Source organism: Fundicoccus ignavus, assembly GCF_009659375.1.
In the GTDB taxonomy this organism is placed as follows: Bacteria; Bacillota; Bacilli; order Lactobacillales; family Aerococcaceae; genus Fundicoccus; species Fundicoccus ignavus.
The window spans coordinates 1-54,509 of the sequence record NZ_WJQT01000018.1; the positions used below are offsets into that span (position 1 = coordinate 1).

44 protein-coding genes are annotated in these 54,509 nt (G+C 36.7%); 37 read left to right on the plus strand and 7 right to left on the minus strand.

Features of this window, described 5'->3' with window-relative positions; translation table 11 throughout:
- Nucleotides 1-253: 253 nt before the first annotated feature.
- Nucleotides 254-2,230, minus strand: coding sequence for a fructose-1,6-bisphosphatase (locus GF867_RS10530; protein WP_172974013.1), 1,977 nt, complete (start codon nucleotides 2,228-2,230; stop codon nucleotides 254-256).
- A 29-nt stretch (nucleotides 2,231-2,259) separates the two neighbouring features.
- Here GF867_RS10530 and GF867_RS10535 point away from each other — a divergent pair, with 29 nt between their 5' ends.
- Together GF867_RS10535 and GF867_RS14410 are read left to right on the plus strand one after the other, a co-directional pair.
- Entirely contained in the window at nucleotides 2,260-2,568 is a 309-nt protein-coding gene (locus GF867_RS10535) for a helix-turn-helix domain-containing protein (RefSeq protein ID WP_172974014.1), read from the plus strand.
- A 326-nt stretch (nucleotides 2,569-2,894) separates the two neighbouring features.
- Nucleotides 2,895-3,116, plus strand: a complete 222-nt coding sequence (locus GF867_RS14410) for a G5 domain-containing protein (protein ID WP_366927819.1) — start codon at nucleotides 2,895-2,897, stop codon at nucleotides 3,114-3,116.
- Between the two features lie 100 nt (nucleotides 3,117-3,216).
- Here GF867_RS14410 and GF867_RS10545 read toward each other — a convergent pair whose 3' ends face one another.
- Nucleotides 3,217-5,115, minus strand: coding sequence for a fructose-1,6-bisphosphatase (locus GF867_RS10545; protein WP_153833072.1), 1,899 nt, complete (start codon nucleotides 5,113-5,115; stop codon nucleotides 3,217-3,219).
- Between the two features lie 227 nt (nucleotides 5,116-5,342).
- Between GF867_RS10545 and GF867_RS10550 the strand changes: the two genes are divergently transcribed.
- Both GF867_RS10550 and GF867_RS14415 read left to right on the plus strand, forming a co-directional pair.
- Nucleotides 5,343-5,786, plus strand: a complete 444-nt coding sequence (locus GF867_RS10550) for a hypothetical protein (protein WP_153833073.1) — start codon at nucleotides 5,343-5,345, stop codon at nucleotides 5,784-5,786.
- A gap of 40 nt (nucleotides 5,787-5,826) precedes the next feature.
- Nucleotides 5,827-6,768 carry a YitT family protein gene (locus GF867_RS14415; RefSeq protein ID WP_366927817.1) on the plus strand — a complete coding sequence of 314 codons (942 nt, stop codon included), beginning with the start codon at nucleotides 5,827-5,829 and terminating at the stop codon, nucleotides 6,766-6,768.
- Nucleotides 6,769-6,839: 71 nt separating this feature from the next.
- Here GF867_RS14415 and GF867_RS10560 read toward each other — a convergent pair whose 3' ends face one another.
- Nucleotides 6,840-7,655, minus strand: a complete 816-nt coding sequence (locus GF867_RS10560; RefSeq protein WP_153833074.1) for a Cof-type HAD-IIB family hydrolase — start codon at nucleotides 7,653-7,655, stop codon at nucleotides 6,840-6,842.
- Between the two features lie 128 nt (nucleotides 7,656-7,783).
- On the opposite strand from GF867_RS10560, the gene GF867_RS10565 reads away from it, so the two are divergent.
- The gene (locus GF867_RS10565) at nucleotides 7,784-8,125 is read left to right on the plus strand and encodes a metal-sulfur cluster assembly factor (RefSeq protein WP_153833075.1); all 342 of its coding nucleotides are present in this window, start codon (nucleotides 7,784-7,786) and stop codon (nucleotides 8,123-8,125) included.
- Between the two features lie 82 nt (nucleotides 8,126-8,207).
- Here GF867_RS10565 and recQ read toward each other — a convergent pair whose 3' ends face one another.
- Complete coding sequence (gene recQ, locus GF867_RS10570) at nucleotides 8,208-9,980, minus strand: DNA helicase RecQ (RefSeq protein ID WP_153833076.1); 1,773 nt, start codon at nucleotides 9,978-9,980, stop codon at nucleotides 8,208-8,210.
- 385 nt (nucleotides 9,981-10,365) lie between these two features.
- On the opposite strand from recQ, the gene GF867_RS10575 reads away from it, so the two are divergent.
- The 7 genes from GF867_RS10575 to GF867_RS10605 all read left to right on the plus strand — a co-directional run bounded on the left by GF867_RS10575 (nucleotide 10,366) and on the right by GF867_RS10605 (nucleotide 18,583).
- Nucleotides 10,366-10,788: a methylglyoxal synthase gene (locus tag GF867_RS10575; RefSeq protein WP_153833077.1), complete on the plus strand. Its 423-nt coding sequence runs from the start codon at nucleotides 10,366-10,368 to the stop codon at nucleotides 10,786-10,788.
- 177 nt (nucleotides 10,789-10,965) lie between these two features.
- Nucleotides 10,966-13,569, plus strand: a complete 2,604-nt coding sequence (gene clpB / locus GF867_RS10580) for an ATP-dependent chaperone ClpB (RefSeq protein WP_366927820.1) — start codon at nucleotides 10,966-10,968, stop codon at nucleotides 13,567-13,569.
- Nucleotides 13,570-13,836: 267 nt separating this feature from the next.
- Complete coding sequence (locus tag GF867_RS10585; protein WP_153833079.1) at nucleotides 13,837-14,964, plus strand: AI-2E family transporter; 1,128 nt, start codon at nucleotides 13,837-13,839, stop codon at nucleotides 14,962-14,964.
- Nucleotides 14,965-14,999: 35 nt separating this feature from the next.
- The gene (locus GF867_RS10590) at nucleotides 15,000-16,205 is read left to right on the plus strand and encodes an AI-2E family transporter (protein WP_153833080.1); all 1,206 of its coding nucleotides are present in this window, start codon (nucleotides 15,000-15,002) and stop codon (nucleotides 16,203-16,205) included.
- A 113-nt stretch (nucleotides 16,206-16,318) separates the two neighbouring features.
- On the plus strand, nucleotides 16,319-16,915 hold the full coding sequence (locus tag GF867_RS10595) for an NfeD family protein (RefSeq protein ID WP_153833081.1): 597 nt from the start codon (nucleotides 16,319-16,321) through the stop codon (nucleotides 16,913-16,915).
- Nucleotide 16,916: 1 nt separating this feature from the next.
- Complete coding sequence (floA, locus tag GF867_RS10600; protein ID WP_153833082.1) at nucleotides 16,917-17,942, plus strand: flotillin-like protein FloA; 1,026 nt, start codon at nucleotides 16,917-16,919, stop codon at nucleotides 17,940-17,942.
- Nucleotides 17,943-17,944: 2 nt separating this feature from the next.
- The gene (locus GF867_RS10605; protein WP_153833083.1) at nucleotides 17,945-18,583 is read left to right on the plus strand and encodes a hypothetical protein; all 639 of its coding nucleotides are present in this window, start codon (nucleotides 17,945-17,947) and stop codon (nucleotides 18,581-18,583) included.
- A gap of 1,277 nt (nucleotides 18,584-19,860) precedes the next feature.
- On the opposite strand, the gene GF867_RS10610 is transcribed toward GF867_RS10605, so the two are convergent.
- Entirely contained in the window at nucleotides 19,861-21,099 is a 1,239-nt protein-coding gene (locus GF867_RS10610; RefSeq protein ID WP_153833084.1) for an Mbeg1-like protein, read from the minus strand.
- Between the two features lie 271 nt (nucleotides 21,100-21,370).
- Here GF867_RS10610 and dhaK point away from each other — a divergent pair, with 271 nt between their 5' ends.
- From dhaK to GF867_RS10685, 15 genes are all read left to right on the plus strand, one after another.
- Nucleotides 21,371-22,360 (plus strand): dihydroxyacetone kinase subunit DhaK, encoded by a 990-nt coding sequence (dhaK, locus tag GF867_RS10615; RefSeq protein WP_153833085.1) that lies wholly within the window; start codon nucleotides 21,371-21,373, stop codon nucleotides 22,358-22,360.
- 13 nt (nucleotides 22,361-22,373) lie between these two features.
- Nucleotides 22,374-22,952, plus strand: a complete 579-nt coding sequence (dhaL, locus tag GF867_RS10620) for a dihydroxyacetone kinase subunit DhaL (protein WP_153833086.1) — start codon at nucleotides 22,374-22,376, stop codon at nucleotides 22,950-22,952.
- Nucleotides 22,952-23,326 carry a dihydroxyacetone kinase phosphoryl donor subunit DhaM gene (dhaM, locus tag GF867_RS10625; RefSeq protein WP_153833087.1) on the plus strand — a complete coding sequence of 125 codons (375 nt, stop codon included), beginning with the start codon at nucleotides 22,952-22,954 and terminating at the stop codon, nucleotides 23,324-23,326. The genes dhaL and dhaM overlap by 1 nt, the downstream gene beginning before the upstream one ends.
- Nucleotides 23,327-23,446: 120 nt before the next feature.
- Nucleotides 23,447-24,160: an MIP/aquaporin family protein gene (locus tag GF867_RS10630; RefSeq protein WP_153833088.1), complete on the plus strand. Its 714-nt coding sequence runs from the start codon at nucleotides 23,447-23,449 to the stop codon at nucleotides 24,158-24,160.
- Nucleotides 24,161-24,304: 144 nt separating this feature from the next.
- Entirely contained in the window at nucleotides 24,305-25,819 is a 1,515-nt protein-coding gene (gene glpK, locus GF867_RS10635; RefSeq protein ID WP_153833089.1) for a glycerol kinase GlpK, read from the plus strand.
- Between the two features lie 81 nt (nucleotides 25,820-25,900).
- Nucleotides 25,901-27,739 carry a type 1 glycerol-3-phosphate oxidase gene (gene glpO / locus GF867_RS10640; protein ID WP_153833090.1) on the plus strand — a complete coding sequence of 613 codons (1,839 nt, stop codon included), beginning with the start codon at nucleotides 25,901-25,903 and terminating at the stop codon, nucleotides 27,737-27,739.
- Between the two features lie 218 nt (nucleotides 27,740-27,957).
- Nucleotides 27,958-28,719, plus strand: coding sequence for a 30S ribosomal protein S2 (gene rpsB, locus GF867_RS10645; RefSeq protein ID WP_153833091.1), 762 nt, complete (start codon nucleotides 27,958-27,960; stop codon nucleotides 28,717-28,719).
- 222 nt (nucleotides 28,720-28,941) lie between these two features.
- Nucleotides 28,942-29,823: a translation elongation factor Ts gene (gene tsf / locus GF867_RS10650; protein WP_153833092.1), complete on the plus strand. Its 882-nt coding sequence runs from the start codon at nucleotides 28,942-28,944 to the stop codon at nucleotides 29,821-29,823.
- Between the two features lie 97 nt (nucleotides 29,824-29,920).
- Nucleotides 29,921-30,646: a UMP kinase gene (pyrH, locus tag GF867_RS10655; protein WP_153833093.1), complete on the plus strand. Its 726-nt coding sequence runs from the start codon at nucleotides 29,921-29,923 to the stop codon at nucleotides 30,644-30,646.
- Nucleotides 30,647-30,754: 108 nt separating this feature from the next.
- On the plus strand, nucleotides 30,755-31,288 hold the full coding sequence (locus tag GF867_RS10660) for a DUF1697 domain-containing protein (protein ID WP_153833094.1): 534 nt from the start codon (nucleotides 30,755-30,757) through the stop codon (nucleotides 31,286-31,288).
- Nucleotides 31,289-31,411: 123 nt separating this feature from the next.
- A complete protein-coding gene (frr, locus tag GF867_RS10665; protein WP_153833095.1) occupies nucleotides 31,412-31,972 on the plus strand; it encodes a ribosome recycling factor in 561 nt (186 codons plus the stop codon).
- Between the two features lie 305 nt (nucleotides 31,973-32,277).
- Nucleotides 32,278-33,006 carry an undecaprenyl pyrophosphate synthase gene (gene uppS / locus GF867_RS10670; RefSeq protein ID WP_153833096.1) on the plus strand — a complete coding sequence of 243 codons (729 nt, stop codon included), beginning with the start codon at nucleotides 32,278-32,280 and terminating at the stop codon, nucleotides 33,004-33,006.
- Nucleotides 33,007-33,118: 112 nt separating this feature from the next.
- Complete coding sequence (locus GF867_RS10675) at nucleotides 33,119-33,931, plus strand: phosphatidate cytidylyltransferase (RefSeq protein ID WP_253940804.1); 813 nt, start codon at nucleotides 33,119-33,121, stop codon at nucleotides 33,929-33,931.
- A gap of 160 nt (nucleotides 33,932-34,091) precedes the next feature.
- Nucleotides 34,092-35,918, plus strand: a complete 1,827-nt coding sequence (locus tag GF867_RS10680; RefSeq protein WP_153833097.1) for an ATP-binding cassette domain-containing protein — start codon at nucleotides 34,092-34,094, stop codon at nucleotides 35,916-35,918.
- Nucleotides 35,915-37,741 carry an ABC transporter ATP-binding protein gene (locus GF867_RS10685; RefSeq protein WP_153833098.1) on the plus strand — a complete coding sequence of 609 codons (1,827 nt, stop codon included), beginning with the start codon at nucleotides 35,915-35,917 and terminating at the stop codon, nucleotides 37,739-37,741. Before GF867_RS10680 ends, GF867_RS10685 begins: the two co-directional genes overlap by 4 nt.
- A 55-nt stretch (nucleotides 37,742-37,796) precedes the next feature.
- Here the strand turns inward: GF867_RS10685 and GF867_RS10690 are convergent, their stop codons facing one another.
- On the minus strand, nucleotides 37,797-38,558 hold the full coding sequence (locus tag GF867_RS10690) for a sensor histidine kinase (RefSeq protein WP_153833099.1): 762 nt from the start codon (nucleotides 38,556-38,558) through the stop codon (nucleotides 37,797-37,799).
- Nucleotides 38,551-39,276, minus strand: a complete 726-nt coding sequence (locus tag GF867_RS10695) for a LytR/AlgR family response regulator transcription factor (protein WP_153833100.1) — start codon at nucleotides 39,274-39,276, stop codon at nucleotides 38,551-38,553. Before GF867_RS10695 ends, GF867_RS10690 begins: the two co-directional genes overlap by 8 nt.
- 270 nt (nucleotides 39,277-39,546) lie before the next feature.
- Between GF867_RS10695 and rseP the strand changes: the two genes are divergently transcribed.
- From rseP to rbfA, 10 genes are all read left to right on the plus strand, one after another.
- Entirely contained in the window at nucleotides 39,547-40,821 is a 1,275-nt protein-coding gene (gene rseP / locus GF867_RS10700; RefSeq protein ID WP_153833101.1) for an RIP metalloprotease RseP, read from the plus strand.
- Nucleotides 40,822-40,904: 83 nt separating this feature from the next.
- The gene (locus tag GF867_RS10705; protein WP_153833102.1) at nucleotides 40,905-45,212 is read left to right on the plus strand and encodes a PolC-type DNA polymerase III; all 4,308 of its coding nucleotides are present in this window, start codon (nucleotides 40,905-40,907) and stop codon (nucleotides 45,210-45,212) included.
- Nucleotides 45,213-45,500: 288 nt separating this feature from the next.
- Nucleotides 45,501-46,049, plus strand: coding sequence for an NADPH-dependent FMN reductase (locus GF867_RS10710; protein ID WP_153833103.1), 549 nt, complete (start codon nucleotides 45,501-45,503; stop codon nucleotides 46,047-46,049).
- Between the two features lie 932 nt (nucleotides 46,050-46,981).
- A complete protein-coding gene (locus GF867_RS10715; protein ID WP_153833104.1) occupies nucleotides 46,982-48,808 on the plus strand; it encodes an FAD-dependent oxidoreductase in 1,827 nt (608 codons plus the stop codon).
- 272 nt (nucleotides 48,809-49,080) lie between these two features.
- Nucleotides 49,081-49,554, plus strand: a complete 474-nt coding sequence (gene rimP, locus GF867_RS10720) for a ribosome maturation factor RimP (RefSeq protein ID WP_153833105.1) — start codon at nucleotides 49,081-49,083, stop codon at nucleotides 49,552-49,554.
- 24 nt (nucleotides 49,555-49,578) lie between these two features.
- Entirely contained in the window at nucleotides 49,579-50,889 is a 1,311-nt protein-coding gene (gene nusA / locus GF867_RS10725; RefSeq protein WP_153833106.1) for a transcription termination factor NusA, read from the plus strand.
- Between the two features lie 24 nt (nucleotides 50,890-50,913).
- Complete coding sequence (rnpM, locus tag GF867_RS10730) at nucleotides 50,914-51,213, plus strand: RNase P modulator RnpM (RefSeq protein WP_260393984.1); 300 nt, start codon at nucleotides 50,914-50,916, stop codon at nucleotides 51,211-51,213.
- Nucleotides 51,210-51,539, plus strand: a complete 330-nt coding sequence (locus GF867_RS10735; protein WP_153833107.1) for a L7Ae/L30e/S12e/Gadd45 family ribosomal protein — start codon at nucleotides 51,210-51,212, stop codon at nucleotides 51,537-51,539. The genes rnpM and GF867_RS10735 overlap by 4 nt, the downstream gene beginning before the upstream one ends.
- 19 nt (nucleotides 51,540-51,558) lie before the next feature.
- Entirely contained in the window at nucleotides 51,559-53,823 is a 2,265-nt protein-coding gene (gene infB / locus GF867_RS10740; protein WP_153833108.1) for a translation initiation factor IF-2, read from the plus strand.
- 25 nt (nucleotides 53,824-53,848) lie between these two features.
- Nucleotides 53,849-54,238 (plus strand): 30S ribosome-binding factor RbfA, encoded by a 390-nt coding sequence (rbfA, locus tag GF867_RS10745; protein ID WP_153833109.1) that lies wholly within the window; start codon nucleotides 53,849-53,851, stop codon nucleotides 54,236-54,238.
- Nucleotides 54,239-54,509: the final 271 nt, after the last annotated feature.

Genomic DNA, 54,509 nt, shown 5'->3' on the forward strand with positions numbered 1-54,509 from the left:
TAAAACAATCAAGCGAAGTGGTTTTGGTTATCGAAACTTTGAACATTTACGTGCGCGTGTCTTTCTAAGTCAAAAGTTACTCGCTAGATCTAACAAACCGATTCGCCCCTTATACTTTTCAGATGAAGTAACCGCAGCTTAATATCTAATGATTATTCGACTATAAGACTCCATGAAAAAAAGCCAAAGTGATGACTCACTTTGACTTTTTAGGTCACCAACACTCAAAATTTTACAGCCCAAAAAGAGAGCCTCAGTAAAAACTGAGGCTCTCTTTAACTTTCTCCTCACCCATCCCCGGTCTTTCCCTGTGCTCATTCGCAAATCTTAAATGATTGGCTTGTTGAACCAGCGATCGTCCAATATCAGTATTCAATACTTGGGCACGCTTAGTTCTGACCATTACAATTTCTTGTGTAGGCAGAATATCGCGGTGATTGTCGATTGCATCCTGCTTAGTCGTGAATGGCTGATGGGCTACCAAATAAACTTCATGGGAATTATCAACGAGGGTATAACCGGCAATCCCAGTTTCCTTTTGATAGGGCTTAGCTAAACCGCCATCAATCACCAACATCTTACCATTAGCTTTAATTGGCAGCTCGCCTTTAATCGTTTTGACCGGCGTGTGACCATTGATAATATAACCACTATCTGCCAAGCCAAATTCTTTCAATAATTTAATACAGAACGCTTCATCAGAACGCAAATCATAATAAGCATTTTTGGCTTCATGATGGAGTTCTTTGTCCTTGGAGAAATAACGCTCGAAAGTTTTCATCGTTTTCTTGCCAAATAAGTTTGAAGCTTCACCACACCATAAATACCAAACGATATCAGTGGCGAAATCATCATAGACCGTAATTTGATTATAAGCCTTATGAATCGCTTGAGCGAAATAATCCATAAAAGCGCGCCCCTTAAATGTCTGACCTTCGAAAGTCACTTCTAAAAACTCACCTGCGGGCGTACAAGGGATGCAGCCGTGGAAGAGTAGGTTGTCGTTATAAGTTAAATAGAGGGTACCTTTTTTGACTAGAAAATCGATATGCTTTTTAAGATTTTCAGAACTTTGGAATTGATGAACTAGATCACGCAAGACTAATTCTTCACCGAGCGTTAATTCATAAGGGTTCTCCTCATAAACTTTCTGGAAGCAAGTATTCTCAAGCGGGTAGTCTTTGCCATCAACTGTTAGTATTTGGCGGTCTTCAGACAATTGGTCGAATAGTAGACGACTTTCCATATTAAATTCAGGACGTCGCTTAATAATTTCACCTTCGACTTTGAATTGCATAATCGAGATGGCTTGGTGCATACGGGTGATATCTAAAATGTCTTGTTCAGATAAATCAGATTGATCACCTTTAGGACGAAAGGCCGAGTTATCTTGATAATAGCGCTCGCCGTATTTGGCTAGTCTAGCTAGGTCAATGCCGTATTTTGTCATTAATTCTGTGTGTCCGTAACGTAAAGTAATCCGTAGGACGTTACATAAACAGGCGATCGAGCCACTGTAGGCACCGGTCCAGATTAAGTCATGGTTTCCTAATTGTATATCTAATGAAGGAACGTCCATTAATTTATCGATAATTTTATCAGGATCCGGGCCACGGTCGTAAATATCACCTAAGACGTGTAGGTGGTCGACCACAAAGCGCTGAATAAAATTGGCTAGCACTATCGCAAAATAATCGGCCAACTCTAAATCAACAATCGTGACATAGATTGATTTATAATAGTCTTCCTTACTATCTTCCTCGTCGTATTGATAGAGTAATTCCTCCAGAATATAGGCAAAAGCCTCTGGTAGGGCCTTACGAACTTTGGAACGGGTATATTTGGTCGAAACAAAGCGGGTCACTTTGACCAGCTGGTCGAGTAATTGATACCATTCGGCATTGCTTTTTTCAACAGTGGCTAATAAATCTTCAGGGTAATATATGTAAAAACAAAGTTCCTTTTGTTCTGCTTCAGTCAGTTGAGTATCAAATAGTTCATTTACTTTTAAACTAATGACGCCTGAGCAGTTACGTAATATATGGTCAAAGGCTTCAAATTCACCGTGTAAATCACTGATGAAGTGTTCAGTAGCTTTCGGTAATTGTTGGATGGCTTCAAGGTTAATGATTTCGATTAAAGCATCCATCTGTTTGTTGTATTTTAAAAGTGGTCCATTATTCGGCGAATTGCTGTTGAAAATGGGACCACTTATTTTTATGCTTATCATACATGATTAAATGGATGGAGGCAGAAGGCGTGATTAGGAGAATGAAACAATTTGATGTCATCTCAAGACATCGTCAAGGGGAATCGTATCGGCATATCGCAAGAGAGTTAGGAATTGATCGCAAGACGGTGAAAGCTATTTGCGACCGATATAAGGAAGGGATGGACGCTTTAGTTTCCAGTAAGAGTGAACAGGAAGTGGAGGACGCGACTGAACAGCTGGTCTTAACCCGATCGTATGACAGTTCAAAGCGTCGAACACGGACGTATACTCCCACAGTAGAAGCACGGATGAAAGAGCTATATAAGATTTTTTTAGATTTAAAATTTTGGGAGTAAATAATCGAGCAAAAAAGAGGCCAATCTGACGACCGACCCCTTAGATAATTTTTATAAAGATTTTTAGGTAAAAACGAGCTGATTCGGTGAAATTAGGTGATATTTGGTTGAAAAGTATGTGAAATCGCAATAGAAACCGCAATGAATTCCATAAACACCTTGTAAACGTTGGTATAATAACATTAAACAAAAAGGTCAAAATATGATGCAAATCCAAACCATGGCTTGATAATCAGCCGTTATTTACCAAAGAAACTGTAATAAATAGCAGAATCGAAAAAAATCAAAACATTGAAGAAATTGAATTAATTGAAGAATTTGAAATTATCAAGGGCTATAGGGAAGAGAGAGATCCTACGAAATTCTCACAAGAATTAAACCATTACTCACTAGGAGTAAATGGTAAACTGACTCGCAAATACTTAATTACAATAGTTGATGGCCTAGAAAAAAAACGTGAATTAATCAATTTAGAAGTTAACCCTAGTAAACCAGAGGTCGTGAAAATGGGTATTAGAGGTGGCAATATGAATTATGGTGGAAAGTAATATATTGTCAAACAAAAAACTGGTTCTCGTAAAAGAGCCAGTTTTTTTTGTTTGATTTATCCCAAAAGACTTTTCTTGTAAGCAAGCGACTCATTTCTCCCTACACACTAGGTCGATCACCAAAGCCAGAAGCATAACGCAGACGGTTTGCTTGTTGAACAAGACTGCTTCCTATATCAGTATGCAGCACCTGCGCACGACGACTACGCTTCGTCACAACCTCTTTAGTTGGCAGAATATCTCGATAGTTTGCAATCGCATCTTCTTTAGTCGTAAAGGCATGATGCGCAACCAAGTAAGTCTCGTGAGAATTATCGACCAGAGTATAACCTGCAATACCCGTTTCCTTTTGATAGGGTTTAGCTAAACCGCCATCGATGACTAACATTTTACCATTAGCTTTAATTGGCAATTCGCCTTTCAGCGTTTTCACAGGTGTATGACCATTTATTATGTAACCTTCGTCGCTTAAGCCAAACTCATTTAATAGCTTAATACAGAAAGCCTCTTGATTACGCAATTCATAGTAGGGATTTTTAGCTTCGTGATGTAATTCTTTGTCATCTGAGAAATAACGCTCAAATGTTTTCATTGTTTTCTTTCCGAATAAGTTTGAAGCTTCCCCACACCATAAGTACCAAACAACATCTGTCGCAAAATCGTCATGCGTATTAGGATTATCGTACGCTTTATGAATACAATTAGCGAAATAATCCATTAAAGCACGCCCACTATATTGTTGTCCTTCTAAAGTAATCTCTAGAAATTCTCCGTTTTGATCGCATGGAATACAACCATGAAATAATAAGTTACCATTATAAGTTTGATAAAGCGTTCCTTCGTTCACTAGAAACGCAATATGGCGTTGTAGTTTTTCAGAAGTTTGAAATTGATGCAATAAATCTCTCAAGACTAACTCTTCGCCTAGCGTTAATTCGTAAGGATCTTCTTCATAAACTTTTTGGAAACAAGTGTTACTTAAAGGGTATTCCTTACCATCGATGATTAAAGTTTGACGATTTTCAGATAATTTACTGAATAGTAAACGATCTTCCATTTTAAATTCAGGACGACGCTTAATTGTTTCGCCTTCAACTTTAAATTGCATAATCGAAATAGCCTGATGCATGCGAGTGATATCAAGAATTTCTTCTTCAGTTAATTCTTGGTTATCGCCACGCGGACGGAAAGCTTTGTTATCGTCATAATAGCGCTCGCCATATTTAGCTAAGCGCGCTAAATCAATGCCGTATTTTTCCATTAAAGCAGTGTGTCCGTATCGCAGCGTAATTCGCAGAACGTTACACAAGCAGGGGATGGAACCGCTAAAAGCACCAATCCATATTAAATCGTGGTTTCCTAGTTGAATATCTAAAGAAGGGACCTCCATCAAACGGTCCATAATTTTGTCAGGATCTGGCCCACGGTCATAGATATCGCCCAAGACATGCAGGTGATCCACTACGAATCGTTGAATTAAATTAGCAAGAACAATCGCAAAATCGTTCGCAAGGTTTAAGTCAACAATCGTCACATAAATCGAATTATAGTATTGCTCCTTATTTTCAGTTTCATCATATTTGTATAATAGTTCCTCTAAAATATAGGCAAAATACTTAGGTAAGGCTTTACGGACTTTTGAACGAGTATATTTGGTTGAAACGAAACGTGTCAATTGAACCAATTCATCCAAAAGTTTATACCACTCTTGATTAGTTTTCTCCAAATTGGCGAGTAAGTCTTCAGGATAGTAAATATAGAAACAGAGTTCTTGTTGTTGTTCCTCGCTTAAGATACCGTCGAATAAATCTTTAACTTTCAAGCTAATAACACCTGAGCAGTTACGTAGAATATGATCGAAGGCCTCGAATTCTCCATGCAAATCACTAATAAAATGTTCTGTAGCTTTTGGCAACTGTTGAATAGCTTCTAAATTAATGATTTCGACTAAGTTCTCTAAATTTTTTTCGAGCTGTTGTTGTGTTTGTTTTCGAGTCATTGAATTAAAACTCCTTTATTAAATATTAAATAGTTAATCTCTCATTGTAATTTCATAATCCTATGATAACACAAATCAATGTTACCGATAACATTTGTTTTTAAATATGATTATAAATCTAGCTTATATAGATAATTTTGAGAAAGATTTCAATAATAAACTTAAATTTGTTATACTAGATATGGACATATTTTGGTCCAGAAAAATGTTGAGAATGGGGTAGTTACATGTCACAGTTTAAACAAGATTTTGAAGCTTTATTAAATGAAAAAAAATTGCCATCAGCTTACAAAGAAATTGAAAACGGACACCATCTTTACCGCTTTCAATTTAGAGTTACGAAAGAGACAGCTTTAGTTGTAGAAGTTATTATTCAGAATACAGACAAAGATTATAGCGATGCGCAAGTAATTTACCGTCACATCCACATGTTACGCGATTATAATGCTCGTGGACGTGCTTTAGAAGTAATTAATGAATTGAATGAAATGAAGACTGGATACTATGGTTTATTCTTAGCAGGGGACGGCGAAATTTTCTTACGTTCATTGTTGCGTATTGGTACTGATCCAAGACCACTTTATGATACTATTGTACTAGGATCTGCAATTGCGAAAGGATTACAACCGCAATTAGTATCAGAACTAGGAGAATCAGCTAAAAGAAATTAGCCTCCGTCAACAATAATTTTATGATAGAGGAGCTATTAGTGTGCTAAATCGGATTATTTCTGAGAAACCATGGGCCAACACGGTTTTACAAATTGCAGCTGCGATTTTCGCTTCGATTTGTTTTGGTTTTGCTTTAAATGTTTTTTTAATACCAGGTAATATTTACAGTAGTGGTGTGACAGGGATTGCCCAGTTGCTTACTGTTTTTACGAATCAAACCCAATTTGCTGCATTTTTAACAACTGGTACGTTAAACTTTATTCTAAATGTACCTTTGTTGATTTTGAGTTACTACCGTTTAGGTAAAAACTTTACATTTATGACATTAATTGTCGTAGCAGGGATTTCAATCTCAGCTAATTTATTTCCAGTAGGCGGTATTTCAGAGAATCCACTACTTAATGCGATAACGGGTGGGGTTGTTTCAGGTTTAGGCGTCGGCGTAACCATTAAAGTCGGGATGTCGACGGGTGGAACCGACATTATTTCCATCGTCATCTCAAGAATGACTGGCATGAACGTAGGGTCTTTATCTTTTATTATCAACTTATTTATCATGGCAGCTGCTGGTTTGCTTTTTGGATGGGAATACGCTCTATACACGTTGATTTCAATTTATGTAAGTTCTCGTGTTGTCGATAGTATTCATACGAATGAACAAGTACTAACAACTTTCATTGTGACGAATCAAACGGAAGAAGTCATGGCATCAATTTTTAATAAAATTGTTCGTGGTGCGACCATTCTTGAAGGACAGGGTGGTTACTCAAAAGATAAGCGCGATGTAGTAATGGTAGTTATAAACCGTTATGAAATTCATGATTTACAAATTGCGGTTGCGGAAGCAGATCCAAATGCCTTTGTTAATATTATTCAATCGTTGAAAGTTTCAGGGCGTTTCTTGTCTCGTGATCAACAGAAATCACTACGTAAAGAAGTCGCACAAATTGAACTTGAAACCACAAACACTAACGAAAATTAGAAAAGGTCTGAAGCTTGCATTTAAACAAGTTTCAGACCTTTTTTTATGATATGTCTAATAATAACCATCGATTAAATATCAAGTTCAAATAATTCAATTAAATGTTTGGCTAAGCCATCTTGATCATTTGAAAATTTAGTTTCTTCGTCAGCGATTGCTTTAACCGAATCGCGTCCATTTTTCATGACAACGCCACGTCCAGCATAAGCCAACATTTCTAAGTCGTTTTCTTCATCACCAAACGCAACAATCGCTGATTTAGGAATGCGATAAAACTTTGCGATTGTTTCAACACCTACTGCTTTATTGATTCCTTTTTGTACAACTTCCAATACTGGGAAGTCACCACCCCAAGTTCTAACTGATACGAAATCTCCGTAGTGTTGATTAATATTCCGTTCAATAACCGGTTGTTTTTCTTCAGTTGAAAAGATGGTCAGAGCAGTAGGATTATAGGTTAAGGATTCACGCGACAATTTATCAATATCTGAAACATCGGCTGGATAGTAGGGGCTGTCAGGCAAGTTCATTGAACTCGTGAATAAACGATCGCGACCTTCAGCCATTAATAAATCGATTTCCAATTCTTCTTGATTCGCAAATAATTCAAAGGCAATCTCACGGTCTAGGTCTTGATGATAAGCTGCTAGCCAATTAGGATTGCCAGGAAAATGACATAAAGCGCCATTGAAATTCACCATAGGTGCGGCAATATTTAATTGGCGGTAAAAGCTTGAACTTGTACGGAAAGGACGACCCGTAACAATTGAGACAAGGTGTCCTTGTTCACTAATTAAACGTAAAGTTTGGATTGTTAAAGGGCTTAACTGTGATTTGTTGTTTAAAGTGGTGCCATCTAAATCTATGGCAATTAAATGTTGTTGCATAATCATTCTCCTTTTTTCTAGTCTTTTTGATTATATCAGAATCTATGCTAGTGACCAACTGCATACTATAATTTAAAGCCTAAATATGTTAAAGTAAACTTTAAAGAATAATAATTGGAGGTTTATCCATGTCTGATTCACTTAACGAATTACCTACTGAGCAACAAATCATGAATGAACGCATTCTTGAACAATTAGAACTTGTTATTGACCCAGAATTGGGAATCGATATTGTCAACTTAGGTCTTGTCTATCAAGTAGAATATCGCGAGCAGAATATTGCGTATGTTTTGATGACTTTAACGACACCAGCTTGTCCGTTAGCCGATATCATTTTTGACGAGGTTGATAAAGCAGTTAAATCATTGGAAGAAGTGGACGAAGTTGAGGTGGAGCTATCTTTCTATCCACCTTGGCAACCAGATCGCATGAGTCGCTACGCTAGAATTGCACTTGGTTTTACAGGTTAACTTAAAAAATAAAAAAAGAACGTCACCCGATTTGCTTGGGCAGCGTTCTTTTTCAATTGATTGTTTTAAAATAAAACTAAGTTTATTTATTTTGGAATTCTCTAATCACTTCTGTGAAACTTTCCCAATAATTATTAGCCTTAACAGTTCCCACACCATCTACTTCTAGAAATTCAACATAAGTTGTCGGTTGCTTATTCGCCATGTCAACTAAACTTTTATTGTTTAAGATAATATAAGAAGGCATACCAGCTTCTCGGGCTAACTCGTTTCGGTGCAAGCGCAAAGCTTCATATAGCTCAGGATCTTCTGCTGAAATAGTCACAAACACATTACGTTTTGAGTTGTTTCTTGCAGAGGCTTTTTGTTCCTTCATCATTAGTGTAGCTTGACCTTTGAGTAATTCCTCAGACTTGTTGGTTACTTCTAACCCTTTATGTTGATTTAAGGCAAGATAATGATTGGCTAATAATAACGAAATAACATTCTTGACGAATGTTTCGGATTGATGTTTCAGAAGGCCATAAGTCGATAACTCTTCGAAAGACCATTCCAACACCTTTTTATCCTTGCTTCCTCTGAGAACATTGGTCACCATCGTCATGCCAAAGCCATGTTTCATTCGGATGATACAGGACAGAACCATTTGAGCTTCACGCGTCACATCAATCGTCGTAAATTCACTTAAACAACTTGAACAGTTCATGCAATCTTGAGAGGTTACCTCACCGAAATAGTTCAGAATAAAGCGGCGAAGACAACGTGTATGATTTGCATACTGAATCATTGTTTCGAGTCTAGGTATGCTACTTGGGTCTTGGCTATTCTCAATTAAGAATTTACTTGAAACAATATCTTGACGGCCAAAGAGGAGAATCGCTTCAGATTCTAAGCCATCTCGCCCCGCACGACCGGCCTCTTGATAATAACCCTCCAAGTCGGTCGGCATATTATAGTGAATCACTTTCCGCACATCGGTTTTGTCAATTCCCATTCCGAATGCATTGGTAGCCACCATTATTCTAACACGGTCATATATGAAATCATCTTGCGCCTTACCTCTAGCATCTGCAGATAAACCAGCATGATATTTAGCTACAGAAAAATGGCGATTTTTCAAATGCTCATGAATTTGATCAACGTTTTTGCGTGTTTGCGCATAGATAATCACAGCTTCATCAGAATCGTCTAAATAAGCACGCAGTTCTGACATTTTATCAGAAGGTTCCTTTACGGTAAATTTGATGTTAGGTCGATCAAACGAATTAATAAAGATCGAGGGTGTTTCAAGTGAAAGTTGGTCAACGATATCCTTACGCACCAACTCAGTCGCAGTTGCTGTGAAAGCAGCAATCGTAGGGCGCTGAGGCAGCGCGTCAATAAATTGACTAATTTGACGATAGCTTTGTCTAAAGTCATGTCCCCATTGTGACACACAGTGAGCTTCATCAACCGCGATCATTGATAATGAAAGTTGCGATAATTCTTCTAAGAAAAAAGAATTTTCTAAACGTTCAGGTGCCACATACAATAACTTCAAATCGCCACGTCTCAAACGATAACGAATTTCCGCATATTCTTGTTGGCTTAAAGATGAATTAATATATTCAGCTGCAATACCATGTTGTTTTAATGAGTCGATTTGGTCATGCATGAGAGAAATCAGGGGAGAAATGACCAATGTTAAACCTGGCTTTAGCAAGGCAGGCAATTGATAACAGATTGACTTTCCGCCACCGGTCGGTAACACACCTAGTACGTCACGGTCATCCATTAACGCAGAAACAATATCAGCTTGTCCCGGACGAAAATCCCCATAGCCGAAATATTTTTCTAAAGCTTCAGTTAAAATCAAAGCAGAACCTCCTTGTATAATTACCCTAATATTCTATCAAATTCTCTGCCAAAATACGAACAGCAAAAATATCCGATTAGTTAACAATGAATTAATAATTGGGTGTTATATTATCAATGGAGTTGAAAGAGCTCTGGTATTCTAGCAATCCATACGAACCACCACATAAATCGTATGTTAAATAACCTCTTTTTCAATCTACTAGTTATATATAATGAATTCAGTCCAAGACGATTGCTAGTCTACTTAAAAACATCATGCCCTTAACAGCCCAAAAAGCGCATGGTGTTTTTTTTTGAATATTTTGAAAGCCTATTCATTTTTGATTGCGACTTTTTGTGAACTGTGGTTAGATAGAGATATCAATAAAAAACTGAGGTGACCCATGAATATTGCGTTAATTGCACATGATAAGAAAAAAGATGACATCGTCAAGTTGGCGACAGCATATAAAGATGTTTTAGCAAAACACAGATTGTTTGCGACAGGGACTACGGGTGGTAGAATTATCGATGCTACTGGCTTAGATATTCATCGCTTTAAATCTGGACCATTAGGCGGAGATCAACAAATCGGTGCTTATATTTCAGATAATAAAATCGATATGGTTTGTTTCCTTCGCGATCCCTTAACACCGCAGGCTCATGAACCGGATATTTCTGCCTTATTACGCTTATGTGATGTCTATGAAATCCCGCTAGCGACCAATATGAGTTCGGCTGAGATGTTATTAAGAGGACTCGATGCTGGCTTTTTAGACTGGCGCAATGTAGCTAAAGAAAGTGATCGAGATGAATTAAATTTTTAACTTTCGATTTTAAAACCTTATTTTGAAAAAAAGTAAGGTTTTCTTAATAATTATTCATTGACCTTTTCTGACCAAGGGTATATAATTTAATTAAGCTCATGAATCGAGCTATTATTTCGGGTGAAATTAATTGACCTTTTTTGACTAAAAGAAGAACAAAAAATGAAAGGTTGTGAAATAATGATAGATAAATTTACGACAACAATGCAAAGTGCGATAGCTGAAGCGCAGCAGATTGCAGTGACGCGACAACATCAACAGATTGATATTCCACATTTGTGGCATGTTTTTCTGCAGCCTGACCATTTTGCTTATCAATTATACGATGAACTAAATGTACCAATTGATAATTTTAAGCAACTGATTGAAAAAGAAATTGATGTATTACCTTCAGTGTCTGGCGGTAATGTACAATACGGACAACAGTTTAGCCAAAGATTCCAACAATTATTGGCAGCGGCTAATAAAATAGCACAACAATATCAAGACGAATACTTGGCAACCGAAGTGTTTATGTTAGCTTTATTTGATCAAAAAAATAATCCGTTAACGAAATTTTTAGTCGACAATGGACTAAATCGCAAACAATTAGAAGATAGAATTAATGATTTGAGAGGAGGCGAGCGTGTGACATCAGCAAATCAAGAAGAAACTTATGAATCACTAGCCAAATATGCAACGAATTTAAACGAAGCAGTTAAACAAAATAAATTAGATCCAGTGATTGGTCGAGATGAAGAAATTCGAGATGTTGTTCGTATTCTGTCACGTAAATCAAAAAACAATCCGGTATTAATTGGTGAACCTGGGGTTGGTAAAACTGCCATCGTAGAAGGTTTAGCTCACCGTATTGTACGTAAAGATGTGCCAGATAATTTAAAAGATAAAGAAATTTATAGTTTAGATATGGGGGCCTTAATTGCAGGTGCTAAATATCGTGGTGAATTTGAAGAACGGTTGAAAGCAGTATTGAAAGAAGTAAAACAATCAGAAGGACGTATTCTGCTCTTTATTGATGAAATTCATACGATTGTTGGTGCTGGTAAAACAGAAGGTTCAATGGATGCCGGAAATATTCTGAAACCTATGTTAGCCCGTGGTGAATTGCACTGTATTGGGGCAACTACTTTAGATGAGTACCGTGAGAACATTGAAAAAGACAAGGCGCTAGAAAGACGATTCCAAAGAGTCATTGTTCAAGAGCCAACGGTTGAAGATACAATTAGTATCTTACGTGGTTTGAAAGAACGTTATGAAATTCATCATGGGGTAAATATTCATGATAATGCCTTAGTTGCAGCCGCCACTCTTTCTGACCGTTATATTACAGATAGATTTTTACCGGATAAAGCTATTGACTTGGTGGATGAGGCTTGTGCGACAATTCGTGTCGAAATGAACTCAATGCCGACAGAAATGGATACTGTAACCCGTCGTTTAATGCAGTTAGAAATTGAAGAAGCTGCTTTGAAAAAAGAAAGTGACGATGCTAGCCGTAAACGATTAGAATTAATTCAAGAGGAATTAGCTGAACTTAGAGAAGAAGCCAATGCGTTGAAACTTCGTTGGGAAGTTGAAAAAGAAGCGATGAATGAAATTCGTGATAAACGTCAAGCTTTGGATGATGCGCGTCGAGCGTTAGAAGAAGCTGAAACAGATTACGACTTAGAGAAAGCAGCTGAATTACGACATGGACGCATTCCAGCATTAGAAAAAGAATTAAAAGAATTAGAAGAAACAGAAGCGAATAATGACGCGGTGCGTTTAACACAAGAAAGTGTGACAGATGAAGAAATTGCACGTGTGGTAGGGCGATTAACAGGTATTCCAGTGACGCGTCTAGTTGAAGGTGAACGTGAAAAATTATTACGTTTAGATGAAACGCTCCATCAACGAGTAGTAGGGCAAGATGAAGCAGTGGAAAAAGTTACTGAAGCTGTTTTACGTTCTAGAGCAGGCTTGCAGAATCCGAATCGTCCAATAGGTTCTTTCCTATTCTTAGGTCCTACGGGTGTAGGTAAAACGGAATTAGCTAAATCTTTAGCTGAAGTACTGTTTGACGATGAACATCACATGGTACGACTTGATATGTCTGAGTACATGGAGAAGCATAATGTGTCTCGATTAATTGGGGCGCCTCCAGGATATATTGGCTATGAAGAGGGTGGGCAATTAACAGAAGCTGTTCGTCGCAATCCATACTCAATTGTTTTACTTGATGAAATCGAGAAGGCTCATCCGGATGTGTTCAATGTCCTGTTACAAGTATTGGATGATGGACGCCTAACAGATTCTAAAGGTCGTATAGTTGACTTCAAGAATACTGTCTTGATTATGACAAGTAACATCGGCTCGCATCTATTATTAGAGGGGGTTAATGATGAAGGTCATATTGAGGAAAGCACTCAACAACAAGTTAGAACACTATTGAAGCAACACTTTAAACCAGAGTTTTTAAACAGAATTGATGATATCGTGATGTTTACTCCGTTGTCTCGTCAGCATATGAGCCAAATCGTATACAAAATGTTAGCTCAATTACAAACTCGACTCAGCTATCAAGATATCGAATTGAAATTAGAACAAGAAGCTGCCGAATGGTTAGCTGAAAATGGTTATGATCCAGTTTATGGGGCAAGACCCTTGATGCGCTTTATCACTAAAGAGGTGGAAACACCATTAGCTAAACTAATTATCCAAGGCAAAATCATGCCTAACTCAATCGTTGATGTTCAATTAAGTGATGGACAACTTAAATTTGAAGCTACACCAAATGAATAGTATTAAAATAGGCAGAGAATCTTATGGTTCTCTGTTTTTTTATTTATATAGGCCGACTCCGTTGTTTTCTGATGTTATTGGGGTTTAGAAGGTTTAAATAGATTAACCAAATAGTTGGAATTACTTACTCAAATCTAAAGCTATTAACTCTTCACAGGACAAAAGCCATCAATATGATGGCTCAATTTTTTTATGGATATAAAATTATCTCTACTAGGTTATTTAATTACTTTGTGGTATATTTTATTACATGTATGGAGGTGTAAAATGAGAAAATTAGATAAATTAATCATAAAATATATATTGTTTATAGCAGTCGTCATTTTAGTTGTATTCAATTATGAACAAGTATTTGGATATGCTCAGACCATACTGAAGATTTTATCACCTATAATAATTGGTGTAGTCATGGCTTATGTGTTAAATATTCTGATGGTGAGATTTGAAAAGATTTGGTTTCCGCAATCAACTTCGAAATGGGCAATTAAATCAAGAAGACCGATCAGTATTCTATTCGCTATCTTAACGATTATTCTAGTATTATTAATTGTATTAGGTTTAGTTATTCCACAAGTTTTAAGCGTATTGACAACTTTAATCGAAGCCATTCCTAAAGCGTTTAATCAGATTCAAGAATGGTTTACTAATTCTGAACAAAGATTTCCTGAATTAGCCATTATTTTAAATCGCTTTGAACTGAATTGGGGACAAATTGTACAAGACACAGTTGCCTTTATTAATGGCTTGACAACACGCATTGTAGAAACCACAATTGCTACGGCCGGCTCGATAGCATCCGTTATTATCAACTTAGTCTTATCTTTAATTGTCTCAATCTATATCTTGTCATCTAAGGAATCATTACTCCGTCAAGGTAATCGTGTCTTGAAAGCTTATTTACCAGAGAAACGTTATCAAAGAACCCGTTACGTCTTGTCTGTTTTAGATGAATCATTTAGCCATTTTATAACGGGAGAAGTTTTGGAAGCATTTATTCTTGGGATGATGGTTGCGATTGGTATGTGGATTTTCCGTTTCCCTTATGCAACGATGATTGGAGCGTTGACAGGTGTAATGGCTTTAATCCCAATGTTAGGTGCTTGGATTTCAGGCGTGATTGGTTTTGTTCTAATTACCGTTCAGTCACCTATTCAAGGTTTTGCTTTCTTATTATTTATTGTTATTATCCAACAATTGGAAGGGAATATTATTTACCCTAAAATTGTTGGAGATAAAATAGGTTTACCTGGTATGTGGGTATTAATAGCAGTGACACTTGGCGCAGGATTTGCGGGTATACCAGGTATGTTAGTCAGCGTACCGTTGGCTTCAGCAATCTATAAATTGCTTAAACTCGATGTGAAACATCGTGAAGAAGTTCAACAATTAAATTAAACGATTCGGAATCGAGAAGTGTTGGAGGTGTTTGGGTGCAAAAATTAGATAAATTACTGATTAAATATATATTATTCATCGCAGTAGTGGTGTTATTTGTATTGAAATATGAAGAAGTATTTAGCTGGCTTGGAATTTTATGGTTAATTATTTCACCAGTTGTCATAGGTGCTGCCATCGCATATGTTCTAAATATTTTGATGGTTAAATTTGAACGTTGGTATTTCCCAAATGTTCAGAATGTTTTTGTCAAAAAATCTAGACGTCCGATTAGTATTCTATTATCGATGCTAGTCATTTTATTAGTGATCTTTCTTGTGTTTGGTTTAGTTGTGCCTCAAGTTGTCACTGTTGTTGCAACTGTTATCGAGAATATTCCAGCAATGTTTGCTGGGATACAAGAATGGTCAACAGACTACGAACGTTTATTCCCTGAAGCAGCTGCTCTAATGGATCAATTTGATATTGACTGGGCAGCAACAGTCAAAAATGCGGTATCTTTCGTAAATAACTTAACCACGAGTATACTCGAAACAACATTATCTACGGTTGGTTCAGTCGCGAGTATTATCATTAACTTAGTGCTGTCAATTATTGTTTCAATTTATATGCTGATGTCTAAAGAAAAACTGGCACATCAATTTGATCGTATGATTAAAGTATACTTAAAGCCACGTCAATATGAGAAATTCCAATATGTGGTCAGCCAATTTGATGAGTCGTTTCGTAATTACATTACGGGCGTCGTCGCGGAAGCTTTTATCTTAGGAGCTATGGTAACGATTGGTATGTGGATTTTCCGATTCCCTTACGCCGCAATGATCGGTGCCTTAACAGGTTTCTTTGCGATTATTCCAATGCTAGGTGCTTACTTCTCAGCGGTTATAGGAGCATTATTAATTGCGGTAGAATCTCCCTTACAAGCTTTAGTCTTTTTAGGGTTTATTGTCGTAGTTCAGCAAATTGAGAACAATATCATTTATCCAAAAGTTGTAGGGGGTTCAATTGGACTTCCAGGTCTATTCGTATTAGTCGCCGTCACAATTGGTGGAGGTTTAATGGGAATTCCAGGGATGATTATTTCTGTACCTTTAGCTTCAGCCCTTTATAAGTTACTTAAAAATGACGTTAAACAACGGGAGAAAGCGAAAAGTTTTCAAACAGATAAAACCGATCAAACGGGGGATTTAGAATATATTAAACAGTATATTAAAGACTTCAAAGACCAAAATATGACCTAATATCATTAAACTTAACACACTATTACTTGGTTTTATACTGGGAGTGGTGTGTTTTTCTTTTGGTTTAAACTTTAAGAATGTTATAATAAGATTAAGAAAGGGGGACGAGTTAAATGTGGATCTTGCTACTAATCGGTGTAGCTTTATTATCAATGGCTTTGTTTTTAAACCCAAAGCTATTTTATATTACAGCTTCAATCATTAGTTTCGGTGTTTATTTCGGCGTACCGCAAATTGATGTGAGTATCTTTTTAGTATTCTTACTTGGCATTAGCCTACTTATTGTTGAGTTGTATGTGCCAGATTTCGGTGTAATTGGAATTATTGGTTTTCTAGCGATGGTATTGTCGATTTACTTAAAGACTGGTGACTTCACACAATTAGTCTATCTAGTGCTTGGATCAATAGCTGTAGCTTTTATTGTCATTGTCTATTTCTTAAAGAGCGGGAAGGACTTAAATATCAGCCCTGGCTTCGTGCTTAATGAAGCGATGTCTAATGAAAAAGGCTATTCAAGTGAAAAAGACTATAGTTTCTTAGTGAATACAAACGGACTTGTGATTTCTGATTTAAGACCAGTCGGACGAGCGAAGTTCGGTGAGGACACCTACGAGGTAATTAGTACTGCTGAAATGATTTCAAGTGGAGAATTGGTAACAGTTGTTCGTGTACAAGGCGCGAAAGTTTATGTCAAGAGAGAAGGAGCTTAGCATGTTTGAATTATTTGATAATAACCCTTATAACAATACTGACACGTCAGTTTTTGCGTTAGTATTTGTGTTAGTCATTGCAATTATTTTAATTGCATTATTTTTTAGATTTGTTCCAGTTGGTTTATGGATTACAGCCTATTTCTCGGGAGCAAAAGTAAGTATTGGTAACTTGGTCGGTATGAGACTTAGAAGAGTTACGCCATCTGATATTGTTAACCCATTAATTAAAGCAACAAAAGCTGGGATTACAATTAATACAGATCAATTAGAAGCTCACTACTTAGCAGGTGGGAATGTTAACTTAGTTGTAGATGCATTAATTGCCGCACAAAGAGCGAACATCGATTTGGAATTTGAACAAGCTGCGGCCATTGATTTAGCTGGACGTGACGTTTTCGAAGCGGTACAAGTATCCGTTAACCCCAAAGTAATTGAAACGCCAATTGTTGCAGCTGTTGCAATGAATGGTATTGAAATTAAAGCCAAAGCTAAAGTGACTGTACGTGCCAATATTGAACGACTTGTTGGGGGTGCAGGTGAAGAAACAATTATCGCCCGTGTAGGTGAAGGGATTGTAACGACTGTTGGTAGTTCTAAATATCACTCAGACGTGTTGGAAAATCCGGATTCAATTTCTCAAACGATTTTACGTAAAGGTCTTGATTCAGGAACAGCATTTGAAATTCTATCCATTGATATTGCCGACATTGATGTAGGCCGTAACATTGGTGCGAAATTACAAGCGGATCAAGCGATGGCCGATAAGAAAATCGCGCAAGCAAAAGCTGAAGAACGTCGTGCTTTTGCCGTTGCTCAAGAGCAAGAAATGGTGGCAGAAGTTCAGAAAATGCGTGCTAAAGTTGTGGAAGCAGAAGCTGAAGTACCATTAGCAATGGCAGAAGCCTTCCGTAAAGGTAATTTAGGTGTAATGGACTATTACAAGATGCAGAATGTTCAATCGGATACTGCAATGAGAGATTCAATTGCTAGGGAGAATCCAACTGATAACGAAACAGGTGAATAATTATGCCTATCATTACAGTGATTATTTGGTTCATTTGGATGATTGGTTTCTACTTTATTAAGCGAAATATTAACTTAAAACAAAGAGAAGAACAGTATCGAAAAATGAAACAAAAACAAGTACAAACCCTACCACAAAATAATGCCGCAACAACTAAAGCGATGATGGATATGTCTAAACAGCAAGTTGCAGCTACTAAGCGAAAACGTAATATTAATCAACAATCAGCCCGCTTAGCACAAGATGCAGCAGAAAGACGTCAAAGTAGTCAGGATACTATTAAACGTCAAAATCGTCGGGCAACAATCAAAGACTTTGTTGAGAGGATTCAATCCGAACAAAACAAACGCAATACAGAAGACTTACTTTCGTTAGAAGGAATCTCTAGTGAATATGAATCTATCGAATCTGTTTCTGAAAAAGATGAAATAGACTGGGATAATTTCGAAGCAGATTTTTTATCCGATATGGAGTGGACTTCGTATAACGATGATGAGGAAATTCTCCTAGAAGTTGATCGTTCAATCGGTTCTGATGTTTCTCAAGCAAGTAAAAGAAAAGTCCAACTAGACACAAAGACAGTCAAGCAAGGGATTATTTTAAGTGAAATACTCTCTAAACCTAAAAGTCTAAGAGAGTAAATGTTAGCAAAAGGAACCTTTCCGAGTAAAATACGGAGAGGTTCCTTTTTTAGTATAAGTAATTATAAGTTTTATGTTGATTTATCAAGCTTTATACTACGTTCAGCTTATTGTTTTCCAATGCGGAGGTCGCTTTCAAAGCTTCACTGACCTTCGTGCTTTTCCAGCTCAATCGGCTAGGGTGTGTCTAATTCGCTGCGCTCAAAGTCACACCAAGCTACGCCGATTGCCCTTCGTACCGCTATGGAAAACAAATCGCTGATCTATGTTGAGTATTTCAACAAAAGTAAAGCGATATAATCAATTTAAAACTTCTAAGCGGAATTTAAAGGTCCGAAGTTTTCTGATAATATAAGGTTTTATAAGTTTTATGTTGATTTATCAAGCTTTATACTACGTTCAGCTGATTGTTTTCCAATGCGGAGGTCGCTTTCAAAGCCTCACTGACGTTCGTGCTTTTCCAGCTCAATCGGCTAGGGTGAGTCTAATTCGCTGCGCTCAAAGTCACACCAAGCTACGCCGATTGCCCTTCGTACCGCTATGGAAAACAAATCGCTGATCTATGTTGAGTATTTCAACAAAAGTAAAGCGATATAATCAATTTAAAACTTCTAAGCGGAATTTAAAGGTCCGAAGTTTTCTGATAATATAAGGTTTTATAAGTTTTATGTTGATTTATCAAGCTTTATACTACGTTCAGCTGATTGTTTTCCAATGCGGAGGTCGCTTTCAAAGCCTCACTGACGTTCGTGCTTTTCCAGCTCAATCGGCTAGGGTGAGTCTAATTCGCTGCGCTCAAAGTCACACCAAGCTACGCCGATTGCCCTTCGTACCGCTATGGAAAACAAATCGCTGATCTATGTTGAGTATTTCAACAAAAGTAAAGCGATATAATCAATTTAAAACTTCTAAGCGGAATTTAAAGGTCCGAAGTTTTCTGATAATATAAGGTTTTATAAGTTTTATGTTGATTTATCAAGCTTTATACTACGTTCAGCTTATTGTTTTCCAATGCGGAGGTCGCTTTCAAAGCCTCACTGACGTTCGTGCTTTTCCAGCTCAATTGGCTAGGCTCTAACTAATTCGCTACGCTCAAAGTCAGAGCAAGCTACGCCGATTGCCCTTTGTACCGCTATGGAAAACAAATCGCTGATCTATGTTGAGTATTTCAACAAAAGTAAAGCGATATAATCAAATTATACTGCTAAACAGAATTTAAAATCCTTGGACTTGTCCGAGGTTTTCTTATAATGATGAATAAAAAACACTGAAAAGAATTAGGCTTCTTTTTTCTGAATGAAACGTTCTTTAAATTTATTGAGAAGAGTTGACTCGAAAGTCAAATGCTCACTTAATTGAAAATTACTTAACCAATCGTTGAACTGAAAAGCCATCATATGATAACGATCACGCTTTTGTTCCACTAAATGAGATTTTATGACATCACCTAAATTAGTTAAATTATGTTCTAGGAATTCGCGGTCAGCTAATTCTAACAAATTTAAGCGTTCGAGAAATAATCTCGAAAATTTGATGGGATTAGAGGTAATTTCAATTAAGGACTCTGCTCCGGTTTCATATAGTAAATCAAAACAGCTATTAAATATTTTCTTTAATTCCTCATCATTACGGTCAATTGTCCATTCTTTTACTGCCGCATCGATGAGATAACTAAAATCAGAACGATCATCTAATCTTTCTAATTGCTTGTCTGCAATCTGCCAATTTGTGGCAATGTGTTGAGAGAAGCCTTTTTTACGGCTTTTAACTACAATGGGTGCTTGACTATGAAAAAGCGTCATACCAACAATCGAGTCTTCAGGTACGTAATGCGAAATCTTAGGTTGAATATTTTGGTATGAAACAGTTTCTATAGTCTCTAATTGAAAGCCTGGACTATCAAAACTATAGATATCAGTAATGCTATTCTGAGTTTCTTCATCTTGAAATGCTGCAGCATAGATTGCTAGATTACCACCTTTAGAATGTCCGCTAATAGTCAAGGAGACACCCTGAAAAGCGTGATAGACAGCCGTCAAATAGTTTTTGGCTAATCTTTGTGCAGGAACGAGTCGATTGTAAATTAGATTACAATCTTCTTTCCAACCAGTCAATGTATCATCAGTACCTCGATAAGAGACTAATAATTCGTTTGTCGGTAGTCCTAGACACATGGCTGCGAACTGAAGTTCCTCTTCAACTTTGATTTGGTTGACGAAGCCAAAAATAATAATCTCTTGATAACGCTTTGCTTGAGAAATAGCTTTTAATAGTCTTATTCTTGCTTCTGAAACGAGTACCCAATTTTCCTTTTTCATTTCTTTCAGGGTGTTTTCGAGCAAAAAGTATAAATCATTTAATTTAATCCCTGATTGATGATTCAAATCACTGTTGATGTATTCGTCTAAAGGAAAATAAACGAGCTCATTGAGAATTAATACATCCACCTCATTTAAAGGTAAAGTAGTAAAATCATTATTTTCCATTCTTTTTATATACTGATAAATAGTTGTCATGCCATCACCATCCTCAGACTCATTTTAGCTAATCCAATATCGAGAAGCTAGTGTGTTTCGAAATGACAATTAGATTAGTAAAATAGTTTGTGATATATTATTGAAAATATTCTTAAATTTAGTGTGCGTGAAAGCTTATTTAATTCATTTTTATAGTGAAATAAATAAAATGTTTAAATATCGTTAAAATTAGAAAGCGTTTTCTTTGCGAAAAATTAAAAATTTTTATATCATACAATTGAAGTATACTAAATATAAGGAGTGATTGTTGTTGAAGAAGATTATGAATGAGCCAACACAAATTGTTGATGAGATGTTAAAGGGTATGGTTTATTGTCATTCTGATTTAATCAAACGCATAGACGGATTTGAAATTATTCAACGAACTGCTGATAAAACTGGAAAAGTAGCAATCATATCTGGTGGAGGAAGTGGACACGAGCCATCTCATGCGGGATTTGTTGGAAAAGGAATGTTATCTGCCGCTGTTTGCGGACCTGTTTTTACATCGCCAACACCTGACCAAATTTTGGAAGCAATTAAATCTGCTGATGAAGGAGCAGGTGTTTTTCTAGTTATCAAAAACTACTCCGGTGACGTAATGAACTTTGAAATGGCTCAAGAAATGGCTGAAATGGAAGATATTCAAGTTGCAAGTGTCATTGTTGATGATGATATTGCTGTAGAAGACAGCTTATATACTCAAGGTAAACGAGGTGTTGCAGGAACTGTTTTAGTTCATAAAATATTAGGGAATGCAGCCGAAAACGGAAAATCTTTAACTGAAATAAAAGAACTTGCAGAAGAACTAGTACCAAATATTAAAACAATAGGTCTAGCTTTAACTGGTGCAACAACGCCAGAAGGCGGCCGTCCAAGTTTCACATTGAATGAAGAACAAATTGAGTATGGTGTAGGGATTCATGGTGAACCTGGTTACCGTACAGAAAAATTGCAGCCATCAAAAAACTTAGCAATCGAGTTAGGTGAGAAATTATTAGCTGATTTTGATTCAAATTCTGATGATAAATATGGTTTGTTAATTAACGGTATGGGTGGTACACCTTTAATGGAACTATATGTATTTGCAAATGACGTTGCTGAATTATTAAGTGAACGTGGAATTACTGTAGACTTCCACAAAGTAGGTAACTATATGACGTCTATTGAAATGCAAGGCCTATCTTTAACATTAATTAAATTGTCAGATAGTAATTGGTTAGATGCGTTAAATGCACCAACTGAAACGATTGCTTGGTAAGGAGAATAAATTTATGGATTTACAAACGAGTATTAAGTGGATGGAACTTTTTAACGAAAAGGTTCAAGCGAATAAAGCGCTTTTAATTGAATTAGATACACCAATTGGTGATAGTGATCACGGTAGTAACATGTCGCGTGGAATGCAACACGTGATCGAGGCTCTTGAAGCTAAAGCACCAGAATCAGCAGCTGATCTGTTGAAAACAGTTGCGATGCAATTGTTAAGTAAAGTCGGAGGTGCTTCAGGTCCACTTTATGGATCAGCGTTTTTAAACATGTCTAAAGCTGAACACCAAGGCCTAAGTATTGCTGAAGTTGTTAAAGAAGGTTTAGCAGGCATTCAAAAACGAGGCAAAGCTGAAGTGGGAGAGAAAACAATGGTTGACGTTTGGTCACCAGTTGTTGCAGATTTGGAGGCTAATAGCTTAACTGTTGAAAGTGTGAAAGCTGCTGTTGAAGCAACTAAAGATACCAAAGCAACTAAAGGCCGTGCATCATATGTTGGGGATCGTTCAATCGGGCACATCGATCCAGGCTCTTATTCATCAGGTTTGTTATTTGAAGCAATGATAGAAGCAGGTGTAATTTAATGAGTAATTATGGAATCGTGATTGTTTCGCATTCAGCGAATATTGCTCAAGGTATTTATGATTTAATTCAAGAAGTTGCTAAAGACGTATCAATTACTTACGTTGGCGGGACAGAAGAAGGAGGGATTGGAACAAGTTTTGAAACAGCTTCTCAAGCGATGGAAAGCAATTCTGCTCAGAGTTTATTAGCCTTTTACGATTTAGGTAGTGCTAAAATGAACCTTGAAATGGCAATAGAATTCACAACTAAAGAAGTTGAAGTATTCGATGTACCAGTTGTTGAAGGAACTTATACTGCTGCTGCCTTATTACAAGCCGGCGTGGACTTGGATACAGTTAAAGCACAGTTAGCAGAGATGAAGCTTAATAAGTAATCATTTATTTAATTAGTCATTGGAAATTTCGATTTTGAGCAAAAGTGTCGATTTAGGATAGATTAGGCAAATTCATTATCGTTTCTTGTTAAACTAATATAAACATAGGAGAGTGTTAGAATGGTTGAAATTTATGGTGAAGCAATTGGGACATTTATTCTTGTTCTACTAGGTAATGGTGTTGTTGCGGGGAATGTATTAAACAAAACTAAAGGTGGAAACACTGGTTGGATTATGATTACTTTAGGATGGGGCTTGGCAGTTACAATCGCAGTTTATGCATCAGGCATTATGGGGCCAGCTCACTTAAACCCTGCGGTAACCATCGCAATGGCAGCAGTTGGTGCACTACCATGGTCAAGTGTACCAGGTTATATTCTTGCTCAAATGGCCGGTGCGATGTTAGCTTCTATTTTTGTATGGGCTCACTACTACCCACATTGGGAAGAAACTAAAGATCCAGGGACAATCTTAGCTACTTTCTCAACAGGTCCAGCAATTCGTCATACAGCTTCAAACGTTATCGGTGAAGCAATCGGTACAGCCATATTAATTATTGTTGTAATGGCGATGGGACCAAATAATTTGACTTCTGGACTTGGACCAATGGTAGTTGGTTTCGTTGTAACATCTGTAGGTCTATCTTTAGGTGGAACGACTGGATATGCGATTAACCCAGCTCGTGACTTAGGACCACGTATTATGCACGCAATTTTACCTATTGCCAATAAAGGCGACTCTGATTGGGGTTACGCTTGGATTCCGGTTGTAGGACCAATTTTAGGTGCTGTTGTAGGTGCGTTGTTATATAACATGGCTTTAGCATTAATTTAATTTTATTTAAATGAGGTGACGTTAGTTCGGTTGAGTTAACGTTACCTTAATTACGAAAAAATAAAATTAGATTAATGTTTTAAAAATATCGATTAAGTAAGCGGTTGCATTTCATCTAGAAGAATAAGAGGAGGATTTATTTTTATGTCAGAAGAAAAATACATTATGTCCATTGATCAAGGTACTACTAGTTCTCGTGCGATTATTGTTAATCATGATGGGGAGATTGTTGCAAGTCATCAAGCAGAATTCCCCCAAATTTACCCTAAAGCAGGTTGGGTGGAGCATGATGCCAATAAAATTTGGAATAACGTTCAATCTGTAATTGCTGGCGCATTTATTGATGGGGGACTAAAACCTCATCAAATTGCAGCAATTGGTATTACTAACCAACGTGAGACAACAGTCGTTTGGGATAAAGAAACAGGTCTACCAATTTATAATGCGATTGTGTGGCAATCACGTCAAACAGCTGACTTAGCGGATAAATTAAAAGAAGATGGCTATACAGAATTAATTAAGTCAAAAACAGGATTAGTCATTGATGCCTACTTCTCAGCGACAAAAGTTCGTTGGATTTTAGATCACGTTGAAGGTGCACAAGATCGTGCAGAAAAAGGTGAATTATTATTTGGTACTATTGATTCATGGCTAGTGTATAAATTAACGGGTGGAGACGTTCACGTAACTGATTATACTAACGCAGCGCGTACAATGTTATTTAATATTCACGATTTAAAATGGGATGATGAAATCTTAGAAATTTTGAATATTCCAAAAGTGATGTTACCAGAAGTTAAATCTAACTCAGAAGAGTACGGCTTTACAAAGAGTTATCACTTCTTTAACCAAGAAATTCCTATTACAGGTATGGCTGGTGACCAACAAGCTGCATTATTCGGTCAATTAGCTTTTGAACCTGGAATGGTGAAAAGTACCTATGGAACAGGATCGTTCATTATTATGAATACAGGAGAGGAGGCTCAAGCTTCTGAAAACAACCTATTAACAACGATTGGTTACTCTATAAATGGAAAAGTTCATTACGCTTTAGAAGGTTCTATCTTCGTTGCAGGGAGTGCAGTCCAATGGTTACGTGATGGGTTAAATATGTTTAAAGATTCAGCTGAAACAGAACAGTTAGCCTACGATTCAACGAGTGAAGATGAAGTATATATCGTTCCTGCATTTACTGGATTAGGCGCTCCTTACTGGAACTCGTCAGCAAGAGGTTCAGTGTTTGGTTTAACACGTGGTACAACCAAAGCAGACTTCGTTAAAGCGACTTTACAATCAATTGCCTATCAAGTACGTGATGTTGTCGACACGATGACACTAGATTCTGGAATCGATATCAAGTTATTAAAAGTTGACGGTGGAGCCGCAATGAATAAATACTTAATGCAATTCCAATCAGATATTACAGGTATCGATATTGCTAGAGCGAAAGACTTAGAAACAACCGCTTTAGGAGCAGCTTACTTAGCTGGTTTAGCAGTTGGTTATTGGAAAGACCAAGATGAATTACAACGTTTAGTTGGTGTTGGTGAAACGTTTACAGCAAAAATGGATGAAGAAAAGAAAGAAAAACTTAACCGTGGCTGGAAGCAAGCAGTAAAAGCTACAGAAGTATTTGCTGAGTTAGCTTCAGAACAATAAGATTGTCCTTTTACACTGGGAAAGCACTACTAGCAAGTTGCGTAGTGCTTTTCTTGCTTTAACGAACTAGGAGGCGAATAAATGAAGAAATACTCTTACAAATTACGTCCGGATTATTTGAAGCAATTGAAGAATGAACAATTTGAGTTAGTTGTGATTGGTGGAGGAATTACAGGTGCAGGAATAGCTCTACAAGCTGCAGCGAGTGGAATTAAAACTGCTTTAATTGAAATGCAAGATTTTGCAGAAGGAACCAGTAGTCGTTCAACCAAATTAGTTCACGGAGGAATCCGTTATTTGAAGCAATTTGATGTGGAAGTAGTCGCAGAGACCGTTTCAGAAAGAGCAGTAGTTCAGAACATAGCACCCCATATTCCGAAGCCGGATCCAATGTTATTGCCTTTATACGATGAACCAGGAGCATCATACTCACCGTTTGAGTTACAAGTCGCAATGAATCTGTACGATTCATTAGCAAATATTCATGATGGTCCTTATGCAAACAAAAGTTTATCCGCACAAGAAGTATTAGAACGTCAACCTAACTTACTTAAGGATCAGTTAATCGGTGGTGGAGCATATCTAGATTTTAATAATAATGACGCTCGTCTAGTGATTGAGAATATTAAGCAGGCAGTTGACGACGGTGCAATAGTTGTTAGCCACTTGAAAGCAGTTGGATTTAGTTACCAAGAAGGAAAAGTTTCAGGAGTCATTGTCAACGACTTGTTAAATAATGATGAGGAATTTAAAATCCAAGCAAAATTGGTAGTCAATGCAACAGGGCCTTGGGTAGACACTGTGAGGCAACTTGATAAGGAGACCGAAAGTTTTCCAATGATGAGACCAACTAAGGGTGTTCATTTAGTGGTTGATAGCAGCAAATTATCTGTTAGTCAACCGATATATTTCGATTCAGGCGAGAATGATCAAAGGATGGTCTTTGTATTACCAAGGTTTGGGAAAACATATTTTGGAACGACGGATACAGATTATACAGAAGACTTAAAACATCCGCGTGTAGAGCAAGCTGATGTTGATTACTTATTAAAAGTAGTTAATCATCGATTCCCAACTGCAAACCTGAAATTGGCAGATATTGAGAGTAGTTGGGCTGGGTTGCGCCCACTCATTTCAAGCAATGCAGGGTCAGATTATAATGGAGGAAACAAACAAAGTCTTTCAGATGAAAGTTTTGAAAGTTTAGTCAATCTATTTGATGCTTATCGTGAGAATTTCGTATCTCGTGTGCAAGTTGAGAAAGAAATGAAGGCAATTTTAGATGAGAAAACAGAAGCAGGTGCTTCACCATCAAGTGTGTCTCGAGGTAGTGATTTATTGACGGCAGACTCCGGTCTGATAACAATAGCTGGAGGTAAAATTACGGACTACCGTAAAATGGCTGAGGGTGTATTAATAGAAGTCATTCAACAATTAAATGCTAGAGGAACTGACTTTCAATTAATTGATTCAGCGAATTATAAAGTTTCAGGCGGACAGTTTGCCCCTTCTGATTATGAGAAAGTGATGGCTGAACTAACTAGAAAAGCTGAAAAGAAAGGAATCGATCAAGTGTCTGCTGCTAAACTCGCGCATTTATATGGCACGAATATACCAACAGTACTTGCAGGATATAATGTCGCGAAAGCTTATGCTGAGAAATTCGACTATCCGCTTGATGTTGCTTTAAGTCTAGTTTATGCATTGGATTACGAAATGGTTTATACAGCCGTAGATTTTTTCTTGCGACGTACCAACTATTTACTATTCCAAATCGATGCCTTGGAAACCTTGAGTGAGCCTGTATTAAATACAATTAAAGAACACCTAGGGTTAAATGAACAAGAATCCACACTGCAGAATAATGAATTAAATCAAACTGTAGCAGAACATAGTTTAGCTTATTTAAAAGAAGGGTAATGATTCTAATTTACAGCTGTTTATTTTACAAGCAAAGTAGTTCGAAATAATTGCTTAAATAGGCTTGCGTTTTTCTAATTTATGACCTATACTAGTTAACGGTGTAAAAACCGAATTCACACGAACGTTGATGATGAGCAGGGTGCTTTCTCACAGGAGTCTATTCATTATAAGATGCGTTCGGAGGAAAATAAAAAACCAAATGGAGGAATTTAATTATGGCAGTTATTTCTATGAAACAATTGTTAGAAGCAGGTGTACACTTTGGACACCAAACACGTCGTTGGAACCCTAAAATGAAACGCTATATCTTTACAGAGCGTAATGGTATCTACATCATTGACTTACAAAAAACAGTTAAGTTAATGGATGATGCATACAACTACATGCGTGATGTAACAGCTAATGGTGGCGTTGCATTATTCGTTGGTACTAAAAAACAAGCTCAACAATCAGTTGAGGAGCAAGCTAAACGCGCTGGTCAATACTACATTAACCACCGTTGGTTAGGTGGATTGTTAACTAACTGGGATACAATCCAAGGACGTATCAAACGATTGAAAGAAATCGAAAAAATGGAACAAGACGGAATCTTCGAATTACTTCCTAAAAAAGAAGTTATCGAAATCCGTAAAGAATGGGATCGTTTAGAGAAATTCTTAGGCGGTATCAAAGATATGCCAAGAATTCCAGATGTAATCTTCATTGTGGACCCTCGTAAAGAGCGTATTGCAGTTCAAGAAGCTCACAAATTAAACATTCCAATCGTAGCTATGGTTGATACTAACTGTGATCCAGACGAAATTGACTACGTAATTCCATCAAACGATGATGCGATTCGTGCAATTAAATTAATCACAACTGCTTTAGCAGATGCTGTTATCGAAAGTAACCAAGGCGTAATTGAAGAAGACGTTGAAGAAGTATCTGATAAAGATTTCTTTGATAACTTATTCGAAACAAACGAAGAAACTAAATAATTCTTAATCATTTAGAACTTTAAGAAAGCTGTCTAAATCAGGACTATCCCAACAGGCGCTGAGCTTTGGACCTGTTTGGGCAGCTTTATTTAATAAGAAAAAATTATGTTTAAGCAAAAAATAGATATTATCTTTCAGTTGTGTGACAAACTTTGTTATACTAAGGAAGGAAACATTTATTATGTTGCTAAAGCGAACTATTTTAAGGAGGATTTTTTACAAATGGCGAATATTACAGCTAAACAAGTTAAAGAACTACGCGATATGACTGGTGTTGGTATGATGGATGCTAAAAAAGCATTAGTTGAGGTTGATGGTGATTTAGATAAAGCAATCGACTTTTTACGCGAAAAAGGTCTTTCATCAGCTGCTAAAAAAGCAGACCGTATTGCTGCAGAAGGTATGACAGCAGCTTACGTTGATGGAAACGTTGCAGCAATTGTCGAAATCAATGCTGAAACTGACTTCGTAGCTAAAAACGAAAAATTCCAAACTTTAGTAGATACAGTTGTTAAGGCAATCGTTGCTGGTCAACCAGCTGATATGGAAGCTGCTAACGCTTTAGAAGTTGACGGTAAAACAATCGCTGACTTAATCGTTGACGCTACTAACGTAATCGGTGAGAAAATTTCTTTCCGTCGTTTCGAATTGTTAACTAAATCAGATAACGATGCATTCGGTGGCTATATTCACGCGGGTGGTAAAATTTCTGTTGTTACTTTAGTTGAAGGTTCAACTGACGAAAACGTAGCGAAAGATGTTTCAATGCACATCGCTGCTATCAACCCTAAATATATCTCTCGTGAAGACGTTTCTGAAGAAGAATATAAACACGAAGAAAAAATCCAAACTGAAATCGCATTAAACGAAGGTAAACCAGCTAACATCGTTGAGAAAATGATTGCTGGCCGTATGAACAAATACTTAGCTGAAATCAGCTTAAACGACCAACCATTCGTTAAAGATGGCGATCAAAAAGTTTCTGAATATGTTGCATCTAAAGGCGGAAAAGTTACGAAGTTTGTTCGCTTCGAAGTTGGTGAAGGTCTTGAAAAACGTCAAGAAAACTTCGCTGATGAAGTTGCAGCTCAAATGAATAACTAATTAGATTGACTATTTCGCCCCAGTCCGCTGGGGCTTTTTTAAAGGCTATTTTATATAGCAGAACAGATAATATTCGAAAGTGAGAGGTGGAACATCCATGACTGAACCTAAATATAAACGCATTGTACTAAAACTTAGTGGAGAAGCAATTGCTGGAGAAGCTGGTTTCGGAATTGATCCTGAAACTATTAAGAGCATGGTTTCTGAAGTTAAAGAAGTACACGAATTAGGAATTGAAGTAGCAATTGTTGTAGGTGGCGGTAATATTTGGCGCGGAAATATTGGCTCTGAAATGGGTATGGAACGTGCTCAAGCTGACTATATGGGGATGCTTGCAACTGTAATGAATGCATTAGCTTTACAAGATGTATTAGAGAACAATGGTGTACCGACTCGTGTTCAAACATCAATCGATATGCGTCAAATTGCAGAACCTTACATTCGTCGTCGTGCAGAGCGTCATCTTGAAAAAGGACGTGTAGTAATTTTTGCTGGTGGTACAGGTAACCCTTACTTCACAACAGATACTACAGCAGCATTACGTGCAGCAGAAATTGATGCTGATGTAATTTTAATGGCTAAAAACAATGTTGACGGCGTTTATAATGCAGACCCTAAATTGGATGCTACAGCAACTAAATTTGAAAATTTAACTCACTTAGAAGTGATTGCTAAAGGCCTTAAAGTAATGGACTCGACAGCGAGCTCATTAAGTATGGATAATAATATTCCATTAGTAGTCTTTAACTTAAATGAACCTGGCAACATCCGTCGTGTTGTAATGGGTGAAAACATCGGTACAACTGTACAAGGTAAAGATTAAACGAATTCAAACAACGAATACCAGTAAAACAAGCAAACCTCAATTTCCTGTTGGACTCTAGAGTGTTAAGCAGTTTTACTGGTTTTTTTGACTATTAGGGAGGTTAACATGGGTTATATATTATTGTTAAGGGCCATCAACGTTGGTGGTCGTAATAGAGTCGTCATGGCGGAATTAAAGCAACAATTAGCAGACTTAGGTTTTACGCAGGTTATTAGCTATATAAATAGTGGTAACTTAATTTTTAATTCAACTCTAGATAGACACCAAACACGTCACACCATCCAGAATATGTTTCAAGATTTTTATGATTTTGAATTGCCTTTCGCATTAATATCCGTGACTGACTTTCGTCAAGAGTATGAAAATTTACCAGGTTGGTGGTTCTTGGATAATTTTTATCGCCAAAATATTTTGTTTTTCTTGCCAGCATATTTTGATACAAAACCGTTTGAATTGATGGAACCAGCAGGTGAACGAATTCATTTCGGAAATTTAGCAGTGTATTGGGCAGTTTTAGATGAAATGACTTATAAGCGTTCGAGTTATGTCAAGATAACAGGTGACGCTTTTTATAAGCAAGTGACGATTCGCAATTTAAATACTTTGAAGAAATTATATGAACTAAGTGAAAACTATTAAGTCAAAAATTCTATTTTAAAATATTTATACGTATTCTAAAGATTTAGTGAAACATTGTTAACAAGTTGCCGTGAAATATGGTACAATAAAGCAAATACATGTTTAATTACAGGAGGACTTATTATGTCTACAGATAATTTAATTAAATCAACTCAAGAAAGAATGACTAAATCAATTGAAGCTTACAGCCGTCAATTAGGTACTATCCGTGCGGGTGTAGCCAATGCGAGTATTCTTGACCGTGTGAACGTCATTTATTATGGTGTTCCAACACCTTTAAACCAACTAGCAGGTATTACTGTACCAGAACCGAGAATGTTAATGATCTCTCCTTATGATAAGAGTAGTATTGTTGATGTTGAGAAAGCTATTTTACAAAGTGATGTAGGTATTACACCAAACAGTGATGGCGAAGTTATTCGTTTAGTGATTCCAGCATTGACTAAAGAACGCCGTACTGAGTTAACTAAAGTTGTTGGTAAAGAACAAGAAGCAGCTAAAGTTGCGGTTCGTAACATTCGTCGTGATGCCATTGATCAAGCGAAAAAAATGGAAAAAAACAACGAATTAACTGAAGATGATGTTAAAGATTACGAAAAACAAATTCAAAAATTAACAGATGATGCAACAAAACGCATCGATGAAATTACTGTTGGAAAAGAAAAAGAAATTATGGAAGGTTAATCAACCTTTCGTTTTAAGAGTCTACTGCAGAGTAGACTCTTTTTATTTTATAAAGGAATATACATATGGGATAGCTATAATAGCATTTTTGTTTACTCTTCGAAGTGATTTTTGTGCGATGGTGCGATGAAGACCTGAAAAAAAGAGGAGAATAACTATAAAGATTTTAAATTAGTGAAAATGGTCTGAGGAATTCAAATTATGGGGATAAATATAAATTCATTTATATGATATAACCTTGAGGTTTAAGGTTTGCATTTGTTATAATGGAAAAGAATGTACGTCAATTTAGAGGAGTATATGTTATGAGTAATCAAAAATTTGAAATACCAGCACATGTTGCTATCATTATGGATGGTAATGGTCGTTGGGCTAAAAAACGTTTTATGCCACGAGTGGCAGGGCATAAAAGAGGTGTTGAAACAATTAAAACTATCACAATTCGTGCAAATGAACTCGGTGTGAAATTATTAACAGTTTATGCTTTTTCAACTGAAAACTGGGGAAGACCCGAAGAAGAGGTCAGTTTCTTGATGAAATTACCTTCTCATTTTTTTAAGAGCTTTTTACCACAATTGATTGAGAATAATATAAAAGTAGATTTCATAGGCGATGCAAGAGCGTTACCACAAGAAACACAGAACATTTTACACAGTGCGATTGAACAAACGGCGCATTGTACAGGTATGACGCTAAACTTCGCATTAAATTACGGTGGTCAACAAGATATTGTTGATGCTGTTAAACTAATTGCTACTTCAGTACAAGCAGGAGAACTCCAACCAGAAGAAATTGATCTAGCTAAAATTCAAGCGTCTTTAAGTACTGGGAAATATTTAGAGATTGCTAATCCAGATCTGATTATTCGCACAAGTGGTGAATTACGTTTAAGTAACTTCTTGACTTGGGAATCTGCTTATTCAGAATTCTATTTCACAGATGTATTGTGGCCAGATTTCGGAGCAAAAGATTTTGATTTAGCAATTGAAGATTACAACCACAGAAATCGTCGTTTTGGTAAAATTGAGGATTAAAATCGTTAATTAACACAATTGGTGCAATGCTTTGTAAGTCCTATTGTACTAGTTATTTAAGCGGTGTTATGATACAATATTAAAAGTGTACCTCAGTAAAGAGGAATAATAAATGATAGAAGGGTGGTATGAAATGAAAATTAGAGTATTGGGCGGCTTGCTTGCCTTAGCAGTTTTCATACCATTTTTAGTTGCAGGTGGCACTTGGTTCGCCTGGCTTGCTTTACTCCTCGGAATAGTTGGTTTATATGAATTAGCCACCATGAAAGGGATTAATTTTTTTAGCATCATAGGTGTTATTGCTTCGATAGCTTTAGCATCAGTCTTACTACCTGCAAATTACTTAAACTTAGTGATTTCGATTGATGATCCACATTTTATCTTTTACATATGTGGTCTAGTTTTATTAACAATGACGGTTTATAAACATAAGACCTTTAACTTTGTAGATGCATCAGTCTTAATGTTTGGTGCTTTATATGTTGGCTTCGGTTTTCGTTTTTTAATTCAGATGCGTGATATGGGAATCGCAACAATTGGCTATCAATTACTTGTTATTTGGGCAACTGACACTGGTGCCTATTTGACAGGGCGTTTAATTGGTAAAACGCCGTTAGCGCCGGAAGTGAGTCCGAACAAGACGGTTGAAGGTAGTGTAGGTGGCGTAATTCTTGCAGTTATTGTTTCGTCTATCTATTTAAAGTACGTGCCTACAAGTATCAATCAAGTGAGTCATATTTGGTTATTAACAATCATTATGTCAATTGTTGGTCAATATGGCGATTTAGTTGAATCTGCTTATAAACGTTATTTTGGCGTGAAAGATTCTGGGAAGTTTATTCCAGGACACGGTGGTGTTTTAGATCGTTTTGATAGCATGATTTTTGCTAGTTTTACTTTTATGATTTGGCTAAACTTTTTTTAACTATAAATGAATTATTAAGCGAAGCATTCAGTTGCTTCGCTTTTTTCTTTTTTAGACAATTACCGTTCGTGGACTTAAATGAACAGTTCGTTTAGTTTTTTTACATTAATTGTGTATTTTGGATAAACTATAAGAACAGAAGAAGAGGGGGAAGATAGATATGAAAATTAAATGGCGTAACTTTAAGTTATTGTGGCAACTCATCCATGACTATAAGCCGACAATTATTCTATGGATGATTGTCAAAATATTAGTTTCAGCCATCGTACCATTTATTCAAATCCTAACAATGGCAAAAGTAATTGAGTGGTTAACTAATGGCATGGAAATTATACTGTTTATTCAAAATTTATCCCTATGGCTAATTGCTGTTTCAATTTTAACATCGCTAGAAGTCTTTTTGAAAAATAAATTTGATTATTTCTCAGAAACGTTTAGAATCCAATTGATTGAACCAGTTATCTCTAAACAAGCTTCTTTAGATTACCCATTAATTACTGGAGAAGAAGGTAGTAAGAAATTTTGGGATGCAATGATGCTACTAGATTATCGAGGGACGTCCTTAGGCAGAATTTTTGATGAATGGTTAGCCATTGGCACAGCTTTTTTTTCGGTTATTCTCTATTTTTATACACTATTCACGTTAGAGAAAAATTTCCTTGTGGTGTTGGTAGTTGTGCTAGTAGGCTTAATTGCATTAAAAAGAAAGCAACAACGTTTAAAAGAAGCTGAATTACCAAATACATTAAAAAATTGGCGCCAATTTAATTATCTAGAGAAAGTCATTGGAGATAATCGGATTGCTAAGGATTTACGATTGTACCATATGAAAGGTTGGTTTCAAGCAATCAAAACTCAATTAAGTGCTGATTATTTAAAATATACACGCTCTTCAAGACGTCACCAAAGTATAGAGAATGTGTTTGTTTCTCTTGCATTGATAATGATGACATTGCTAGCATACCTAAGAAGTATAGAATTGATTAGTCTTGGAGAAATTATTCTTTCTGAATTTGTCGTTTATGTTAGTGTTGTAACTTTAATTACTCAAACTCTCATGAACTTAGTCAATCAACTTAATTCATTAAATGTTAGTTTAACAGAGGTCTCTGCGTATGTAGAATTCATGAATCAAGCACCGGTATTTAAGCAATCGTCCACAATCACTGTTCCTAAAGAAGTAAACGAAATATCTTTTAAGAATGTAAGTTATACTTATTCAGGGAATACAGTGCCAACGTTAAATAAGATTAGTTTTACCATTCGACCAGATGAAAATATTGCCATTGTTGGAAGCAACGGTGCAGGAAAAACGACATTAATTAAGCTGTTAATAGGCTTATTAATGCCAGATACGGGCGAAATACGGATTAATGGGATTAAAAATACGGAATTTGCGATCAAGGATTTATATTATTTGTTTTCCCCAATCTTTCAAGAATCCGTTGCATTTACATTCACAATTAGAGACGCAATTATCAATGGATCTACATATGATGAGGACAAATATTTGAAGGTGTTGAAAGAAAGTGGTATGGATAAAATAATTGATAAATTACCTAACGATGACGCAAGTCATTATGTAAAGGAAGTTCATTTTGACGCAGTTCAACTCTCAGGTGGACAATTACAAAAGTTGAAAATGGCTCAAGCTTTATATAAAGATTCAGCAGTATTGGTATTAGACGAACCAACAGCAGCCTTAGATCCGATTGCTGAAAGTAATGTGTATCAATCATTCGAGAGTTTTTCAAAAAATAAAATTTCAATTTTCATTTCTCATCGTTTGGCATCAACGCGATTCTGCGATCGCATTTTTTATCTAGATGATGGGAAGATTATAGAAGCTGGAACTCATCAGCAATTGATGGAACAAAAGGGTAAATACTTTCAATTGTTTGAGACTCAAGCGTTTTATTATAGAGAAGATATAGGAAGAGAATTGAAAGATCAAGAAGGAAGCCAAGAGCTTGGGGGTGTATTATGATAAAAAATCAAGCGATTTTTTTGCGGGCATTTAAAGAAATTGTGAAAAACAATCCAAAAGCGTATGTTATGCATCTCATTAAAGCTTTTTGTGACCATAGCCTAGTTTTCATAAATCTAATTTATATGAGCCAAATATTAAATGAATTAGCTAATAACCAGTTTGCGGCGGTGAAGCATATCGTTGGTGAATATCTCATTATTTTCACCATTTTGCGCTTAATTAGTGATTTTTTAGGACCAATGGTAGATGATGAAAAAGTACTTGTTAGACGAAAAATTAGTGAACAACCTTATGAAAAAATGATGCGCATGAATTTCCATTATGCAGACCAAGCGGACACTCACGAGAAACTTCACCGTATTAGTAGAGATATGGTTCAGAATCACTCGAGTATGCTTCAAATTGCTACTCAATTGTTTGATTTTGTTGAGAATGTCATTCGTTTCGTTTGGGCACTCCTACTTTTAATGCCATTGTGGAAAGTTTCTGTTGCCAACATCGAAAATCAGTGGCGTTGGATTAATTCATCTTGGCTGACGTTCTTGCTAGTAATATTAATAATCATCAGTACGATTATGCAGACAAAATTAATGCAGAGGGTATATAATTTTGTCGGTGATGAAAGTGACAAAACATTGGAAACGAATGCTATGAGTTACTACATAACGACTAAACTTTATGATTCAGAGAATGGGAAAGAGATTCGACTGTATAATTTACATAAATCACTTAAGAAGATATCGCAAGAACATACCATAAGCATATTGGATTGGTATAAAAAATACTATAGTAAAAACCAATTAGCTGTATTATTAACGAATATTGCTTCTCAATTTTTAACATGGTTTCTTTATTTGTTGATTGGAGTGAGGGTGTTAATCGGTAGTTTGCCATTATCGCTTGTTATTCAATTATCAGGTGCGCTTAGTCAATTGATTGCAATTTTGCCCCAGTTCTTAAATTTTGTCTCAGTTTTTGCTCAAGTCGAACCATTAGAAAGATACTTTGAAATAATGGATTACCCCGAAGAAGAAACGAAAGGTAGTTTGCACGTTGAAAAACGTTTAGATTATAATTATGAAATTGGTGTAGAAGAGTTGTATTTTGCCTATCCAGAGGCTGAGGATTATACGTTAAAGAATATTACAGAGCAATTTGAAATCGGTAAAAAGTATGCAATTGTAGGAGAAAATGGCTCAGGAAAAACGACGTTTATTAAAGTGTTAATGAGACTTTATGAAGCAACTCAAGGGCAAGTAATTATGAATAATATTGCTGCAGAAAAGTACAGTTTATCAGAATATTATCAACTCTTTAGTGTTGTCTTTCAAGACTATCGCTTACTTAGTTTCACAATTGGCCAGAATATATCAGTGGGTAGAGACTATCATAAAAAGCAAGCAGATTTATATGCTCAACAAGTTGGACTGAAAGAAACACTAGAAGAATTACCACTGGGTTTGGACACCTATTTGGGTCAGGAATTTGAAAGTGATGGTATCAATTTATCCGGAGGACAAGCGCAGAAAGTTGCCATTGCACGAGCCTTATATAAAGATGGTTCTATGATGATTTTAGATGAACCTACAGCAGCGTTAGACCCAATCGCTGAATTTGAGATTTATCAGAAGTTTTCTACTATTACACAAAATAAAACAGCTTTTTTTATCTCACATCGATTATCGAGCTGTCGTTTCTGTGATGAAATACTCGTGTTTGATGCTGGCGAAATTATTCAAAGAGGTTCACATGATGAATTGCTTGCAAAAGAAGGTAAATACCAAGAGTTGTGGCAAGCTCAAGCACAATATTACGTCTAGTCAATCTTGAAGTCATTGTAACAATATGTCATAGCCCGAGGATAGTCAATTTGACTTATTCTTGGGCTATTTCTATATTAGGTTCTATTGGAATTGTAATCTCAGTTGCAAAAACTCCTTCTTCCCAGTTGCGTTTGATGATACCATCATATTTATCGACCACTTGATTAATGCGATTTAAACCATAACCTACTCGGTTTGGAGCTTTCCAAGACAGGAAATTTTGTTTAGGGGCTTGTGTCATAGAATTCGTAATGCTGATGTAAAGGTTGTTCTTTATAGGGGCGATATATAATCTAATAAACTGGTCAGGAGCTTCATTGTTATTATTTTTGGTATATTTTATGGTTACCGTAGTAGCTTCTAGCGCATTGTTGAGTAAATTTCCAATTAAAACTGCAAGATCTACTTTATCGATGGTTAAGCTTTCGGGTGCTAAAGCTTGAGCGACTATGTTAACGCCTGATTTTTTAGCGCGAGTTAATTTGGTGTTGACCAATGAATCTATCATCGTATTGCCAGTTCTGATGATTGTGTCTACTTGGTTCAATTCATTGGTTAGTTCGAGTAAATAGTGTTTTAACTGTTCATATTCTTCTTGACTAAGAAAAGCAGACATTACTTGTAAGTGATTGCGGTAATCGTGTCGAATTCCTTGCATTTGTTGATAAACAGTGGCTACTTCTGTTGTGTAGTCATCTAGTTCTTTTTCTTGTTGCTTAAAAAAAGCAACCTCTCTCTTTAATTTTAACGTATAGATGATTAAACCGATAAAAAACAGGATGACGAGGCTGTTAATTGTCCAATAGCTATTCATAAAAGACCTCTTTTCTATAATAATTAACGAAAGATGCTTGTACTACCTTGCTTAGTCTTTTGGAAATTGGGATAGTTTCATTATTGGTGAGTCGAACAGATTGTTTAGATAGTTGCGTGATATGTGATAAATTAACCATATAGCTGCGATGAGTGCGAATGAATCGTTCGTCGACTAAAGTAGCTATATGAGAAAAGGGTAGATTGACTCGTAAGCTTTCTTGTTCTAGATTAATGATTGTTTGATGTTTAGCCGCCTCTAAGTATAGAAGGTCATCAAGATTTAACTTAAGCTGTGTCTGTTGATAATCAACAAGAATGTAAGTTGATTCTGTAGGAGTTTGATCAATATAACGATTTAAGATTGAATTTATTTTTTCTTGAGAGATAGGTTTTAGAATGTAATCTAATGCATTGACTGAATAGCCATCAAGAGCGTATTCTACGAAAGCAGTAATGAAAACCAAGGTTAATTCTTGATTGTTTTCGCGGATTTTCCTAGCAACTTCCATCCCATTAATATCTTTCATTTGAATATCGAGAAAAACAATATTTAAATCGGGCAAATCTTCTAATGCGAATAAAAAAGCTTCGCCGCTTTCGAATAAAGTAGATTGAATAGAATATCCAATTTTATCACCAGCTATTGTAATCATATTGTTCAACAGATTAAGTTGAAGGGGATCGTCATCCACAATGGCAACTTTTATTAATTTCATATAAATACCACCTTAAAGTTATTCAATATTATTTTAACAAAGTTATAGTTTGAATGACAGTATGGTTTTGGATAATGAATGTTAAGTGACATTTTTATTGTTTTCTTTTTTCGTAAATATCTAATGCTACAGATCAAAATGGAATAGGATTCACCAAATAGCTTTTAGTTAATTTTACATTTACTAGTAAATGAGCTAAAATTAAGGATGTTAAATTGTCGGAATAATGAAAGAATTAATCAAATTAAAATGTAGAGGATTGAAGCGTATATGCAGACATTGCAAACGATTATTGTGTTTTTAATCATCTTTTCAATCATTGTAGTAATTCATGAATTTGGACATTACTATTTTGCGAAAAGAGCAGGGATTTTAGTGAGAGAATTTGCGATTGGTATGGGGCCAAAACTTTTTGCCAAACAGGGTAAAGACGGCACGACATATACTATTCGTATGCTGCCACTCGGTGGTTATGTGCGCTTAGCTGGTCTGAATGAAGAGGAAGCGATTCAAGCTGGGATGCAAGTTGGTTTAGTGTTGGATGATCAAGAGCAAGTGATAGCCATTAATACGACAGAGCGTTCAGAAGTTGATGAATTACCTGTTCAAGTAGACCAACTCGATTTAGCCAACGAGATGTATATTGATGCGATTCCTGTCGGTCAAACTGAAAGTGTGCGTTATTCAGTCTCTAAGATAGCTCAAATCATTGAAGCAGATGGTACCCGTGTGCAAGTTTCACCGATTGAGACGCGTTATGAGTCAGCAAACGTGTGGCAGAAAATGATGACGAATTTTGCAGGTCCAATGAATAATTTTATTCTTTCAGTCATTGTATTTGCGATAGTCGGCTTAATGATGCCTGCTATTCCAAGCAGTAGTTCAGAAATTGGTGATGTCATTGAGGGGAATCCGGCAGCAGAGGCTGGTATGTTATCAGGTGACCGAATCATTGAAATTGATGGGCAGAGTATTTCCTCTTGGAATGATGTTTTAGGGACGATTCAAAGTATGCCCGGTGAAACAGTGATAGTGGTGGTTGAACGAGATAATCAAGCGCTTGATTTAACGATTGAAATTGGAAGTATTCAAGTGAGTGACGACAGTCAGCCAGTTGGACAAATTGGTGTCTACGCTGCACAGAAAACGGGGTTAATCGATCGTTTATTGTATGGTTTTACGGCAACCTGGGGTGTTATCGCTAGTGTATTAGGAGTCCTTGGTAGTATGTTTACAAAAGGCTTTGATATCAATATGTTTGGTGGACCCGTTGCAATGGCTGAGGCAACCAGCGAAGTGGTTAATCAAGGCTATACCACAATACTTTACTTCATGGCACTCTTAAGTACTAACTTAGGGATTGTTAACTTATTACCTATTCCTGCTTTAGACGGTGGGAAAATAGTGTTAAACTTAATTGAAGCAGTACGTGGTAAACCATTAAGCCAAGAAAAAGAGGGAATTATTACCATTATCGGTGTGATTTTCTTGTTTATCTTAATGATTGCTGTAACTTGGAATGACATTAGTCGCGTATTCTTTTAATCGATAATTATTTTGAATGTTTTGAAAGATAGTCCGTTAGTATTTCGATACTCACGGACTATTATTAACGAAGGGAGCATTGTATGAATGACAATCGTCAATTGTTCGAATTATTAATCGAACAAATTCAGATCAATGATGCGGATATACTCGCAGCAATAAAAACAGTGGAAATAGAAAAGGTAGATGTGTACCCTGACTCACGTTTATGGCATTTTTATTTAAAAAGTCCTAAACGTATTCATCCAGATGCCTTTAGTATTTTTTCACATCATGTGAAGTCAGCCTTTAGCGAAATTGCGACGGTCGATATTTGGTGGGAGTTTGAAGATAATTATGTAGATAGTCAAGTTATCCTTGATTTCTGGCAAGCAATTCAAAGTGTCTTTGGGCAAGAGAAACCATTCTTAAAAAACTGCCTGAGTCAGGCGAGCACAAAAATTGAAGAAAATCGTTTGGTTGTCGGTTTATCTAGTCAATTACAAGTAGATATGTTAGAAAATCAATACAATGACATTCTCAAGTTACGATTCAAGCAAATTGGTATTGATGATCTTGAGATTGAATATTATGTTGATGAAGATTTAAATGAACAAGAAAAAAATGATGTTATCCAACGCCAGAGTGATGAAGATGAGCGTAGCTTAATTGAAGCACTTGAAGCGATGGAGATGAACGAGAATAAAAAAGTGAAAGTAGTCGAAACAACAGGCGATATCGCACCGATTGGAAAAGACATCCCTGGCGTTTCACCAACACCAATTGTTGAACTAATTGATAATCAATATCGCCAAGTCATTGAGGGTTACGTCTTTAATAAAGAGGTGATTTCATTAAGAAGTGGTAATGAATTATTGATTTTAAAGATTACCGACTACACAAGTTCTGTTGCGGTTAAAGTAATGAGTGGCCGTAATATTAAAAACGAACAATTACACCAGTACGGTAAGGGAGACTGGTTACGGCTAGAAGGCGATATGATCCCGGATAACTATTCGGGAGAGATGGACTTTAGACCGCGTAGTATTCGCAAAATAAAGAAAGCAACGCGTCAAGATAAAGCACCTGAAGACCAAAAACGTGTAGAACTACATTTACATAGTAATATGAGTATGATGGATGCAACCAACTCGGTCAGTGATTTAATCGCACAAGCAGCGGAATGGGGCCATAAGGCAGTTGCCATTACCGACCATGCAGGAGCGCAAGCTTTCCCAGATGCTTTCGCGGCGGCAAGTAAACATGGGATTAAAGTGTTATATGGTATTGAAGCTAACGTCGTTAATGACGGCGAACCAATTGCCTATAACCCGCAACCGATTGAATTAGAAAAAGCCACTTATGTTGTGTTTGACGTGGAGACGACAGGTTTATCTTCAGTATATGATTCAATTATTGAACTAGCGGCCGTTAAAATGCATGAAGGCAATGTCATTGATACCTTTGAGGCCTTTATTAACCCTGGGCATCCATTATCTGCCTTTACAACTGAATTAACCGGCATTACGGATGCAATGCTAGCGGATGCACCAAGTGCTGAACCTGTCTTGAAAGACTTTATCAAATTCTGTGAAGGCACTATTCTAGTAGCCCATAATGCTTCATTTGATATTGGTTTTATTAATAAAGGTTATGAAAAAATAGGTGAAAGCCCTACGGAACTTCCAGTTATCGATACATTAGAATTATCTCGTCTCGTCAATTCACATTTAAAATCTCATGGATTGAGTAGATTAGCCCGACATTATAGTGTTAATCTTGAACAACATCACCGTGCGATTTATGACTCGGAAACAACCGGATTAATTATGATCAAATTGTTAGAACAAGCTAAAGAACAGTTTGAGATGGAGTATCATCATCAATTGAATGATCAGATGGGTAAAGGTGATTCCTATAAACAAGCGCGCCCATTCCATGCGACTTTACTCGCTAAAAATCAAGACGGCTTAAAAGATTTGTTCAAAATAATATCCGAATCGAACGTCAATTATTACCACCGTGAGCCTCGCGTACCAAGAAGCTTATTAAATAAATACCGTGAAAATTTACTAATTGGAACGGCATGTAACAGTGGTGAAGTCTTTACCGCCATGATGCAAAAAGGTTACGATGAAGCGAATGAACTCGTCGGCTTTTATGATTATATTGAAGTCCAACCAAAATCGGTCTATGAAGTATTGATTGAACAAGAATTAATTCGTTCAGAAGCTGATTTAGAACACATTATGCATGAAATGGTTCGCCTAGGAAAAGAAAACAACAAACTGGTTGTAGCAACTGGGAATGTTCATTATCTTGAAGAGAAAGATTCAGTTTATCGAGAAATCCTATTACGTTCTAAGAAAATTAACGCGAATCGTCAAATGTTCTTCCCGCCTCTTCATTTCCGTACAACTGATGAAATGTTAGCAGAATTCGCTTTTATGGGAGAGGACTTGGCTTACGAATTGGTCGTAACCAATCCGAATCGTATTGCAGACATGATCGATGAAGTTGAAGTCATCAAATCTAAATTATATACACCAAATATTGAAGGTTCGAACGAACAAATTCGAGAATTAAGTTATAATAAAGCCCATGAATTGTACGGACCAGATTTACCAGATATTGTTGAGAAGCGAATTGAAAAAGAATTGAACAGTATTATTTCCAATGGATTTGCGGTTATTTACTTAATTTCGCAAAAGCTTGTTCATAAAAGTATGGAAGATGGCTATTTAGTAGGTTCGCGTGGTTCGGTAGGATCAAGTCTGGTAGCGACATTAACTGGGATTACGGAAGTTAATCCATTAGCTCCGCATTATTATTGTCAGAATTGTTATTTCAGTGAGTTCTATACAGATGGATCCGTTGGTTCAGGTTATGACTTGCCAGAAAGAAGTTGTCCACATTGTGGTCAAGCACTCAAGAAAGAAGGGCAAGACATCCCCTTCGAAACCTTCCTTGGTTTCTATGGTGATAAAGTACCCGATATCGATTTGAACTTCTCTGGAGCTTATCAAGCTCGAGCGCATGCCTATACTAAAGAATTATTTGGTGAGGATTACGTTTACCGTGCTGGAACTATTGGTACAGTAGCTGAGAAGACAGCTTTTGGTTATGTTCGTGGATACCTAGAATACGAGCAAAAACGTTTGCCTCAAGCTGAAAAAGAACGACTTGCTAAAGGGATTGAAGGAGTTAAACGTACAACTGGACAGCATCCGGGTGGGATTATTGTTATTCCTGACTACATGGATGTCTATGATTTTACACCGATTCAATACCCGGCCGATGATGTGAATGCCGAATGGAAAACGACTCACTTCGACTTCCACTCGATTCATGATAACGTTTTGAAACTAGATATTCTAGGACACGATGATCCGACCATGATTCGTTTCCTACAAGACTTAAGTGGTATTGATCCTATCTCGATTCCGCCAACAGATCCTGATGTCATGTCGCTCTTTAGTAGTCCGGATGTATTAGGTGTCACACCTGAACAAATCTTCTCGAAAACAGGAACCTTAGGAGTACCAGAGTTTGGTACGGGCTTTGTACGAGGGATGTTAGAAGAAACAAAACCTAATACGTTTGCTGAGTTACTACAAATTTCAGGATTGTCTCACGGGACTGATGTATGGTTAGGAAACGCGCAAGAATTAATTAAGAAGAAGGTTGTTCCACTCGCGAAAGTTATTGGTTGTCGTGATGATATCATGGTCACGCTGATTCAATATGGCATGGAAGATGGTTTAGCATTCAAGATTATGGAAAATGTGCGTAAAGGTAAAGGGATTCCAGATGACTGGCAAGAAGAAATGCGCGCTAGTAAAGTGCCGGAATGGTATATTGAATCTTGTTTGAAAATTAAGTACATGTTCCCGAAAGCCCATGCGGCAGCCTATATTTTGATGGCTTTACGCGTTGCTTACTTTAAAGTTCATCATCCAATTTATTACTACGCTGCATATTTCTCAGTGCGAGCAGGCGATTTTGATATTATTGCGATGCATCAAGGAAAAGAAATGGTGAAGCGTCGAATTCGTGAAATCACAGATAAAGGTTTCGACAAGTCTACGAAAGAAGCCAACTTACAAACTGTTCTTGAAATTGCGAATGAAATGCTAGAAAGAGGCTTTACATTCCAAATGGTGAGTCTCGAGAAATCACACTCTGATGAATTTATTATCGAAGGTAATAGTCTGATACCTCCGTTCAGAGCAGTACCTGGACTGGGTGCGAACGTTGCCAAGCAAATCATTGCGGCGCGTTCTGAAGCCTCTTTCTTATCAAAGGAAGATTTAGCTAAACGTGGGAAAGTATCAAAGACTATTATGGAGTATTTATCTGACCAAGGTGTATTAAATGGTCTGCCTGAAGAAGATCAATTAAGTCTATTTTAATCATAAGCAGTTCAACTCTTTGGGGTTGAGCTGTTTTTCTGTTTCACCGAATGAAGAAATTCCGATAAAGGGGGGGATTTCTAAGTAGCCACTGGACACAAAAAAGAAGTTCTACGCCTTTAAAGAATGAGGGTTTATGTTACTATTTTGGCAGAGGTAATACCATTGTTCTTAAAGTAACATAAGTTATTCAAATTGATTTCAGAATAACCTTGACATGTTTCGAAATCGAGATTATACTAAAGTAGTAGTAAATCATATATTTTAAATTCGAAAGGGTGTTGTAACATGACAAAAATTGGTGTAGTAGTAGGGACTTTACGTAAAGAATCTTATTCACGTAAGTGGGCAAAAAATATTGTTGAACTATTACCTGAAGGTTATGAAGTAGAATTCTTAGAAATCGGCAACTTACCTTTATACAATGAAGAGTATGATGCAAACAGTCCAGCAGAATATACTGCATTCCGTGAAGCAGTAGCGCGCCAAGATGCAATTATCTTTGCAACTGGTGAATATAACCGTTCAATTCCAGGTGTATTGAAAAACGCATTAGACGTAGCATCACGTCCATGGGGTCAAAGTGTTTGGGGTGGAAAACCTGCATTAGTTGTTTCACATTCAATTGCTAACTTATCAGGTTCTTTAGCTCAATTCCACTTACGTCAAATTTTAGCATTCTTAGATATGCCAGTGTTACCTCAACCAGAAGTTATGTTAGCTAACTCACAAAACTTAATTGGTGAAGACGGTAAAGTTAACAACCAAGGTACAATTGACTTCTTACAATCAGTTGTAGATGCGTTTGTTCCATTTATCGAAAAACACAAAGCTTAATTAATTTATCTAACTAGTAGAACCTCCCGTTTGGGAGGTTCTTTATTGTTTTATAGGTATCGTGTTGATTTAGTAAGTTTAATGCTGCGTCTGGCTTAAAACCCTGTGTTATCATGACAAAATTGCTAAATGAACATAAAAGACCGTCCTCAGATAATGTTCGTAATTTTCTTGTACACGGAGACTATGTTAACTCATGAAGACTATGCTTGTGAATTTAGCAAATGTAAATCGTATTGGCCAACTAGTTTACTTACTGTTTGTGGCTCCTCGTTTGTTGAGCGAGGGGATTTCAACTACCTAACTCAAACTAAAGGCAGTTCTCGTCAGAAAAAATCAGACGAATCCGAGGCCTTTAAATTCCGTTTAGAGTTTTAACTTGATTTGATAATTTTACTTTTGTTGGAATACTTAACGTAGCTCGGGGATTTATTTTCCAAAGAGGTACAAAGTGAAATTAGAACAGCTTGGTGTGACATTGAATGCAGCAAATTAGTTAGAGTCTAACCGATTGAGCTGGATAAGAATGGACATTACGACCATAAATGAAGCCATGAAATTGACCACTGTCTTGGAGAACAATTAACTACGCGCAGTACACAGCTTGGTACATCAACATAAAACATATATGCCTTATATTACAAAATAAAACTTCAGTTACACACGCCTTTTTAGTTACATCTCCTCAATTTCATGAAGCTCATTAAATAAACAGAAACCTATCCAATCTAACTAAAAGTTGGAAATAGTAAGATTTTTCTGCTACCTAAATTCCAATATTGATAAATTGAGTTGACACACAAGATTGTCTTTCGTGTAGAAATTAGACTTAGCTTTGGCAACATAAATGTATCCGTTCTTTATTAACTAGCTAATAAAATATCTATGTGATAATATGAGCATATAAGTTAAAATGAAAGGATGTTTAGGAAATGGGAGAATTTAAGGGTAGAGCGCAAGGCTTTCATGGTCCAATTACAGCTACAGTTGAATTAGATAACGGAAAAATTATTAAAATCACAAGTGAGCATGAGCCAAATGCACATATTGGTAATTTAGGTATTCAAAGAATGCTAACTAAGATTGAAACTAAGCAGAATTTAGATGTTGATGCAGTTTCAGGCGCAACTTTTAGTACATCAGCATTTCTTAAGGCTGCTAGAAAAGCAGTTGCAGTTTCGGAAGGTAAATTAGGTTATGACGAAGCGTTGGATCTATCCGTGAGCTTACCTTCTACAAACGAAGAAAATATAGACTCGGTTACCAGTGCTTCAATTACAAGTCATGATGAAGTCAATACATCAGTCGCACAAGCCCCTATTTACTTAGATGATGACGATAAGTATTTTGACGAAGTTTATGATGTTGTCATTGCTGGTTCTGGTGGTGCGGGCTTATCAGCTGCAGTTGAAGCTGCGCGTGGTGGACTGAAAACTTTAATTTGTGAGAAAGCAGGGATTCCTGGTGGGACTACGAATGGTTCAGGGGGAGTTATTCAAGCTGCTGGGACTAAATATCAAAAGAATTTAACTTCCTATCAAGATGATACGCCGAAGAAGCATGCTCAATTATGGGTGACTGCTGGTGAAGGCAACGTGAATGAAGATTTAGTGTGGGATTTAGCGCTGGGTGCTCCTCATAATATTGAATGGTTGGCTGAGATGGGCTTAAACTTCGATACGGTTTACGGGCATGCTCCGATTCCTTATGTAGCAAAAGATTTACATGCGGACCGTATTCATCAATATGAAAATGGTGGAGACGGTGGGGCAGGTACATTGTTGATATTAGCTCTATTAAAGGAATATGAAGCTAAAGGCGGAGCAATTGAATATGATTGTCCAGTTATTGGATTGATCCAAGCTAAGGATACTCACGAAGTGATTGGGGCTGTAGTTCAAAAAGAGGGCCAAACCCTTAAAGTCAAAGCGAATTTAGGTGTTGTATTGGCAACCGCATCAGTGGATCATAATCCAGCCTTAGCTAAAGAATTGAATCCGCAACAATATTTCGATATTTCCAATTCAACTTTATTATCATCACCATACGACACTGGTGATGGAATTATGATGGGAATGAGTGTTGGGGGTGCCATTTCTGGAATGGGAGGTTGTATTGATTTCTGTGGTCGAACAGGAAATGCAACTAACAATAGTATTCCAACGATTCCTTTAATTCATGTAAATGGAATTGGTAAACGATTTGTTCGCGAAGATGCAACTTATGCCTATCATTACCGAGCAATTTTCCAAGAGACACAAAAGCACGACGCTCCAACATTTATGATATTTGGCGAACAATCTATTTTAGAGCCAGGTAGTGCGTGGACTGCTGAAAGTTTAGCGGCTGACCTTGAGTCAGGCTTATTAATTAAAGCAGATTCTATTGAAGCTCTAGCAGAATTAATTAAGGTGCCAGTCAATAATTTAATTGAGACATTAGAACAGTGGAATAAGTATGCAATCAAAGGTGAAGATCCAGATTTCGGAAGAGAACAAGGTGTTAAAACTATAAATGCACCTTACTACGCTATGCAGAATAAGGCTACAAATCTTGGGTCGTTAGGCGGCATGAAAATTAATACAGATTCTCAAGTATTGGATAACTTTGGTCATGCCATTAAAGGTTTATATGCTGCTGGTTTAAATGCAGGAGGCTGGGTCACAGGTTACTACCCAGGGTCTGGAACTGCAATAGCTGGGATTATTCACCAAGGTAGAAAAGCAGGGAAACATTTAGTTAAAACCAAAACATTATAATAGTATTGTAGTCAGCTTTGTCATTTTAGGTGATAGAGCTGATTGTTCTTTATGAAAAGGTATACATTTTAAAGAAAGGCTTAAAATAGCTACAATAGTGGCTGCGGCTTGATATTAACTGTTCTTTGTGATATTATAATGAAGTAGAAAACGTAGGTGAGGAGTGAGCGGCAACGCTCGCTTTTTTCATGCAGTTGGGTCGTTTCATGACGAACAGACAAATGGACAATTACTTACAGAGTAGAATGAAAGTGAAATTAAGAGGTGAATCAATGAGTGCAATAATAGAAAAAGTTAAACCAATTATCGACCCACTTGTGGAAGAGATGGGATGCTTTATCGTTGATATTGAATATGTTAAAGAAGGTAAAGACTGGTTCTTGCGTATATACGCGGATAAAGAAGGTGGAATCGATTTAAACGACTGTGCAGCGATTAGCGAAAAACTTAGCGAGTCACTCGATCAAATTCATCCAGACCCTTTCCCTGATGCTTATTTCTTAGAAGTGTCATCGCCAGGGGCGGAAAGACCATTGAAAACTGAAGCTGATATTCAAGCAGCAGTTGGCGAGTATGTGCACTTTGACTACTATTTCCCACAGCATGGTGAAAAACAACATGAGGGAACACTTCTAGAAGTTAATGACGAACATTACCTACTTGAGGTGAGAATTAAAACGGCGACGAGAAAATTAGAAATTGAGAAAAAAGCTGTTTCTAAAGCGCGTCTAGCGATTAAATTTTAGACAAAGAGTAAGTGAGGGAATAAAATGAGTAAAGAACTAGTTGCAGCAATGCAAGTATTAGAAGAAGAAAAAGGTATTTCGCGCACAGTCATTAAAGAGGCGTTAGAGTCAGCTTTAGTATTAGCTTATAAGAAAAACTATGACCAAGCTCAAAACGTTGAAGTAGTATTTGATGAAAACAACGGTAAAATTGCAGTGTATTCTGTAAAAGATGTTGTTGAAACTAACTATGACAGTACATTAGAGATTAGTTTAGAAGAAGCTTTAAAAATTAATCGTGCCTATGAAATCGGAGATAAAATTAAATTTGAAGTAACTCCGAAAGACTTTGGTCGTATCGCAACACAAACTGCGAAGCATGTCATTATGCAAAGAATTCGTGAAGCTGAACGTGAGATCATTTATGAAGAGTATACTCAATACCAAGATGAAATTCTAACTGGAACGGTTGAACGTCAAGATAACCGTAATGTATATGTAAACATTGGTAAAATCGAAGCGATTATGCCGATGAATGAACAAATTCCGAGTGAAGAGTTCCAGATGGATGAGCGTATTAAAGTGTATGTGTCTAAAGTTGATAAAACACCTAAAGGACCACAAGTTATTGTTAGTCGTGCTCACCAAGATTTCCTACGTCGTTTATTTGAACAAGAAGTACCAGAAATTTATGATGGTGTTGTTGAAATCATGAGCATTGCTCGTGAAGCTGGTGACCGTTCAAAAGTTGCGGTACGTTCTCGCGATAAGAACATTGATCCAGTCGGTACTTGTGTGGGTCAACGTGGGCAACGTGTTCAAACAATCGTGAATGAGTTGAACGGTGAGAATATGGACATTATCGAATGGGCAGAGGAACCAACAGAATTTATCCGTAATGCGATGAACCCTGCTGATGTAGTTGAAGTTATCTTTGACGAAGCAAACCATTCTTGTATCGTTGTCGTTCCAGATTACCAATTATCATTAGCAATTGGTAAAAAAGGACAAAATGCTCGTTTAGCAGCTCGTTTAACAACTTATAAGATTGATATTAAGTCTGAAACTGCTTATGCAGACTACTTAGATGAGCAAGCAGCTTTAGCGTTTAAAGCTGAAGAAGATGCGATTGATTATGGTGAAGAGATTGATTTATCAAATGTTGAAGGTGAATTTTTATCAGCTGAAGCAGAAGTAGAAGCGATGATAGATGAAGCAGATAATGCTGAACAAAATTTTGACGCTGAAGACGTTGAAGAATTAGTAGCAGAAGCTGAGGTCGATCCAGAACAATCTTACGATGAATTAGTTGAAGAAGTTGATTTCATCGAAGAAGTTGAAGAAGAAGAATTATAATTGAATAATTAGGGAGGGATACATTTGAAGAATAATCAACCTAAACGCAAAGTGCCCTTGAGAAAATGTATCGTATCACAAGAGATGTACCCCAAAAAAGAGTTGGTACGTGTCGTAAAAAATAAAGACGGCGAAGTATTCTTAGATCCAACAGGACGCCAAAACGGTCGTGGTGCTTATATTGCATTAGAACCAGCTTTAGCTTTGAAAGCTAAAGAAAAACGTGTCTTTGATCGTGCATTCGGTGTAAAAGTCAGTGATGAGTTTTACGATGAATTATATGCTTACGTTGATCATCAGAAAGCGCGGAAAGAATTACTATGATGCCGAAACAAAAACAATTGAATCTACTTGGTTTAGCAACGCGTGCGCGTTGCTTAGTATCAGGTGATGAAATGGTCGAAAAAGCAATAAAAAACAACCAAGTAAATGTAGTCATTTGTGCATCAGATGCAAGTGAGTCAACAAGAGAAAGATATATCGGTATGTGTGAACGAAATAACGTACCATTAAACCTTACATTTACTAAATATGAAATAAGCCACGCAATTGGTAAAAGTCGTACAATTTGTGCGATTAATAACCGTGGCATGACAAAGAAATTTTTATCATATGTGACAGGAGCAGAACAACATGAGATAAATGACTGAATTATAGGAAGGTGATATTATGTCAGCAATACGCGTATATGAATTTGCAAAGAAATTTGATCTAAGTAGCAAAGAACTCTTAGAAGTTGCAAAAACAAATGGAATTAATTTCAATAGTCATATGTCGTCAATGGACGAACAACAACAAAAGCAATTAACAAACGCTATTACTAAACCTAAAACTCCTGCTAAAGCGGAGACAAATAACCAAGCAAATCATAATAGAAAGAATGCTCAACAGAATGTTAAATCTAATTCTGAGGCAAAAGGTACATCCATGACAGAAAAAACTAATAACAAACAACAACATACTGCTAAAGGCCAAACAGGTAATACGAACCAAAAACCGGCTCCAAAACAACCAGTTAAGCAACAAACAAAAGCTTCGATTGCAGCTGAAAAAGCAGCAAAAGAATTTGGTTCAAGACGTTCTCGTGGAGGTCGTCGTAATCGCCGTGGTAAATATAATCAACCTAAAACAGAATCAAAAGGCCTTACAGCACGTAAACATAAAGATTTGCCTGAAAAATTGGTTTATAGCGAAGGGATCAACATCCAAGAAATTGCGAAACAATTCCACCGTGATGCTTCAGAAATCATCAAAAAATTACTTATGCTTGGTGTAATGGCGAACCAAAACCAAGCATTGTCAAAAGAAGTAATCGAGTTAATCTGTGTTGAGTATGGTGTAGAGCCAGAAGAAAAACACGTTATCGATGTTTCTGATTTAAACCAATACTTTGAAGATGCTCGTGCTAATCGCTTAGAAGAAAACTTAGCGACACGTCCACCGGTTGTAACGATTATGGGGCACGTTGACCACGGTAAAACAACATTACTTGACCAATTACGTAATACTCGCGTAACTGAAGGCGAAGCTGGAGGAATCACGCAACATATTGGTGCTTATCAAGTTGAAGCTAATGGTAAAGTCATTACATTCTTAGATACACCTGGTCACGCGGCCTTTACGACAATGCGTGCTCGTGGTGCGGATGTAACAGATATTACGATTATTGTTGTTGCGGCGGACGATGGTGTAATGCCACAAACTGTTGAAGCGATTAACCATGCTAAAGCAGCTGAAGTGCCAATTATTGTAGCTATCAATAAAATTGATAAACCAACTGCTAACCCAGATCGAGTAAAACAAGAGTTAACAGAACACGGGATTATTCCAGAGGACTGGGGAGGAGAGCATATTTTTGTAGAAATTTCTGCAAAAATGAACTTGAATATCGATGAATTATTAGAAATGGTCTTATTAGTTTCTGAAGTAGAAGAGTTAAAAGCTGAACCAAACCGTATGGCATTAGGTACAGTAATTGAAGCTCGTTTGGATACTGCACAAGGTGCTACTGCTACATTATTAGTACAAGATGGTACATTAAATGTCGGAGATCCAATCGTGGTTGGTAATACTTATGGTAAAGTAAGAACAATGGTTAACGACAAAGGACGTCGTATTAAAACTGCAGGACCATCAGCACCGGTTGAAATTACTGGTTTAAATGATGCGCCTCAAGCAGGTGATTTATTCGTAGTCTTTGAAGATGAGAAAACAGCACGTCAAGCGGGTGAAGAAAGAGCGAGCAAAGCTCTTGAATTGCAAAGAGATAGCAAGAAAAAAGTTACGCTTGAAAACTTATTTGATAGTATTAAAGATGGTGAAATGAAAGCTGTTAATGTTATTATCAAAGGGGATGTTCAAGGTTCTGTAGAGGCTTTATCAGCAAGCTTACAGAAAATTGAAGTCGAAGGTGTTCGCGTTAATATCGTCCATCAAGCTGTTGGTGCAATTAACGAGAGTGATATTACTTTAGCTTCAGCTTCTGGTGCGATTGTAATCGGCTTTAACGTTCGACCTACACCACAAGCTCGTTCACAAGCTCAAGAAGAAGAAATTGAAATTCGTTCACACCGTATTATCTACGATGCGATTGAAGAAATTGAAACAGCAATGAAAGGTATGTTAGATCCAGAATACGTAGAAGAAATTACAGGACAAGTAGTAGTTCGTGAAACGTATACAGTATCAAAAGTTGGTACAATTGCTGGTGCATACGTACTTGATGGCTTCATCCAAAACTCAAGCATGATTCGTTTAATTCGTGATAATATTGTTATCTTTGAAGGTGAATTAGCGAGCTTGAAACGCTTTAAAGATGATGCTAAAGAAGTTGCAAAAGGCTTCGAATGTGGTATCATGATTGAAAACTACAACGATATTAAAATTGATGATATCATCGAACCTTACCGTATGGTTGAAGTTAAACGTAAATAAGACTAATTAAAGGGGAGGCCCTAATATGGCGAAATTCCGCTTAGGACGTATCCGTCAAGAAATTATGCGTGAAGTAAATGACATTTTAATCCGTGAAATCAAAGATCCACGTATTGCAGGTGTTACAATTACGGATGTAGAAGTAACTGGCGATTTACAACAAGCAACAATTTTTTATAGCACATTATCTGATTTAGCTGGTGAACGTCAGAAAACAGAAGCAGGTTTAAATGCTTCTAAAGGTAAAGTTCGCAGTGAACTTGGAAAACGTTTATCCATTTATAAAACACCAGAAATCTTTTTTGAACGTGACCGTTCAGTTGATTATGGTAGTCACATTGATGCATTGTTAAAGAAAATAAAAACTGATGATGTAGCAGACGATATGGATGACGCTGAAGAAGATTCAGAATAATCAAATATAATGCGAGCACTCGATAATTGATGAATTATCGAGTGCTTTTTTATCATAGTATAAGGGTTTATAAGTTTTTTGGGTTCTAAAATTTTGAGTGTTGGTGAGGAAATCCTCACTGACACTCTTTTTAATTTTTTGTCAAAAAAAAGCCAGTGATTTCCTTTATAATATAGTCACCACAACCATCAAAAGGAGAATTCACTTGGCATATATACATAGTATCGCAAAATTGTTCGAAATTAAAGACCCAAATATTGTATTAGAGGAT

Coding starts and splice junctions, on each gene's coding strand:
- GF867_RS10530 (WP_172974013.1), bottom strand. CDS start 2,230: ATGATAAGCATAAAAATAAGTGGTCCCATTTTCAACAGCAATTCGCCG.
- GF867_RS10545 (WP_153833072.1), bottom strand. CDS start 5,115: ATGACTCGAAAACAAACACAACAACAGCTCGAAAAAAATTTAGAGAAC.
- GF867_RS10550 (WP_153833073.1), top strand. CDS start 5,343: ATGTCACAGTTTAAACAAGATTTTGAAGCTTTATTAAATGAAAAAAAA.
- GF867_RS10560 (WP_153833074.1), bottom strand. CDS start 7,655: ATGCAACAACATTTAATTGCCATAGATTTAGATGGCACCACTTTAAAC.
- GF867_RS10565 (WP_153833075.1), top strand. CDS start 7,784: ATGTCTGATTCACTTAACGAATTACCTACTGAGCAACAAATCATGAAT.
- GF867_RS10575 (WP_153833077.1), top strand. CDS start 10,366: ATGAATATTGCGTTAATTGCACATGATAAGAAAAAAGATGACATCGTC.
- GF867_RS10585 (WP_153833079.1), top strand. CDS start 13,837: ATGAGAAAATTAGATAAATTAATCATAAAATATATATTGTTTATAGCA.
- GF867_RS10595 (WP_153833081.1), top strand. CDS start 16,319: ATGTGGATCTTGCTACTAATCGGTGTAGCTTTATTATCAATGGCTTTG.
- floA (WP_153833082.1), top strand. CDS start 16,917: ATGTTTGAATTATTTGATAATAACCCTTATAACAATACTGACACGTCA.
- GF867_RS10605 (WP_153833083.1), top strand. CDS start 17,945: ATGCCTATCATTACAGTGATTATTTGGTTCATTTGGATGATTGGTTTC.
- GF867_RS10610 (WP_153833084.1), bottom strand. CDS start 21,099: ATGACAACTATTTATCAGTATATAAAAAGAATGGAAAATAATGATTTT.
- dhaL (WP_153833086.1), top strand. CDS start 22,374: ATGGATTTACAAACGAGTATTAAGTGGATGGAACTTTTTAACGAAAAG.
- dhaM (WP_153833087.1), top strand. CDS start 22,952: ATGAGTAATTATGGAATCGTGATTGTTTCGCATTCAGCGAATATTGCT.
- GF867_RS10630 (WP_153833088.1), top strand. CDS start 23,447: ATGGTTGAAATTTATGGTGAAGCAATTGGGACATTTATTCTTGTTCTA.
- glpK (WP_153833089.1), top strand. CDS start 24,305: ATGTCAGAAGAAAAATACATTATGTCCATTGATCAAGGTACTACTAGT.
- glpO (WP_153833090.1), top strand. CDS start 25,901: ATGAAGAAATACTCTTACAAATTACGTCCGGATTATTTGAAGCAATTG.
- rpsB (WP_153833091.1), top strand. CDS start 27,958: ATGGCAGTTATTTCTATGAAACAATTGTTAGAAGCAGGTGTACACTTT.
- tsf (WP_153833092.1), top strand. CDS start 28,942: ATGGCGAATATTACAGCTAAACAAGTTAAAGAACTACGCGATATGACT.
- pyrH (WP_153833093.1), top strand. CDS start 29,921: ATGACTGAACCTAAATATAAACGCATTGTACTAAAACTTAGTGGAGAA.
- GF867_RS10660 (WP_153833094.1), top strand. CDS start 30,755: ATGGGTTATATATTATTGTTAAGGGCCATCAACGTTGGTGGTCGTAAT.
- frr (WP_153833095.1), top strand. CDS start 31,412: ATGTCTACAGATAATTTAATTAAATCAACTCAAGAAAGAATGACTAAA.
- uppS (WP_153833096.1), top strand. CDS start 32,278: ATGAGTAATCAAAAATTTGAAATACCAGCACATGTTGCTATCATTATG.
- GF867_RS10675 (WP_253940804.1), top strand. CDS start 33,119: ATGATAGAAGGGTGGTATGAAATGAAAATTAGAGTATTGGGCGGCTTG.
- GF867_RS10680 (WP_153833097.1), top strand. CDS start 34,092: ATGAAAATTAAATGGCGTAACTTTAAGTTATTGTGGCAACTCATCCAT.
- GF867_RS10685 (WP_153833098.1), top strand. CDS start 35,915: ATGATAAAAAATCAAGCGATTTTTTTGCGGGCATTTAAAGAAATTGTG.
- GF867_RS10690 (WP_153833099.1), bottom strand. CDS start 38,558: ATGAATAGCTATTGGACAATTAACAGCCTCGTCATCCTGTTTTTTATC.
- GF867_RS10695 (WP_153833100.1), bottom strand. CDS start 39,276: ATGAAATTAATAAAAGTTGCCATTGTGGATGACGATCCCCTTCAACTT.
- rseP (WP_153833101.1), top strand. CDS start 39,547: ATGCAGACATTGCAAACGATTATTGTGTTTTTAATCATCTTTTCAATC.
- GF867_RS10705 (WP_153833102.1), top strand. CDS start 40,905: ATGAATGACAATCGTCAATTGTTCGAATTATTAATCGAACAAATTCAG.
- GF867_RS10710 (WP_153833103.1), top strand. CDS start 45,501: ATGACAAAAATTGGTGTAGTAGTAGGGACTTTACGTAAAGAATCTTAT.
- GF867_RS10715 (WP_153833104.1), top strand. CDS start 46,982: ATGGGAGAATTTAAGGGTAGAGCGCAAGGCTTTCATGGTCCAATTACA.
- rimP (WP_153833105.1), top strand. CDS start 49,081: ATGAGTGCAATAATAGAAAAAGTTAAACCAATTATCGACCCACTTGTG.
- nusA (WP_153833106.1), top strand. CDS start 49,579: ATGAGTAAAGAACTAGTTGCAGCAATGCAAGTATTAGAAGAAGAAAAA.
- GF867_RS10735 (WP_153833107.1), top strand. CDS start 51,210: ATGATGCCGAAACAAAAACAATTGAATCTACTTGGTTTAGCAACGCGT.
- infB (WP_153833108.1), top strand. CDS start 51,559: ATGTCAGCAATACGCGTATATGAATTTGCAAAGAAATTTGATCTAAGT.
- rbfA (WP_153833109.1), top strand. CDS start 53,849: ATGGCGAAATTCCGCTTAGGACGTATCCGTCAAGAAATTATGCGTGAA.